Raw genomic sequence first — 46,728 nt, 5'->3', positions numbered from 1 at the left:
CCCCCCCCCCCCCCCCCCCCCCCCCCCCCCCCCCCCCCCCCCCCCCCCGGGGCACGAAAAGGCAAGAAGGTAAGATATCATGGCCACCGCCACCAAGACCAAGAAGCCCGCCGCCGCCAAGGCGACCAGCAACAATGTCGGCCGCATCGCGCAGGTGATCGGCGCCGTCGTTGACGTGCGCTTCGACAATGAACTGCCCGCGATTCTGTCGGCGCTGGAAACGACCAACAACGGCAACCGGCTGGTGCTCGAAGTCGCGCAGCACCTCGGCGAAAACACCGTCCGCACCATCGCGATGGATGCGACCGACGGCCTCACCCGCGGTCAGGAAGTGACCGACACCGGTGCGCAGATCACCGTGCCGGTCGGCCCCGAAACGCTGGGCCGCATTCTGAATGTCGTTGGCGACCCGATCGACGAGCGTGGCCCGGTGAATGCCAAGCTGTCGGCCCCGATCCATGCCAAGGCCCCCGAATTTGTCGATCAGTCGACCGAAGCGGCGATTCTGGTCACCGGCATCAAGGTGATCGACCTGCTCGCCCCCTATGCGCGCGGCGGCAAGATCGGCCTGTTCGGCGGCGCGGGCGTCGGCAAGACCGTGCTGATTCAGGAACTGATCAACAATATCGCCAAGGGCCACGGCGGCGTGTCGGTGTTCGCAGGCGTTGGCGAACGCACGCGCGAGGGCAACGACCTTTATCACGAATTCCTCGACGCGGGCGTTATCGCCAAGGACGCCGACGGCAATCCGACCCCTGAGGGGTCGAAGGTGGCGCTGGTGTTCGGTCAGATGAACGAGCCGCCAGGCGCGCGCGCGCGCGTGGCGCTGTCGGGCCTGACCATGGCGGAGTATTTCCGCGACCAGGAAGGACAGGACGTGCTGTTCTTCGTCGACAACATCTTCCGCTTTACCCAGGCGGGTTCGGAAGTGTCGGCGCTGCTCGGCCGCATTCCTTCGGCGGTGGGTTACCAGCCGACCCTGTCGACCGACATGGGCGCGCTGCAGGAGCGCATCACCTCGACCAACAAGGGCTCGATCACCTCGGTGCAGGCGATTTACGTGCCGGCGGACGACTTGACCGACCCCGCTCCCGCAACCTCCTTCGCTCACTTGGACGCGACCACCGTGCTCTCGCGCGCCATTTCGGAGCTGGGCATCTATCCGGCGGTTGACCCGCTCGATTCGACCAGCCGCGTGCTCGAGCCGCGCGTCGTGGGTCAGGAACATTATGAAACCGCCCGCCGCGTTCAGGAAACGCTGCAAAAGTACAAATCGCTGCAGGACATCATCGCCATTCTGGGCATGGATGAGCTGAGCGAGGAAGATAAGCTGACCGTTGCGCGCGCGCGCAAGATCCAGCGCTTCCTGTCGCAGCCGTTCCACGTCGCCGAAGTGTTCACCGGCATCCCCGGCAAGTTCGTGGCGGTCGAGGACACAATCAAATCGTTCAAGGCGGTGGTCGACGGCGAATATGACCATCTGCCCGAAGCCGCCTTTTATATGGTCGGCGGCATCGACGAAGCGGTTGCCAAAGCGCAGAAGCTGGCAGCGGACGCGGCGTAAGCATCATGCCCCTCAAGTTCGAACTCGTCACCCCCGCCCGCCTTGAGCGCAGCGAGAGCGTCCATATGGTCACCGTGCCGGGAACCGAGGGCGAATTTTCGGTGCTGGAGGGCCACGCCCCGTTCATGTCCACGCTGCGCAACGGGCCGGTGACGGTCTATGCCAGCGCCGGGGCTGCGCCCGAGGTGATCAATGTCGAGGGCGGCTTTGCCGAAGTGAGCGAAACGGGCCTGACCATATTGGCCGAACGGGTTGTCGCTTAAGCGCGCTGCCGCTGCGGCGGTGCTGGCGCTCGCCGCGCAACCGCTGGCCGCGCAGGAAGCAGCACCGGACAGCGGCGCAGCGCTCGCTGAGACCACCTTACGCGGCTGTTACCGGCTGATAGCTGGCGAAATCGCGCTGGGAAAAGGCCTGGTCGAAGACAATCAGGTGCTGATTGATGCCGGGCTGGAAGTCGGGCTGCAGAAAGCGGCCTATGACGCGCTGGGGCGCGATGCAACTGGCCTGATCTCGAACTCGTTTATCGGCCAGCGCGCGAGCGGCGACGATGTGGTGGTTTTTGCCGCAGGCGGCCGGATGCCCGGATGCCGCACCATCTTGCTGAGCAAGGACCCGGCGACCAACGGCGATGGCACAGCGACGGCGCTTGTCGCCAGCGGCTGGAAAGAGGTTTCCGCTTCGCAGCGAACCCCGAATGTCCAGCGTCGCATCTTCCTGAAGGTCGATGGCGCGGGCGGTCAGCCCTGGCTGATCAATATGTTCGTGGGATCGGTTCCCGGCAGCCAGCTGCGCGTCATGACCACCGTAAACCCCGTCCCGCCGGAAGTCACATTGCCCGAGGGCAGTTAATCCGGCCGCGCGCCCATCGGGCGGTAGCGCCACTCCATCGCCTTGGTCCCGTCCATCAACGACACGCGCGCGCGCAGATCTTTGCCTTCGCGCCAGTAACGGATGCGCTGCGGATAATCATGCGCCGGGTTGGCGAATTCGAGCATGTTATCACCCGACGCCACCAGCGGAAAATGTGCCGCAGCGTTGCCAAAGGGCTGGGCGATAAACACAAGATTGCCGTCGGGCATTCGGACGATCCGGCTATGTTCAAACACCGTGATCCGTTCGCCATCGCCCACCCGCGCTGCGCCGATCATCAGCCCGCCGCGCGGCGGGGTCCAAAACTCGTCGGCCCACCTTCCGCCCTCGCGTGCTTCGCTCCAGGCACCGTGCAACCAGTCGGGCAGTGCAATCTGCTCGCTTGCCAGCACCGGGGCGGCCAGCGCCAGCGCGCCTGCAACCACAATCATCCGCAGCATTATGACTTGCCCTCCTGCCCCCCGGCACGCCCGCCATACCACAGCCACAGCCCGGCGGCGATGATCAGCGCGGTGCCAGAAATCGCCACCGCATCGGGCCAGTCGCCGAACCAGACAATGCCGATCAGCGTGGCAGCAACAATCTGGATATAGACAGTCGGCGCGATCGCCGCCGCCGAAGCGCGCAGTGTGGCGCGATAGAGCAGCCAGTGGGCGGTCGAGGCGGTCACCGCAACCATCGCACAGCGCGCCACTACGCCGGCGTCGGGCCAGCCAATCGTCAGAGCCTCCGCCCCGCTGACATGCCCCGCCACCGCCGCCACCAGCAGAAAGGGAGCTGCAAAAACAGCGACGAAAAATTGCGCGGCGAGCGGCGATACGTCTGCGCCGCTGCGCCGGTTGAGCAGGACCAGCGCCGCCATCCCCACCGCCGCGCCCAGTGGCAGCAGCGCGGCGGGGCCCAGTTCCGCGACATTGGGGCGCAGGACAATCAGCACTCCAGCAAAGGCCAGCAGGATCGCGCCCCAAGTTCGCGCACCGATGCGTTCATGGAGCAACCACGCCGACAGGAGCGCGGTGAGCATTGGGCTGACAAATTGGATCGCCGTCGCTTCGGCCAGCGGCATGGCATAGACCGCCAGGAAGAACATGCACGAAGCGAGCGCCAGCGCCGCGCCGCGCGCCGCCTGCAACCCGAGACGTGGCGCAGCAAATCCGGCGCGGCCTTCGCGGAGCCACAAAATCACGCCCAGTCCAGCCGCACCCAGCGCAAAACGCAGCGCCGCTGCGGCCGTTCCCGGCCATTCACCCGCGATGGATTTAACCACGCTGTCGCCCAACGAAAGCAGCGCAAAGCCGCTCAGACCAAGCATCCAGGCCGCGCGAATATCCAAGTTTTGCGTCATTTCACCCTTCGTAAAGGGCAGTGGAGGTGCATTAGGATAATGTCAAAGTTTCCGGCTTATTCACCTTTATCGGAGAGGTTTGTGCGGCACTTTGGCGGCACAAGCCGTCTGATGGATTGAAGAAGCGGGATAGGAAACGATGAGCGCATTTGGACGTCGCCCCGGAGCCGCTGGCCGCCCTGCCTTTGGTGTGGCCCGCCCGATGCAAGGCAGCGGCCCGGCGGGAGCCGCAGCCGCACCTGCCGGCGGTGCCCAGTTCCCGGCGCTCGATGCCGTTCCCCTGCCGATCAGTGATGCCGGACCCGCCGACCCCCAAAGCGATGCCATTGACCGACTGAACGCGCGCTCCACCGCCGAGGCGATGGAGCCCGCGCGGGTTGAAGGGTTCGAAGCCAGCGTTCACAAGATCAAGGAACAGGTGTTGCCGCGCCTGCTCGAACGCGTCGACCCCGAGGCGGCGGCCACGCTGTCGAAGGACGAGCTGACCGAAGAATTCCGCCCGATCATCCTCGAGGTGCTCGCTGAGCTGCGCATCACGCTCAATCGCCGCGAACAATTTGCGCTGGAAAAAGTGCTGGTTGACGAGCTGCTGGGGTTCGGACCGCTCGAAGAATTGCTGTCTGATCCGAAGGTCAGCGACATCATGGTCAATGGTCCCTACCAGACCTATATCGAGCGTGAGGGCAAGCTGCAGCTTTCCGGAATCCAGTTCCGCGACGAACAGCATCTGTTCCAGATCGCCCAGCGCATCTGCAACCAGGTTGGCCGCCGCGTCGACCAGACCACCCCGCTGGCCGACGCCCGTTTGAAGGACGGCAGCCGCGTCAACGTGATCGTCCCGCCGCTGAGCTTGCGCGGCACCGCCATCTCCATTCGTAAATTTTCCGAAAAGCCGATTACGCTCGACATGCTGTGCCAGTGGGGCGCGATGAGCCAGAAAATGTGCACCGCGCTCAAGATCGCGGGCGCGAGCCGCTTCAACATCGTCATCTCGGGCGGCACGGGTTCGGGCAAGACGACGATGCTTAATGCCCTGTCGAAAATGATCGACCCCGGCGAACGCGTGCTCACCATCGAGGACGCTGCCGAACTTCGGCTGCAGCAGCCGCACTGGTTGCCGCTCGAAACGCGCCCGGCGAACCTAGAGGGCAACGGCGCCATTCATATGGGCGACCTCGTCAAGAACGCGCTGCGTATGCGCCCTGACCGCATCATCATGGGCGAGGTTCGCGGCGCCGAATGTTTCGATTTGCTCGCCGCGATGAACACCGGCCACGATGGATCGATGTGTACGCTGCACAGCAACAGCCCGCGCGAGTGCCTTGGCCGTATGGAAAACATGGTGCTGATGGGCGACATCAAAATTCCGAAAGAGGCGATTTCGAAACAGATCGCCGATTCGGTTGATCTCATCATCCAGATCAAGCGTCTGCGCGACGGTTCGCGCCGCGTCACCAACGTCACCGAGGTGATCGGGATGGAAGGCGACGTCATCGTAACGCAGGAATTGTTCAAGTTCGAATATCTCGACGAGTCGGCCGACGGCAAGATTGTCGGCGAGTATCGCGCGATGGGCCTGCGCCCCTACACGCTCGAAAAAGCGCGCCAATATGGGTTCGATCAGCCCTACCTCGAGGCGTGCCTATAATTTGAACAAGCCCAGCGACAGCGCCTTCACCGCTGCAGCAGTGCGATCATCGACCTCAAGCTTTTCGAATATTCGGCGCAAATATGTGTCCACACTCGAGGGAGACAGCTCCATCAGGCGCGCCATCTCTTTGGTTGTCCTTCCGGCTGCCACATGCGCCAGAACTTCCTGCTCGCGGGCAGACAGATTGACTTTTCTGCTTTGGCTTCTCCGGACCAGCTCGACATAACGCGCATAGGCCGCTGTCCCCAAGCTCGTGATTGCATCGATACGCTGGTCGCTAGGATCGGTCACGGGTGGCGCAAATGTGATCGACAACAGGGCGCGGTGGCCAAATGGTCCGTAGAGCGGGATGGAAACTCCGTCCTCGGTGTGGTGGCCCACGAAATCCCGAAAAATTTTCCGCCGTTCCGGCGACAAATTGAACGCAGCGCCATCTGCAATATCGCGCCAAAGCACAGGCTTGCCACCATCAATGATGAGGTCGGGAATCAAAGCTGTTCCGCGCCGCAGCGCATCGCGATATCGATCCGCTAAGGAACCGAGAAAATTCCAATTGTAAAAATACGTACCGGCATTTGCTGACGCATGGAACGGAACCGGCACCGTCACACTCAGCCTGGTGGCACCCATGAACTCAGCCGCGCGCCGAAAATCGGCTATGACCTCTTCTGGATCTGCGTAATGTGCAAAGCTGTTTTGCTTGGGAAAAACCATCTCTGCCTTCCGAGCGACTGAGCTATAACTCGGTGCAAAGTGGTGAGTTCCAATCCTGTCCGAACTCTAACCAATCATGGTTACTCACAAGCAATATTCCAAAACATTACAGTTTGATAAGGCCCATTGACAAGGCCTTGATCGCCGCAGAAGTGCGGTCCTCGACCTCCAATTTAAAGAAAATGCGCCGTTGGTAGGTGTCGACGCTGCTTGCGGACAGGCCCAGATTCCTGGCCACCTGCTTCTTGCTGCAACCCCCCGCGATTTGTGCCAGTACCTGCCGCTCCCGGTCTGACAAAGCGAGGCTGGGAACAAGCGTATTGCGCTTCAACTTAACATATTGGCGGTGCGCCAGCATGGCGATGCGGGTCAATTCTACCACGCGAGGCTCATCAATACTCTCAATTGGCGTCGCAAAGGACAAAGAGAGCAAGGCCTGATGCCCATAAGGGCCATAGAGCGGAATGGAAATTCCGCCCCGGCCGTGCGCGCTGAAGAACTCGTTTAGCACCTGCATATTTTCGCTGGAAATCGCTGACCACTTAGCCATATCGCGCCACAAGATTGGCCGTGCTCGATCAATTATCGCGTCAGGAATGCGATCGATCCGCATTGCCAATATTGCGCGGTATTTGGACACCCAATGGTCATCGAGGCCCCAATGAAAAATGCATGTTTCAGTGGCCGCACTGAAATGAAACGGCTGGGGCGCGAGGATAGCGCACCGATTGACTTCCATCCCCACTGCGACATTCTGAAACGCGCTGATTACTTCTTCGGTTGACGCGATATCGGAGAACGTGACTTCGCCGGTTGTCTGCCTCATGGTCGCCCCCCCCAGAAAAACAGCCTTACTTGCGACACTTCATGCGCAATGCGATCCACTCGTTTCAATTTAGCACAAACATTTAGCGCCTGCCACCGCAATTTTGCAAGATCGTTCTACGGGGAATTACCGTCCCGCAATTACGTGACAAAAAAAATGTCGATTGTTGCTGTGCCGACATATATACCAACGTGGAGGGGTTTCCCAACGGCTATGGAGGGATAATGATATATTCCGAGAGCGAAAAGCAGCAATTGCGAGAACTTTTGCGCTTGGTCCAGAAGCTGGAGGAAAGCGTTAGCCAGACGCTGAACAGATCAGTAGAGCGAAGACATTGCAAAGGAGAGATTGAATTTAAGCAAAGGCGTGACCAACTCTTTCCAGCCGGCTATTTTTCGGATCCGGCATGGGACATTCTACTTGATCTTTATGCCGCCCACCTGAAGCAGCAGCCGGTTAGCACAACGGCCCTAGGCTTGGTAGCAGGCGTTCCACAGACAACCATGCTGCGCTATTTGGATCTGATCGTACGCGATGGATTTGCGCGCAAGATAGCGGATAGCCGGGACGGGCGCCGTGTCTTTGTCGAGCTGACGCCCTTGGGTATTGAAAAAATGGCGTATCTGCTGAGCGACGAAGCGGCAGGCAATAATCTGAAAGCTATTGCATCCTTGACGAATGAGATGGCAAACCTGATGCCGAATGCAGTTTTGCCTGTGCATCAGCATCCGTAACAAGCAGTATTTGTTCGCGAACATCGGTCAATCGCGCCGCGACCAGACCAAGATCCAGCCGGTCGGCTGTGGCAATGCATCGTTCGATATCGCCCACAAGCTGCTCCACTTGAGCGACACGGCACACACCGGCCTTTATCGATGACACTGATATTCCTCCGGACCCGGTGACGTTTCTCTTATCTTTTGGCGATTAGCACAGTTCGCAGTCCATCGAAAGCGTATCTCGCAACTGACTGATCCGCCACCGCTTGGTAATGCTCTTCCTACCTTTGTGCAGCAGCCCAAACAGAGGGCCTATGCCTTCAGCGCCAGCGCAAAAGCAAACAGCGCCGTCATCACGCCCACAACGCTGATCAGCGGCCAGGGCATGAAGCCGACCCGATCCAGATCGGCGCGGTTGCGGCGGCGGCAATCGGCAAAGGCCGCGACTGCGGTCAGCGCCGTCGCGGCAACCCCAAGCGTCAGCATGGAACCTTGCATGGCGACCTTCGTTGCTCCACTGTAACGACCTCGCGGGTCCCGGCCGGGATGCCGCGCAAGCACATACTCAACGGGAGACGCGCTATGCGCCTTTTAGCCAAAGTTGCAATCCTGCCGCTGGCCGCCGGACTGGCCGCCTGCGCCAGTTACGCCGACGAAGCCCCTGCCGCAAAGAGCACCGCGAGCGCCAAGGCCGCAATTGACGCCGCCGTCGCCGCCCCCACGCGTACGCCCACCAATCTGGCGCGCGACCAATTTCGCAATCCTGCCGCCACGCTGGCATTTTTCGGACTAAAGCCCGGGCAGACGGTGGTCGAGCTGTGGCCGGGCAGTGGCTGGTACACGGAGATTCTGGCCCCGCATGCCAACGCCGGCGGCGGCACCTATTACGCCGCCGCGCCGTGGGAACGCGGCCTGAACCGTATCAAGGAATGGCAGGGCGCCAAACCCGAGCTGTATGGCAATATCAAGCTCGCCGAATTTCCCAATGCCGGCACCAATCCCAAGGTCGCCGATGGCAGCGCCGATGTCGTGCTGACCTTCCGCAACGTCCACAACTGGCGCTTTGGCGGCGCGGACAATACCGCCAACGCGTTTCGCCAGATCTTCGCCATGCTGAAGCCTGGCGGCACGCTGGGCGTGGTCGAGCACCGGCTGAACGAGGATCAGCCCGTCACCATGGAAGAAAAATCGGGCTATATGAAGGAAAGCTCGGTCATCGCCTATGCCGAGGCCGCTGGGTTCAAGCTGGTCGCCAAGAGCGAGATCAACGCCAATCCCAAAGATACCAAGGATTATGAAAAGGGCGTGTGGACGCTGCCCCCCAATTTGCGCGAGGGCGACAAGGATCGCGAAAAATATCTCGCCATTGGCGAATCGGACCGCATGACGCTGAAGTTCGTCAAACCGGCGAAATAATCGGTTCGGGGTCGATGCCGCCACAAGTCATCGACCCCGCGCTGCTACTCAGCGCCTACGCGCAGGGGCTATTCCCCATGGCCGATAGCGCGGACGACCCGTCGGTGCATTGGGTCGAGCCGCGCGTTCGGGCCATTTTGCCGCTGAACGGCTTTCGGCTGTCAACCAGCCTGAAAAAGGTCATCGCGAGCGACCGTTTCACCGTCACCACCGATACGGTTTTTGCCGAGATGGTCGGGCTTTGCGCCGAAGCCGCGCCCGACCGGCCTTCGACCTGGATCAACAGCGTCATCCAGGCAAGCTATGCCGCATTGTTCGCCCGTGGCCACGCGCACAGCATCGAATGCTGGCAAGGCAGCACGCTGGTGGGCGGGCTGTACGGGGTCACGCTGGGCCGGGCCTTTTTCGGCGAATCGATGGTCAGCCGCGCCCGCGACGCTTCGAAAGTCGCGCTGGCGCATCTGGTTGCGCGGTTGCGGGTGGGGGGCTGGCAATTGCTCGACTGTCAGTTCATCACGCCGCACCTCGCTTCGCTGGGCGCAATTGAACTGCCGCAGCGCGACTATCTGAAACTGCTTTATTCGGCTTTGGCGGGCGGCTCGGGTGCAGCCGGAGCAGGCGGCGCGACAGGCGCGGACACACCACCCTCGCCGCCATTTTCCGCCGGGGATTGGGGCGCGCTGGATGCCGCGGGAGTGGCCTTGGGTGCAGCCCCCGGCACGGTGCGCTCGACCGCCTCGCCGCCTGGAAAACGCATCGTGCAGCTTTTAACGAACACATCGTAAATCGGGTGCTGGACAATGTTGCGGTCGGGCCGCTCCTTGAACAGCCATCCCGAAAAGACGCGGTACCATTGGTCGTCGCGCTGCTCCTGCACGCTCAATTGCACGAACGCACCGGTTTCGGGCGGCGATTCCCATGGCGGCGTCGTTTCGCAGGCGCGCAGCCGGACAATGGCACGGCCCACCCGCGCATTGTCGCCGGGGCGCATTTCCAGATCCTGTACCAACCCGTTGCGCTTGTTGAGCAATGCGATCACGGCGACGCGCTCGGCCATCGGCGTCACTCCAGCGGTGCCGCCCTGCTGTTTGGGCGTCTGCGCGCGGGCGATTTTGGGTTCAATCTTGGACGACACCGGCCCGCCGTCGGGGGCCTGATTACACCCCGCCAGCAGCAGTGTGGCGAGGCCAACAGCAACGCAAAGCCGCCGCCGCATCAGCTGCCCGGCTGCCACGCTTCATAATCGCCGGTTGCCGCAGCGCGCCGGCCGCCACGCTCAAGCGCGCCGGCCGGGCGATAGGCCGCGGCCGTGCCGGTCAGATTGGGCTCAGGCGGAGCCTGCCACGCGCGCGGCGCGGGCAGGATGGCATCGGGCAATTCATCGAACGTGCCGTGCAGCCAGCCATGCCATTCGGGCGGCACCCGGCTGGCGTCGTTGCTGCCATTATAGATGACCCAGCGCCGTTTGCCGTCGCGGCTGCGGAAATAGCGGTTGCCCTCGGCATCCTCGCCCACAGCCTCGCCGTGGCGCCAGCTGTCGAGCAACGTGCCGATGGTCGCGCCATCCCACCAGGTGAAAATCTTGCCGAGCAAACCCATGGCCCGGCGCTTAGCCGCTATGGTAGGCCAAGGGCAAGCGTCGAGAAATTTGCGCCCGCGTTTCCCGACTGCGCGTTACCCTGAAACAGGTTGGGGATGGTGATGGAAAGGGGAAATAGTCTGCCCTTTTTGGCCCAACTATTTCCAGCTGACCGTCGCGCTTTCATCCAGGCCCAGCCGCGCCGCCGTGCCTCCCGCGACTTCCAGCACCGCGGCCACCTCGCCGCCGCTGACCACCGGCTCAAGCGACTCGGGGATCGTGTTTTCGGCAATGCGGTCGATGCTGCCGTCGGCGCGGATGAAGATGATATCGAGCGGGATGAAGGTATTTTTCATCCAGAAGCTCGCAAATTTGGGCGTGGGAAAGGGAAACAACATGCCGCGGTCGGGGGCCAGGCTGGTGCGGTGCATCAGCCCGCGTGCCTGCTCCTCGGGCGTGCGCGCTACCTCGACCGTGAAGCGGTGGGCTTGGTTGCCCTGCCGCACCGTCACCACCGTCTCGGCCGCCGCGCCCGCTTCGCTTCCGCCGCTGGCACAGGCGGTAAGCGGCAATGCAAAGCCCGCCATCAGCACCAGCAGGATCAAACGAAGCGAGGCAAGAATTCGGATCATTGCTGCACGCTATCGCGCATTGCCTTCATCGTCCAGTTCGGCGAGCGCGGCGGCGTCGCCCGGTGCAATTGCCAAGATGCGCCGCGCCGTCGCACTGTCATGCCCAGCACGCAGGAATGCTGCCAAAATCTTGTCGCGAGCCTTGGGGTCGGCAGGCATCCCGGCGCCGAATGGTCCCAGCCGCCGCCGCCGCGCATAAGCAAGCGCGGTGGACAGCCGCTCATCACGGGCATGTTCCAGCACGGGCGCGGCCACCTCGGTCTTGATCCCGTCGACGTTCAGCTGCGCCCGCAGCCGCCGCTCGCCGAGGCCGCGCCGGCCCAGCGCACCGCCACGCTGCGCCGCAAAGGCGGCATCATCAACAAAGCCCAGCCGCGCGCATTTCGCGACCGCCGCCTGCACCGCATCGCCCGAAGAGCCTGCATCGTCCCAGCCGCGCTCGAAAAGCTTTCGCCCCAAATAGCGGGCAAGTCGTGCCTCGCTGGTGGCGAAGCGGCCGACATAATGCAGCGCCAGCGCCTCTAGCGCGGCTTGATCCAGCGGGCGCGGCTTGTTGCGGGTAGCAAGATCGGAAAATGTGCGGCGGGCCATCGCCATGTTTATGCCACAGTCGGGCCTGATTGCGAACGATTGTCGGCGGCATCTCCCACATCCACCGACGGCGGCTCCCTTGGGTCGCCCCCAACAAGATAATGTCGCGGGAGGTTGGTCATCATGATGGATCGCGCAACGGACGCGTCGCTGACGGACCGATCACCCCCCAAGGAAACCGCATTGACCACGACCGACACAGCGCTTGCGCCGACCGCCACGACCGACAGCCTGCCCCGCCGCTTTTCCGATTTTGCCACGCTGGGCGAGGCGCTGGATTATGCGGCGAAGGGCGCCCGCGGGCTCAATTTTCACGATCCGCGCGGCAATCTGGCGCGCCCCTATCCTTATGCCGAGCTGCGCGCTGACGCGCTGGCGGCCGCCTACCGGCTGATGGCGGCGGGCATCAAGCCGGGCGACCGTATCGCGCTGATCGCCGAAACCAGCCCCGAATTTGCCGCCTTGTTTTTTGGCGCCATCTACGCCGGGGCTTGGCCGGTTCCCCTACCGCTGCCGACCTCATTTGGCGGGCGCGACAATTATGTCGCACAGATCGGCGTCCAGCTCGACAGCTGCGATCCGGCCATCCTGTTCTACCCGCCCGAAATCGCTGGCATGGCCGGCGATGCGGCCGTGGCAAAGGGCGTAACCGGCATCGATTGGGCCAGTTTTGCGACGCGCGCTGCGCCGGTTGCCGAGCTGCCGCAGCAGCGCAGCGATGAAACCTGCTACCTCCAGTACAGCAGCGGTTCGACGCGCTTCCCGCACGGCGTCGCCGTCACCCACGCCGCGCTGCTCAACAATCTCGCCGCGCACAGTCACGGCATGGAGCTGTGCGAGACCGACCGCTGCGTGTCGTGGCTGCCCTGGTACCATGATATGGGCCTAGTCGGCTGTTTCCTGTCGCCCGTGGCCAACCAGGTGTCGGTCGATTACCTCAAGACCGAAGATTTCGCGCGCCGCCCGCTCGCCTGGCTTGACCTGATCAGCCGCAACGCCGGGACGACGCTCAGCTATTCGCCCACCTTCGGCTATGACATTTGCGCACGCCGCATTTCCAGTCAGAGCCATGTCGCCGACCGTTTCGACCTGTCGCGCTGGCGCGTCGCGGGTAATGGCGCCGACATGATCCGTCCCGACGTGATGCAGGCCTTTGTCGACGCCTTTGCCGATGCCGGGTTCAAGGCCAGCGCCTTTCTGCCCAGCTATGGGCTCGCCGAAGCCACGCTGGCAGTGTCAATCATGCCGCCGGGGGAAGGCATTGTCGTCGAACTGGTCGAGGAAACCGAGCTTTCGGGCGCAGCCAACGATAGCGAACGCCCCATGCGCTATCGGGCCATTGTCAACTGTGGCAAGCCGGCCCGCGATATGACCATCGAGGTGCGCGACGAGGCCGGAAACGCCCTGCCCGACCAGACGGTGGGTAAAGTGTGGTGTACTGGCCCGTCGCTGATGACCGGCTATTACCGCGACCCCGAAGCGACCGCCGCCTGCATGGCTGACGGCTGGCTCGACACCGGTGACATGGGCTATATGTCAAAGGGTTACGTCTATATCGTCGGCCGCGCCAAGGATATGATCATTATCAACGGCAAAAACCATTGGCCGCAGGATATCGAATGGGCGGTCGAACAATTGCCAGGCTTTAAGTCGGGCGATATCGCCGCCTTTGCGATCACCGCGCCCGGCGGTGAGGAGACCCCCGCGGTGCTCGTGCAGTGCCGCACCAGCGACGAAAAGGAACGGCTGATCCTGCGCGAAACCATCCGCGATCGGGTACGCGCTATCACCGGCATGAATTGTCTGATCGAGCTGGTTCCTCCGCGCACCTTGCCGCGGACCAGCTCGGGCAAGCTCAGCCGGTCAAAGGCGCGCGCACAATATCTGTCGGGCGAGATCCAGCCTTTCCGCATGGCGGCGTAATGCGGGCGGACTTTTTTTCGCCAACTGCCCCAAAAAGGGACATTTTCCTAGGCTTGCTTACGCCTCGGTAACCACTCTGGCCTACACCGGCGGGGTGACCACGGGCCAGAATCCTTCAACCGCGCACCAGTTGCAGCAAGTGCCGATTCGCACCTTGCTGGGCTTCGGCCCACGCGGTGAGGATGTCACGGCGCTGCGCGCGCTGCAAATGGCGCCGCTGAAGGGCAAGGGCGCGCTGCGTCTTGTGCTTAATCTGATCGTCGCGCTCGTGGGCGCGACCAACATCGCGCGCACCGCCAGCCCGGTCCTCGCCGGGGTGTGGTTCACTGTCAGCATTGCTTTCGCGCTGTGGTCCTGGAATGATTTCAAGGCCATGCACACTGGCAACAGCGACCTTGCGGTCCGCGACGAATTTGCCAAATGCAACCGCCATGCGGCGATGACGACGCTGCTGTGGGTGCCCATTTTCTGGCTGCAGGGGTTCAGTCCCACGGTCACGCATATCCTGCCGCTGTGGACCATGGCGCTGCTGTTGATGGTCGCGCTGACGATCCTGGTCAACAGCATCCCGTTGACCTGCATCATCTTCATTTTGCCCGTCAGCCTGTCGGCGGCGCTGGCCTTTGCCATGGCGGGCGAGCCGGTGCTGGGCCTTGTCGTGTTCATCATCGGCGCCGCGCTAGGGCTGGCGACGGTGCGATCGGCGCAAGGCTATGTCCTGTTTCGCCGCGCCGAAGCGACGCTGCATGAAAAGAGCGAAACGGTCAGCCTGCTGCTCAAGGAGTTTGAGGACGCCTCGGCCGACTGGCTTTGGCAGACCGACCCTGGCCGGCGGCTGGAACATGTGTCGCCGCGCTTTGCCTATGCGCTGGGGATGACGGTCGAACAGCTCGACGGTATGCCGTTGCTGCAGGCGATTTCGGGCGATGCCTGGGAAAGCGGCGTCTTTCCCCCGGCGATGCACGACATGGCCGAACGGATGAAACGGCGCGAAAGCTTCTCGGCAATGATTGTGCCCGTCACCATCAACGGCAAGCGCCGCTGGTGGGAGCTTGCCGCTTCCCCGCGCGTCGATGAAAATGGCCGTTTCCTGGGCTTTCGCGGCGTGGGCTCTGATGTCACGTCAGAGCATCAGTCGGCGTCCGAAATCGCGCGCATGGCCAGGTTTGACAATCTGACCGGCCTGCCCAACCGCCTGCACCTCAATGAATCGCTCGAAATTGCGCTCAAGGATGCCACCGCGACGCGCACGCGCTGCGCCCTGCTGATCATCGACCTTGACCGGTTCAAGGCGGTCAACGACACGCTGGGTCATCCAGTGGGTGACCAGTTGCTCGCGCAGGTCTCGGCCAGGCTCAAGGCGCTGATGCCGCGCAACGCGGTGTGCGGTCGCCTCGGCGGTGACGAGTTTGCCGTCGTTATGGCGGCACTCGACCAGGCATCGCATGCCGAAAAACTGGGACAACGCATCATCGAGGCGGTCAGCCGCCCCTATGTCGTCGACAATCATCAGCTGTTTGTTGGCGCCAGCATCGGTTTTGCGCTGGGGCCGCAGGACGGCGCGTCGGTTGAAACGCTCACCCGCAACGCCGACCTCGCGCTCTACAAATCCAAGGATCGCGGCGGCAATGTCGTGGCGCAATATGACGCCTCGCTGCACGCGCAGGCCGAAGAACGGCGCGTCATGGAACAGGAATTGCGCGGCGCGCTGGAACGCGGCGAATTCCACCTCAACTTCCAACCGGTGGTCGAGGCGGCCGACGGCACGCTGGATGGGTTTGAGGCGCTGGTCCGCTGGACCAACCCGCGGCTGGGCGTCGTTTCGCCGGCAAAATTCATTCCGCTGGCCGAAGATGCGCGGTTGATCGGCCCGATCGGCGAATGGGTCCTGCGCACCGCCTGCATGGAGGCGTGCCGCTGGCCCTCTAACCTCAAAATCGCGGTCAATGTGTCGGCCGAACAGCTCACGGATCCGCGCTTTGCCTCGGTCGTGGTGTCGGCATTGGCGCAAAGCGGCCTATCCCCGGCGCGGCTGGAAATTGAGGTTACCGAGAGCGTGTTTCTGCGCGATGGCGGCGGCGCGACGCAGCTGCTCGACCAATTGCTAGCCTTGGGCGTCCGGCTCAGCCTCGACGATTTCGGGACCGGCTATTCCTCGCTCGGTTATCTGCGCAAGACGCATTTTTCGACGATCAAAGTGGATCGCACCTTCGTGCAAGGGGCAGCCAAGAACAAACCCGAATCGATCGCGATTATCCGCGCGGTGGTCGCGCTCGCCGACGCGCTCGGCATGTCGACGACGGCCGAAGGGGCCGAAACCGAGGTTGAGGTCGAAACCATCCGCGCGCTCGGCTGCCGCAAAATCCAGGGCTATTATTATGGCCGCCCAATGGCCGCCGCCGACGTGATGGCCATGTTCGGCAGCGGCCATGGCCGCATTGTCAGCGCCGCCTGAGCTTAGTCGGCTTCCGCGGCCGGTGCCGCATCACCATCGGCGATATCTTCAAACCACGCCTCGACCTCGCCCGCCAGCTTGATCGTCATCGGCTGGCCAAAACGGTCCTTCGATTTGCCCGCCGCGACGCGGATCCAGCCTTCCGAGATCGAATATTCCTCGACATCGGTGCGCACCTTGCCCTTGAAGCGGATGCCGATGCCGCGCTGCAGCACCTCCATATCAAAGTGCGGCGAGCGCGGATTGGTCGACAGATGGTCGGGCGGCGTATCGGTCATGGTCTGCAATCTCCGTTGTTGGCGGGCGGCTAGAGCAAGTGCGCATGCTTATCAAGCTTGCCGCCATGGCGCGCAGCGGCCAAAGCCGCCTTATGCTTGCCGCACCCGCACCATATGACGCGATCATTCTCGGCGCGGGCGGGGCCGGGCTGATGGCTGCCGCTACCGCCGCGCAGCGCGGACGGCGCGTGCTGGTGGTCGATCATGCCGATGCACCGGGCAAGAAAATCCTGGTCTCCGGCGGCGGGCGCTGCAACTTTACCAATGTGAATGCCACCACGAACCATGCCGAGGAACGCTATCTGTCGGCCAACCGGCATTTCGCCAAATCGGCGCTCGGCCGCTACACGCCGCAGCATTTCATCGACCTCGTCTCCGCGCACGGCATCGCCTTTCATGAAAAGACGCTGGGCCAGCTGTTCTGCGACGGCAGCGCGCGGCAGATTGTTGCGATGCTGCTCGACGAATGTGCCAAGGGTGCGGCGAGCGGCGGTGCGGTCCATTTCGCCTACGGCGCACCCATCACGTCCGTAACCCACGCCGACGAGCGGTTTCGCGTGGACCACGGCAACAGCAAGAACAGCGCCGCCCGCCTCATCATTGCGACCGGCGGCCCGAGCATCCCCAAAATGGGCGCGAGCGGTTTCGCTTATGACCTTGCCCGTCAGTTTGGGCTCAAAATCGTCGAGCCGCGTCCCGCGCTCGTGCCGTTGACGCTGGGCGGCGATGATGTGCTGTTCCGCGAACTGTCGGGCGTCTCCGCCGATGTGATCGCACGCTGTGGTAAAGCCCAATTTCGCGAAGCCGCGCTGCTGACGCACAAGGGGCTGTCCGGCCCCGCGATTCTGCAAATCTCCAGCTATTGGCGGCATGGTGAGGCCGTCGCGCTTAACCTGTTGCCCGATCATCGCGCCGGCTGGCTCGTCGCCGCCAAGCGTGGTGCCCCGCGCGCTACCCTACGCGCCGCCCTTGGCGCGGCACTGCCCGCGAGGCTGGCCGATGTGCTCGCCGAGAGGTTGCAAGGCCAAGGCAATCTCGCCGACACCCCAGACCGCACGCTCGCAGCCCATGAGGCCCAGCTCGCCGCCTGGCCCTTTCACCCCAATGGCACCGAAGGCTATGCTAAGGCAGAGGTCACGCTGGGCGGCGTCAGCACCGCCGAGCTGTCGCAGCAAACATTAGAAGCCCGGCGCGTCCCCGGCCTGCACATCATTGGCGAAGCGGTCGACGTCACTGGCTGGCTCGGCGGCTATAATTTCCAATGGGCCTGGGCCAGCGGCGTAGCTGCAGGGGAGGCGGTTTAATAACTAGGCCGCTTCCTTCTTCCGCGACGCCTTCTTGCGTTCGTGCGGGTCAAGGATGGCCTTGCGAATGCGGATATTTTTGGGCGTCACCTCGACCATTTCGTCATCGTCGATATAGGCGATCGCCTGTTCCAGCGTCATGCGTTTTGGAGGCGTTAGCCTGATGGCGTCGTCCTTACCGGTCGAACGGAAGTTGGTCAGCTGCTTCGATTTCATCGGATTGACTTCAAGGTCTTCGGGCTTGGCATTTTCGCCGATGATCATCCCTTCATACAGCGCCTCACCGGGCGAAACGAACAGGATGCCGCGTTCTTCCAAGGGGCCGAGCGCATAAGCGACCGCTTCGCCCGCACCGTTCGAAATCAGCACGCCATTCTGCCGCCCCGCAATCACGCCCTTGTACGGGCCATAGCGGTCGAACAGCCGATTCATGATGCCGGTGCCGCGCGTATCGGACAGGAATTCGCCATGATAGCCGATCAGGCCGCGCGAAGGGCCCGAAAAGCTGATGCGCGTCTTGCCGCCGCCTGACGGGCGCATGTCGGTGAGCTCGGCTTTGCGCAGCTGCATTTTTTCGACGACCGTGCCCGAATGTTCGTCATCCACGTCGATGACCACCGTTTCATACGGCTCTGTGCGCTGGCCATTTTCATCGGTTTGATAGAGCACGCGCGGGCGCGAAATGCCCAGTTCAAAGCCTTCGCGCCGCATCGTTTCGATGAGCACGCCCAGTTGCAATTCGCCGCGCCCGGCGACTTCGAAGCTGTCCTTGTCGGCGCTTTCGGTGACGCGGATCGCGACATTGGTTTCGGCCTCGCGCATCAACCGGTCGCGGATCATCCGGCTCGTCACCTTCGTCCCCTCGCGCCCCGCCATCGGCGAATCATTCACCGCAAAGCGCATCGACAGCGTCGGCGGATCGATCGGCTGCGCCGGGATGGGGGCGCTGACGCTTGGGTCGGCGATGGTGTTGGCGACGGTGGCATTGGTCAGCCCCGCGATGGCGACGATGTCGCCCGCGCGCGCTTCGTCGACGGGAACGCGCTCGAGCCCGCGAAAGGCGAGCAGCTTCGAGGCGCGCCCGGTTTCAATGACCTTACCCTCGGCGTCCAACGCGTGGATCGGCTGGTTGACCTTCAGGCTGCCCGACTGGACGCGGCCCGTCAGCACGCGGCCAATAAAATTGTCGCGGTCGAGCAGGGTGACGAGGAAGCTGAACGGCCCGTCTTCGTCCAGCCCCGGCGGCGGCACATGGTTGATAATGGTGTCGAACAGCGGAGCGAGATCGCCATCGCGCGCATTCATGTCGTGGCTCGCGAAACCAGCGCGCCCCGAGGCGTAAAGGATCGGGAAATCGAGCTGTTCGTCGCTGGCCTCGAGCGTCAGGAACAGTTCGAACACCTCGTCCAATACTTCGGCGGCGCGCGCGTCGCTGCGGTCGATCTTGTTGACGACGACGATAGGGCGCAGGCCCAGCGCCAGCGCCTTCCCGGTCACGAATTTGGTCTGCGGCATCGGCCCTTCGGCGGCGTCGACCAGCAGGATGACGCCGTCGACCATCGACAGGATGCGCTCCACCTCGCCGCCGAAATCGGCGTGGCCCGGGGTGTCGACGATGTTGATGCGAACCATGTCGCCATCATGCTCGCGCTCGACGCTGGTGCATTTGGCCAGAATCGTGATCCCGCGCTCCTTCTCCAGGTCATTGCTATCCATCGCGCGTTCTTCGACGCGCTGGTTGTCGCGGAAGGTGCCCGACTGGCGGAACAGCTGGTCAACGAGGGTGGTTTTGCCGTGATCGACGTGCGCGATAATGGCAATATTGCGGAGCGACATGGGGGAGTAAGCCTTATGGGAGCGGGGGTCAGCGGTGCCGACGGTTGCGCGCGCCCTTAGCGGCTATCGCGCTGCGGCGCAACAAAAGCGAGGTTGGCGGCATTGTAGAGTGATTGGGCTTCTTTCGCGCGCAAACGCCGCTCGAGTCCATCCTCGAACAGCGCGCGCCAAGCCATTTCCGAAAACTCGAACTGTTCATAGTCCGACGCTTTGCTGCCCAGCTCTAGCAATGCACGCGAGGCGGCCAGCAATTCACGCTGCTCGGCGCGAAACTTCGGGGCTGGATAGCGCTCGGCGACTAACCCCAGTTGATGCCGCGCTGCCGCCAGCAGCGTGCGCGCTGCAACAGGGTCGTCTTGCCGGACCATTTCGGCCGCGCCGAGTAGCGCGAAGGCGACCAACCGCAATTGGTCGTCGAGAGTGCGCCGCGCCTGCGATTCGTTTTCCGCACAGGCACTGATCGCGCGTATATAGGCGGCAAGCGCTTCGAGCATGGCCGGGGTCGGTTCCTGTCCAGCAAATTCCTCGACAATTAGCGTGCGGATGAAGGGCTCGAGCGCCGCCGCAGCCGGGTCACGCGACACTTTGCCCGGCAGTGCGAGATCGGGAATGGCAACCGGATCAAATTGCCCATTGCCGCGCGCGGCGCTGAAGAAGCTGTTCGTGACATCGGCGGTTCCCGGCGCGCCGGATACCCCTGCCATCACAAAATGCACATTGCCGCGACCATTGACATGGCAACTCGCGCAGCTCAGCCCGCCCTTCGCCGCCTGTCCGCCGAGCAACGCTGGACTGTTGAACAAAGCCTCGCCCGCCCGCACGTCCACCGTCTGGCTGGTCAGGCAAACGGCAGGCTGCGTCGTCAGTGCGTCCTTCGCTGCCTCCGGCGCGGTCCAGCGGAGCATTTCAAATGGAAGCGGCGTAGCGGCAGGAGCGGCTGCCGCCAGCGCGCCCGCCAGACCTAGCCCTGCGATCAGCTGGCGGATGGCGCTTTCTCCGCGATCCCCGCCTTGACGATCAAACGCCGCAGTTCATCCGCCTCGTTGCAGCCAAAGCCGCACAGTGCCTCCAACCGCGCCAGATGCGCCTTCGCCCCCGCAACATTGCCGCGCTCCAACTTCAGCTCGCCATAATATTCCAGCGCGCCGCGATGGTCAGGCGCGATGGCAAGCGCGGCCTGATAATGGCCCTCGGCGACCGCGTAACGACCGAGCTTGCGGTTGGCGAAGCCCAGATAGGTCAGCACGTCGGGATGCGGCCCCGCCGCCCAGCGCGCGGCATCGAGATAGGCGATCGCCTCTTCATAACGTGCCTCATTGATCAAGCTGACCGCGGTTACATAAACTCCGTCGGCCGCCTTGGCCTCTGCCAGTTGCACATCGGGGCGATAGGGCAGCGCGGCTTGCGGCCCTGCCGCCACTGCTTCATTTGCCTTGGCAATGGCATCGGCCAGCTTGGCCGCGTCGGCGCAGCTGCCCGCGCAGGCGGTCTGCATGGCGCTCAGCGCCTCTATTTGCGGCTTGGCCTTCTCGGCCTGCCCTGACCGGGCGTGGGCAATCGCCAAATCGCGCCGCGCCTCGATCAGCTTGCCATCAATTTTGATGGCAGCCTCCAGCGGCTTCACCGCTTTTTTGAAATCGCCAAGGCCGATGTGGCTAGCGCCCAGCAAATATTGCGCGCCCGCTTCCTTGGGCGCAGCTGCCACCACCTTCTTGAAATGGTCAACCGCCGCCTTGAAATCGCCGGCGCGATAGGCCGTCGTGCCCTTTTGATATTCGACCATGGGGTCATAGGCCGGGATCGACGGGCTGGGTGCCGATCCGCCACCCCCGCCGCCGCCAGCGGCCAAGAGGGGAAGCGGCACGAGCAAAGCGGCTGCCAGCAGGGGGAAGATGATACGCGACTCGGTCATGGCTCTCTCTCCTTCGCCCCCGCGCAGGCGCGACGCTATCATCGCGCCGCTTGCCGTGAAAGCCTGATCGCCAGCAGGGCGAAGAAATTACATTTCCGAAGTTTCAATATTTATTGAAACTTCGGAAATGTATTCATATGTGCAAGCCATGGACTTTGCTCTCACCCCCGATTCGCCTGCGCCGAGCGACATGACCGCGCCGCTGCGCCTCTCGCCGCTGGCACAGGCCTTTGTCCTGCATTTCGGCGAAATGGGCAGCCGCTGGGGCATCAACCGCACCGTCGGACAAATCTACGCCATGCTGTTTCTGGCCGAAGCGCCGCGGCATGCCGAGGAAATTAGCGAGGCACTGAGCCTGTCGCGCGGCAGCGTGTCGATGGGGCTGAAGGAGCTCGCCAGCTGGAATCTTGTCCGCCTGCGCCATGTACCAGGCGACCGGCGCGATTATTATGAAACGCCGCGCGACGTGTGGGCGATTTTCCGCACGCTGGTGGAAGAGCGCAAGAAGCGCGAGATTGACCCGACCCTGACCACGCTGCGCAGCCTGATGATCGAGCCCGCTGCCAATGCCAGCGACCGGTTTGCGCAGGCGCGCATGGCGGAAATGCACGAACAGATCGAGCTTTTGACCGACTGGTATGACGAAATGCGCCACCTCGACACCGACCGCCTGCTGCAACTGCTGCGGCTCGGTTCGCATGTCGTCAAATTGCTCGAAATGAAGGACAGAATGCTTGGACGCGGCAAGGGCGCTGCGGACCAGTGGTTGGAGCTTGACGATGGACGGCCTTGACCCGCTGATGCTGGCGCGGATCCAATTTGCCGCGAACATCAGCTTTCACATCCTCTTCCCCACCATCACCATCGCGCTTGGCTGGGCGCTCTTGGGGTTCAAAATCGCCTACAACCGCACCGGCAACGAGGCGTGGATGGACGCCTATAAGCTGTGGGTGAAGGTCTTTGCCTTGAGCTTCGCCATGGGCGTGGTCAGCGGTATCACCATGTCGTTCCAATTCGGCACCAACTGGCCGGGTTTCATGGAGCGTGTTGGCAATATCGCCGGACCGCTGCTCGCCTATGAGGTGCTGACCGCCTTTTTCCTCGAGGCCGTGTTCCTAGGCATCATGCTGTTCGGTTTCCGCCGCGTGCCGGGCTGGGTGCACACGCTGGCGACCTTTCTGGTGGCGGCGGGCACAACGCTGTCGGCCTTCTGGATCATCGTCCTCAACAGCTGGATGCACACGCCCGTCGGCTATGAAATCCGCGACGGCGTCGCGCACGCGACCAATTGGGGCGCGATTATCTTCAATCCGTCGATGCCCTATCGGTTGATGCATATGCTGCTTGCCTCCGCGCTCACCGTGGCCTTCCTGCTCGCCGGGATCAGCGCGTGGCGCTGGCTGCGCGATGGCGGCGGCGACGGCGTGCGCCGCGCCCTCAAAACCGGCGTCTATGCCGCCGCGCTGCTGATCCCCGTGCAGATTTTCGTCGGCGACTTGCACGGGCTCAACACGCTGGAGCATCAACCAGCCAAGATCGCGGCGATGGAGGCCAATTGGGAAACGCGAGGGCAAGTCCCGCTCGTCCTGTTCGCACTGCCCGATGAGGCTACGCGCAGCAACAAGTTCGAAATTGCCGTGCCCAATGGCGCAAGCCTGATCCTGAAGCATGAAGCCGATGGCGTCGTCCCCGGCCTTAACGATTTCAAGGGCGCGCATCCGCCCGTCGCTCCTGTCTTTTGGGGTTTCCGCATCATGGTCGGCATCGGCGTGCTGATGCTGCTGGTCAGTTGGACCGGCGCCTGGCTGATCCGGCGTCGCGGGGTTGATGGCCTGCCGCGCTGGTATGCCTATGCGCTGGTCGCGATGACCTTTTCGGGCTGGGTCGCGACGCTGGCGGGCTGGTATGTCACTGAAATCGGGCGCCAGCCGTGGCTGGTCACCGGCATCTTGCGCACCGGCGAAGCGGCGGGGCCGGTCGGCGCGACGATGATTGCGGGCTCATTGACGCTTTATCTCGCTGTCTATGCAGTGCTGCTCGCCGCCTATATCGCCGTGCTCTACCGCCTGGCGCGGCTGGGCAGCCATGCGCCGCAAGGCAAGCCCATGTTCCCGCTGCCCGGCGTCGCTGAAGGGCCCGCGCGCGGCCAGTCCGAGCCGTTGGTGGAGGCACCCGCGTGACGCCCTTTCTGCCGCCCGAATGGCTGCCCGTCATCTTTGCGGGTCTGATGGGGCTGTCGATCCTGCTTTATGTCATCCTCGACGGCTATGACCTCGGTGTCGGCATGCTCAGCCGCCTTGCGACCGATCATGACCGCGACCTGATGGTGGCCTCGATCGGCCCTTTCTGGGATGCCAATGAAACCTGGCTGGTGCTGGGCATCGGGTTGCTTCTGGTCGCCTTTCCAGTCGCGCATGGCGAGATTTTGACCCAGCTTTACATCCCGGTCGCATTGATGCTCGTCGGCCTGATCCTGCGCGGCGTCGCGTTTGAATTCCGCGCCAAGGCCGAACCCACCAACAAACATTACTGGGACAATGCCTTTTTCGGCGGCTCGCTGCTCACCGCCTTGTGTCAGGGCTATATGCTGGGGGCCTATGTGCTGGGCTTCGACCAGAGCCTTGCCGCTGTCCTTTTCTGCCTGCTCGCTGCAGCAGGCTTGGCTGTGGGCTATATCTTCGTCGGCGCCTGCTGGCTGATCTACAAGGTCGAGGGCGAACTCCAGCGTCGCGCCGCGCGCTGGGCCGAGGTGACCTTGTGGCTCACTGCGCTCGCGATGGCGGTGATTTCCATCGCTACGCCGCTGCTGTCCGAGCGGATATTTGACCGCTGGTTCCGCTTGCCCGAGTTTATCGCGCTGCTGCCCATCCCGCTCGCCGCCGCCGCGTTATTCGTCGGCCTCGCCATTTTCCTGCGCCGCCCCCAGCGTGCTGACGATGCGCTGTCCTGGGTGCCGCTGGCGGTCGCGGGCATCCTATTCGCGCTGGGCTTTATCGGCATCGCCTATAGCTTCTATCCTTATCTCATCGCCGACCGGCTCGACATCTGGCAGGCCGCCGCCAGCCCCGAGGCGCTGAGCATCATCCTCATTGGCACGATCTTCGTCCTGCCGGTGATTTTGGGCTATTCCTTGCTCGCCCACTGGATTTTCCGCGGGAAAGCAACGCAGCTCAGCTATTATTGAGGCGGCGGACCAGCAGTTCCACGGCGGCCGCGGCCCGCGCCGCCGCCGCGCGCAGATTGATGGTAAAATCGCCCGCGCTGGCGCCGTTGGCGTCGTCGGTGGTTGCCTTCACTGCGGCCCAGGGTAGGCCCAGCGTCGTCGCCACTTGCGCCACCGCCGCAACTTCCATGTCAACCAAGTGGCACCCCATGCCGACCAGCCGCGCGGCGAGCCCCTCATCTTCGACAAAAGCATCGCCGCTGGCGATGCGCGCGTGGGGAAGGCAGAGACCGGGATCGGGCATCGCCGCAAAGGGCCGGTCGGCAGCATCGCCCATCGGCCAGTCACCCGCCGGATAAGTGACAAAGCCGTCGGGCCGCGCCGCGCCATAATCATGCTGCACCGCCTCGGCGAGCCAGAAGGTATCGCCCGCAATGCCGGTCAGCCGCCCGCACGTCCCGCTCATCAGCAAAGCTGCAGGCTGCACCCGCTCGGCCCACAGCGCCGCCGCCGTGGCGGCATTGACCTTGCCCAGCCCGCAGGTGACGATGGTCACATCCCCCACGCGCCGCAGGGCAAAGGGCGCAGCGGCGATGGCCTCGCCCTGCCCCGCGAACAGCGCGTCCGCCTCTTCGGGCAGCGCGGCGAGAATCAGCTGGTGCGGCATGCCAGCGTCATAGCTGGCGACACACGCTTGCCAAGCAGAGACAGGCGCGGCATCGCCAAACCATGCTCGCGCGCCTGTTCCCCGACCGTTTCGTGCTGATCCTGCTCGCGACCATATTGGCCGCATCGCTGGTGCCCGTCCGGGGGGGCACCGTCGGCGTGGCCCAAGCGATTGCCACTGCCGCCATCGTGCTGCTGTTCTTCCTCAATGGCGTGCGCCTGCCGCGCCATGAGGTGTTCGCCGCCGCACGCAACCTGCGGCTGATTGGCGCGGCGCTGGGTTTCTGCTTTATCGCCATGCCCGCCATCGGCTGGCTGCTGTACCGCTCGACCGAGCCGCTGCTGCCGCACCCTATCGCCCTCGGCTTTCTCTATTGCGGCATCCTGCCCTCGACCGTCCAGTCGGCCACCGGCGCGACCGGAATGGCCAAAAGCGATGTGGCGGCCAGCGTGGTCCTCGCCGCACTGCTCAATCTGGTCGGCGTGGCGCTTTCACCCATCTTGTTCGCCCTGCTCGACGGACGCGCGGCGGCCATGAACAGTGACGCCGAACTGCGCATCGTCCTGATCCTGCTTTTGCCCTTCATCCTTGGCCAGATCGCCCGCCGCTGGCTGCGCGATGCCGTGACGGCGCGACCGGTGCTGGTGCGCACGCTCGACCGCAGCGCCATCGCCATCGCCGTCTATGTCGCCTTTTCGGGCGCGGTCGTCGGAGGCCTGTGGGACCGGCTGAGCGCGCGCGACATCGTCATCATCAGCGGCGGGATCACCATCTTTCTGGCCCTGGCTTACGGCGGCGCATGGGCGCTGGGCCGGCGCGTTGGCCTCGCGTTGCCGCAGCGCGCCAGCCTGATGTTCGCGGGCGCGCAGAAAAGCATCGCGGTCGGCGCGCCGCTGGCGTCCACCCTGTTCACACCGGCGACGGCGGGCATGGTGCTGGTCGTCATCCTTGGCTATCATATGGCGCAGCTGATGGTTGCGGCGTGGCTTGCGCCGCTGATCGCAGCGCGCGTTGACGCTGCCTCAAGCGTCCTAGTTGAATAATACAGTGCGCCATGCCATATCGGCCAGCGCAAGGGGTCTGAAAGGTAAGACGCAATGAGTGAACCGACCGCAACGGCCACCGCCACCGACGATCTGGTGCTGACCCCGCCCGATCCGCTGCCCCCCGTCAGCCCCGAAAAGGCCGCCGGCCTCGTACCGCTGTCGGGCGAGCAGAAATCAAAACTGGAGGAGCGCGTCGATGGCTTCATCGACGATCTGGTGGCGCAGGATCCCAATTCGCCTGCCTTCGGGCAAAAGGTCGACCAGATTACCAATATGGGGCGCAAGGAAATGCTGGAGGCCGCCAGCCTGTCCAACCGCTTCCTCGACCGCCCGGTCAAGGCGATGGACCGCGACAGCGACATTGGCCAGAATCTGATCGAACTCAGGAACACCGTCGAACGGCTCGACCCGTCGGCGAACGGCAAGCTGCTCTCCAAGCGCGGCTTCCTCGACAAGTTTTTCGGCAGCGGCGTTACCAATTATTTCGCCAAATATCGCTCGGCGCAGACGCACATCAGCGGCATCTTGACCGCACTTGCCAACGGCAAGGACGAGCTGATCATGGACAATGCCGCGATCGACGTCGAACGCAGGAAGCTGTGGGAGGCGATGGGCAAGCTGGAACAGATGGTCCATATCAGCCGCACACTCGACGAGCGGCTGGAGGCCAAGGCCGCCGAGCTTGACGGCACCGACCCGGCCAAGGCCAAGGTGCTGCGCGAAAGCGCGCTGTTCTATGCACGCCAGCGCACGCAGGATTTGCTCACCCAAATGGCGGTGACGGTGCAGGGCTATCTGGCGCTTGATCTCGTGAAAAAGAATAATGTCGAGCTAGTGAAGGGCGTCGACCGTGCCAGTACCACCACCGTTGGCGCGCTGAAAACCGCGATCACCGTTGCGCAGGCGATGACCAACCAAAAATTGGTGCTCGAACAGATCACAGCGCTCAACACCACCACCGCCAGCATCATCGACGGCACGTCAAAGATGCTCAAAGACAATACTGCGCGCATCCACGAACAGGCCGCAACCAGCATCATCCCGGTGGAAACGCTGCAGCGCGCCTTCCAGAATATCTATGACACGATGGACGCCATCGACACCTTCAAGCTGCGCGCGCTCGATACGATGAAGGCGACCGTGACCACGCTGGAGGGCGAGGTCGCCAAATCCAAGGGGTATATCGCGCGCGCCGAAGGCGCATCACAAGCGCAGGCCAGCGTCGGCGGGGCCGACAGCCCGCTCGCCTCGCTCGAAGGTTGAAGGCGCACACCATGGTCAGCGAAGTCGACCGTGTGGTCGCCCAGGCCGACGCCGCCATCGATTCGATGCGCTGGCGCAACCATCATATCGGGATGAAGAGCCGCGCGCTGAAGCGCCAGCATGGCTGGAAGAAGCTTGGCCGGATGCTTGCTGCCGTCGGCGCGATTGTGGTGGGTGCGGGGCTGTTCGGGGCGATCATCCAGCCGCTCGGCTTCCTCGGCACGATGGCGACCCTGATCGCCATTTGCGGCGCGGTGTTCGCGCTCGCGGTCTGGCCCAAATTCCCCGAACAGCGCGCCGAGGAATTGCCCAAGGTTGATTTGAAACAACTCGCCGGGCGCACCGAAATCTGGCTCGAGACGCAGCGCCCCGCGCTGCCCGCCCCCGCCAAGACGCTGGTCGACGACATCGGCGTCCAGCTCGACCTGCTTGCGCCGCAGCTGCAGGCGCTCGACCCCACACTCCCGGCCGCGGCGAGCATCCGCAAGCTGGTGGGCGAAGATCTGCCCGAACTGGTCGGCGGTTACCGCCGTATCCCCGAACCGCTCCGCCGCGAGGCGCATGCCGGACGCACCCCCGACGACCAGCTGGTCGAGGGACTGAAACTGATCGAGCGCGAAATCGGCAGCGCCGCCCGCTCTCTGGCGGCGGGCAAGCTTGACGAGCTCGCCACGCGCCAGCGCTACCTCGAGCTGAAATATCAGGGCGCGGGGGACGATCCGGCGCGCGACTGACGACCGCCGCCACCGCCGAGCAGCACCAGCAGCACCAAGGCCACGGGCAGCGCGACAAGCCAGCCGTCAAGCGCCACCCCCAGCGCGCGCGCCAGCACCACTCCCGACAAAAGCGCCGCGATCAGCGCCGCCACCTCATGCAGAAGGCCGCGCGCATAGCGGCGCTCGGCGGCGTGCAGCCGCACCAACTCGTCAACGGCAACATCCACCCGTGCGGCAAACAGCCGGTCAGGCGCGCGCGGAGGCGGGGCCAGCAGCGCGCCCAGCGCATCGTTGAAATCCTGCTCGGTCATTCGCGCTCTCCTGCGGCGACCAGCCGCTGCAATTTCTCGCGTCCGCGCAGCACCAGCGATTTGACCGTGCACAGCGGCACGCCCAATATCGCCGCGGCTTCGCCGTGCGAATGGCCATGGCCCAGACACAGGGTCATGGCTGCACGCTCTGCGTCACCAAGTTGCCCGAACAGCCGTTCAAGGTCCAGCGCCGCGCCGCTTTCGGGGGCAACCGCCTGCGCATCGGTGTCATACTCGCTCGCCAGCCAGCCAGCGCGCCGCGCATCGCGGCGGCGGCGGTCCAGGAAGAGCCGCCAACCGATGCCCGCCACCCAGCCGAACCAGCTGCCCTCCCCCCGATAATCGCCCGCGCGCTGCCACGCGCGCAGCAAGGCCTCCTGCGCCAACTCGTCGCCCTCCGCCGCGCCCGCAACGCGGCCCAGAAAGCCGCGCAGCCGCGCTTCGTGGCGCAGCACCAACTGGTGAAAGGCGCGGCGGTCGCCCGCCGCCGCCAATCGGGAAAGGGACGCGTCATCATCCGCGCGCAGCGGCCTGCTCCTCGGCCTGCTCGCGCTTTTGCAGGCGGCGGCTGAGCATCAGCGCCGCGCCGACAAGCAGCGGGAACAGCGCCGCGCCCAGCGAGCCACGGATGACGTCTTCCGCGCCCAGAACCAGTCCGAAACCGGAGATGGCAAAGCCGATCGCGATCAGCACCAGCGCCAGCCGGTCGTCACCACCCTTGGGCTTTTTGGTCTCTTCGCTGGCCAGATCATAAGGCTTGTTGAGCTTATCAATCAGCGCCCCGGCGTCGCCCGACTTGGTCTCGATTGCCTTGCGCACCGAGCGGTGGATCATGAAGGCATGGATGATGCGCGCCAGCAGGAACATCCCCACCAAAAACATCGAAGCAATCACCGCAGTGTTAAATACTTCGAACAGCTGATCAAAAATAATGACCACATCCGACTCAGGCGGTTTGGCGGGCAGATAGGCGGCGACCTGCGACGGACCGACATATTGCGCCACTTGTTCAGCGGTGATCGGCGGCTGCGGCGGCTGCACCGCCACACCGGCTCGCGCCGCCTCGGCGGCCTGGGCCGCTGCGTCAACCGGCACCGCTCCGGCCTGGGTGACAATCATCTGGGTCGTCAGCATCTGTTTTCTCCTGTCCGCGCGGCGCGCCGCGCGCAAGCCATGGTTGCGCCAGTGGCGGACAGACGGGACGCACCCGGCCCGTTTATGGAGAGGCAAAGCCAAAGCCCGCCGCCCACCACCGACGCCCCGGCATCAGCGCCGGGACAATGGTGAGACGGGACGAAGCGGACGATTGGATGCACGAGATCATGATATTTTGTCAGAAGCCAATCACCACACCCACACCCGCGTGAAACTGATCAGCGCTGCCTTCGCTCTGCACAATCGGGCTGTCGGCAAAATCGCCCAGCAGGCGGCGATAGCCTGCCTCGGCAACAAGCGCCCAGCGGTCGGTGATCGCATAACGCAGGCCGACCGTCGCGCCGACATCCTTGATCCCGCCATCGGGGCGATAAGCGGCCAGGCCGCTGGCCAGCGCCGCAGCATCGGTCACGCCGAAATAGGTGCGGGCATAAGCGGCATCGGCATAGCTGGCCGCTGCTTCGAATGATGCGCCGAGCTTGCCGGTGACCGGAATGGTCCAGCGAATGGTTGCATCGCCAAGCCAGCCGTCGTGGACATCCGACACGTCGCGCATCGCGGCGAGCGAAAATCGTAACCGGTCGCCATTGCCGATAGGGCCGTCCACCCAAACGGCCGCCTGCGCGCCGACTTCGAAGGCATCATCGATACGCCCCAGCGCCTTCACGGCGGCGCTGTCGATGTTCTTGGGGTCGCGCTTGAAGGTCCAGTTGACGATGGGGCCGAACTCCAAGGCTTCGCTGCTCAGCAGATCCGCCGACAGCGCAGTGCCATCGAAGGTAAGGCTGCGGTCTTCCCAGCTGATTGTGCCGATAGCCAGCGGCGAGATGCGGTAATCGTTCGAACCCATATATTCCGGCGCAATCGCGATTCCGCCGCCGACTTCGCCGCTGATGGCGTCGGTTTGCGCTTTGGGTTCGCCTTCTGCTGCTTGCGCCAGCTGCGGCAACAACACAGCACCAATGATGGCGATGGCAATGCCAGCAATCTGACTGGCCTTGGCGGTGGGGAGAGTATTGAACATGATGTTTTCCTTGTGACACGGCAGAGAGAGCCAAGCGTGCCGCTGCCGTCGGCGGCGCGCCCGATGCAGTAAATTTTCAGATGCAGGTCAGGCCGCGCGCGGGGCCCGGATCAGCGCTGTGCCAGTTGCAACCAGCCAGCCGGTCAGCGCCAGAAATCCGCCGATAGTGGCGAGCGCAAAACGGTCGCCTGATGCCCCCAGCGCCAATGCCAGCCCTTCGCCGGTGCCGATCGCCAGCAGCAGCGCGGTCAGGCCGCCCGCAATAGCGAGACGGCGCACGCGCTCGCCCCATTGCAGCACCGCCAGCGCGGCGACGAACAATGCGGTCAGCAGCTGTCCCAGATGCTCGCCAATCGCGACGCCGCCGTAGGCGTTGATCAGCGCCAGTTCGGCGGCCGCAGTCGTACCGTGCAAATGCGGAACGACAAAAACCCAGCGCGCCAGCCCAACGGCTTGCAGCGTCCCAGCCAGCGCGGCAAAAAGTGCCGCACCCAGCGTCAACGCTGGCCGCGTCGCCATCCGCCGCGGCGTGATCGCGAGCGCCGCCCCCAGCGGGACCAGCGCCAAAGCAGCGAGCATGAAGGCCCACCAGATCAGCACCAGCGCGGGCCCGCCTGCGGAGAAGGCCTGCAAAATGTCGGCCGCAGGAAGCCGCAATATCGCGGGATAATCAAAACGCAGCGCCAGCAACGCATAGGGCAGGTTGAACCCGACGCCGAGCGCGATCGCGGCCCAGCCGGTCAGCGGCGCGCGGTTCATGACTGCCGCCAAAAGCGGTCGAGTCCCTGTTTGCTGGCTTGGCGGGCCATGATCGCGAGCAACGGTTGCTGCACCCAGCCCGGCAGCGCCGCCAACGTCAGATCGGCTTGACGGATCGCCAGCGCCAGCGCGGCCAGGCTGCGTGGCATGCCATCGGCGCGCGCGCGCCCTTCGACAGCAAGGCCGGTCATAATCCGCAGGAAGCGTTCAAAACCATCCCCCGGCGCAACGGTGCACACAAAGGTCACATCGGCGTCGCTGTCATTGCGAAAACCATGCGCCTCGCCGGGATGGACGGTGATGCTGTCGCCGGCGCACAGCTGTTCCCAATGGCCCTTGGTCCAGAAAGCCAGCGTGCCGGCCTCGACCGCAAAGCTTTCGGTCAACCGGCCATGCCGGTGCACAGGGCTGCCCGCTGCACCCGGCGGCAGCGTCGTGCGAAAGCGCAAAGGGCCCGCTTGGCCCGTCAGCGGCGAGGTCAAAATGGTGGTCCGGTCGCCGGTGGCCGGATTGTCGAGTTGGCGGGAGAGCATGAATTGGCTCCTGTCACTGGTTGGTGACAGTGCATGTATCACCGCTCGGTGACATTGCAAGCAGAAAATCACCGAGCAGTGACAATTTGCTTGTGCAGCGCATCTTGTCCGGCCATGCTCACCCCATGACCCAGCCCAAATCCTCGACCAAAGGCCCGCGCATTGGCCGCGCCGGTATGAGCCAGCAGATATTGGATGCCGCCCGCGAAACCTTGGCACAGGACGGATTTGCCGCCTTCGGTGTCAACGCCGTCGCGCGCGCCGCGGGCTGCGACAAACAGCTTATCTACCGCTATTTTGGGGGCCTCGACGGCTTGGTTGCGGCAATCGGGGAAACGTTGGCCGATCGGGTTACTGCCGGGTTGACCCAGCCCGATCCGCCGCCTGCCAGCTATGCCGCGCTCATCGAAGCTTTGCTGCGGCGCTTATTCGACCTGCTTGTACAAGATGCGCTGGTGCGCCGCATCGCCGCTTGGGAGCTTGCCGATCCATCGCCGCTGACGCTGCCGCTGGCCGCCGCGCGCTCGGCTGGCCTGCAGCAATGGGTGGCAGACATGCGCGGCAATCTGGCCGCACCAGCTGGCATCGACGCCCCAGCGGTCAACGCGCTGTTGATTGGCGGCGTCCAGCAGCTCGCGCTCGCCGCTGCTGCGGGCCAGCCGTTTGCGGGCCTGGTGCTTGATCCCGCGGGTACAGCGCGCACGCAGGCGGCCATCGCGGCACTGGTGCACGGCGTCTATGGCAGCGCCAAAAACTGACAGAAGAATGGATGCCCCGTGAGGATTCGAACCTCAATAGACGGAATCAGAATCCGTAGTCTTACCATTAGACGACGGGGCAATCGGGGGGCGCAACTAGGGTTGGCGGTCCGCTGTGTCAACCCATGCACCGCATTGCGCACCGCGCAAGCCGCTTGCTCAGCCGCATTTCCGCGCTAGCATCAACCGCGTCAGGAGCGTGACAGTTCCGGATTGGCGGGGAGGCCAGTTTCGATGCGTCATATCGCCATCATTGGTTCGGGACCGGCGGGCTATTATACCGCCGAGGCACTGCAAAAGGCGGGCGACATCGCCATCGATGTTATCGACCGGTTGCCCGTGCCCTTTGGCCTGATCCGCACCGGGGTCGCGCCCGATCACCAGTCGATCAAGGCGGTCAGCAAACGCTACGAAAGCGTCGCGCTGACCGACAACGTCCGCTTCGTCGGCCATGTTGCGGTCGGGACCAACGTCAGCATCGACGAACTCGCGCAGCTCTATGACGCCGTTGTCCTCGCCACCGGCGCGCCCGACGACCGCCCGCTTGGCATTGCTGGCGCGGATCTGGCGGGCGTCATCGGCAGTGCGGCCTTTGTCGGCTGGTACAATGGTCACCCCGATTTTGCGGATCTTGATCCGCCGCTTGATGCGCGCGGTGTGGTGGTCGTTGGCAACGGCAATGTCGCGCTCGATGTTGCGCGCATCCTCGCCAAGACGCCCGCCGAATTGGTGGGCAGCGATATTGTCGCGCACGCGCGCACCGCGCTGGCCAGCAGCGCCGTGCAGCGCATCCATATCCTCGGGCGGCGCGGCCCGCACCAGATTGCGATGACGCCCAAGGAACTGGGTGAACTTGGCCATCTCGAGCGCGCAAGCCCTCGCGTCGACCCTGCCGATCTGCCCGATGTGGGTGACGATGCACTGCTCGAGCCCGGCATGCGCAAATCGGTGACGCATTTGCGCGCCTTTGCCGCCAATCCGGTCGCGCGGCCGGTGACGATCGAATTTGACTTCTTCGCCATGCCAGTCGCGATCGAGGGGGATGGGAGAGTCCAGCGGGTGATCGTTGAACGCACCATGCTCGACGCCGATTTGCGCTCGGTCCCCACCGGCGAGCGCTACGCCATCGATGCCGGGCTGGTGATCGCCTGTATCGGCTATCAGACCCCGCCGATCCCGGGCGTGCCATACGAGCATGGCCGCGGCCGTTTTGCGAATGACGAGGGACGCATTTTGCCGGGGCTTTACTGCGTCGGCTGGGCGCGGCGCGGGCCGAGCGGCACGATCGGCACCAACAAGCCCGACGGCGCGCGCATTGCCGAAATGGTGCTGGAAGACGTGGGGCACGGCACGGGCAAGGCCGGGCGGCCCGGGTTGGACGCGCTGCTCGCCGCGCGCGGCGTCACCCCCGTCACCTTCCGCGACTGGCGCAAGATTGACGCGGCCGAGATTGCGGGCGCGCTCGACGGCAACCCGCGTGAAAAATTCGTGTCGGTCGAGGCGATGCTGGCGGCGGCGCGCGGGTGATGCGCGCGCGGGTCCGCACGGTCCTGCGCTGGCTGCTTGCACTTTTCTATGCCGTCGCGGGATGGGCGCATTTGGACCGTCCCGAAGGCTTTCTGGCGATCACTCCCGCCTGGGTGCCGCAGCCCGAACTGGTGGTTGCACTCACCGGCGTTGCCGAAATCGCCGGTGCGGTCGGCTTGCTGTGGAAACCCGTCCGCCGCTGGGCCGGCATCGGCCTCGCGCTCTATGCGCTGTGCGTCTGGCCCGCCAATTTCAACCACGCCTTCAACGACATCGCTATCAGCGGTACCGATCTCGACTGGTCCTACCACGGCCCGCGCCTGATCGCGCAGCCGCTGATCATCTGGCTCGCGCTGTGGGTGGGCGAGGTGACCGAATGGCCGTTCGGTTCAACCAAACCCCGCTTGCCCTGAGCTTGTCGAAGGGCTGCCCTTTTCTTTAGCTAAGAAAGCAAGGACGGTCCTTCGACAAGCTCAGGACGACGGGGTTGTGGGATAGGGCGGCTTACTTCACCGCCGCTTCAACCGGCGGCTGGCCCTTTTGGCTCGCCGCATAAGCCTCCACCGCCCTCAGCACGCGCAGCATATTGCCGCTGGCGATCTTCTCCAGCTCGGCTTGGCTATAGCCACGCCGCGCCAGTTCGGCGAACAGCACGGGATAACCCGCGACATCGTCCATCCCCAGCGGCGCCGAATCCATCCCGTCATAATCGCCGCCCAGGCCGATATGGTCGATGCCGATCTGGCGCTTCAAATGGTCAATATGGTCGGCCACCTTGCCCACCAGCGCGCGCGGCGGCGGGTTGGCCTGATCCCACGCCACCAGCCCCGCCGCTGCCGCCTTGGGATCGCCCGAATATTGCGCTTTCAAACGCGCATCCTCGGCGGTGCGTTTCAGCCCATGCTCGCGCACCGTGGGGTCAAGGAAAGCGGGCAGGAATACCACCATCACAATGCCGCCATTGGCTTTCACCGCAGGCAGCACGCTGTCGGGCACATTGCGCGGATGGTCGTTGACCGCGCGCACCCCCGAATGGCTGAACATCACCGGGGCCTTGCTCGCCGCCAGCGCGTCGAACATTGTCTCCTCGCTGACGTGGCTCAAGTCCACGATCATGCCGATGCGGTTCATCTCGGCGACCACCTGCCGCCCGAAATCGGTGAGCCCGCCATACTGCGGCGCGTCGGTCGCCGAATCGGCCCAGGGCACATTCTTGCTGTGCGTCAGCGTCATATAGCGCACACCCATGCCGTGCATTTCGCGCAGCACCGCGAGCGACGAGCCGATGCTCTGTCCGCCCTCGATGCCCAGCATGCCCGCAACCTTGCCCGCCTTCATCTGCGCGGCAAGCTCGCTGCTGTTTTCGGCGAAACCCAGATCGGCGGGATAGCGCGCAATCAGCCGCTTCATCACGTCGATCTGCTCGATCGTCTGCTGCACCGCAATTTGCTCATTGGCGTTCGACGGCACATAAACCGACCAGAATTGCGCGCCGACGCGGCCGCGCCGCAATCGCTGCAAATCGGTATGCATCGCAATGCGCGGCGGGGTGCGGCTGGCATCGGCAGTGTCGGTGGTGTCGACAAAATCAAAGTCGTTGATGACATTGCCGACCCGCTGGCGCAGCGCCCAGGGGACATCATTATGCCCATCGAACACCGGCGCGGCCTTGAGCGCCGCCTCGGCGACGGCTTCGGGCGTTTTCGGTGCCGACTTGCTGCCTTGCGCACAGGCGGGGGTGGACATCAGGGCGAGCGCGGCGAGGCCGCTGAGCAGGGCGTATTTGGTCATGCCGCTGTCATAGCTGGCAGTGGCTTGACGGCAAGCCCCATCCCGCCCAGCCTTTGCACCATGACCCATTTCGACGACTGGCGCGCGCGCTCACCCTATTATGATGAAACGCATGAGGCTTTGGCGCAGTCGGTGCGCCGCTTCGTCGCGCAGGAAATCGCCCCGCATATCGATCGCTGGGAGGCAGAGGGCGAACTACCGCGCGAGCTTCACAAAAAAGCTGCCGCTGCCGGTATTCTCGGCCTGCGCTACCCCGAGCAATATGGCGGGCACAGCGAGGGTTTTGACGCCTTCCACGGGCTGGTGGTGACCGAAGAACTCGCCGCCGTCGGTGCAGGCGGCCTTTCCGCCAGCCTGATGACGCACGGTATTGGCCTGCCCCCCATCCTTGCGCTCGGCTCGGATGAGTTGAAGCAGCGCGTCGCCCCGCCGGTACTGAGCGGTGACAAGATCATCGCGCTCGGCATTACCGAGGCGGGCGGCGGAAGCGATGTCGCCAACCTCAAAACCACCGCCGCAAAGGATGGCGCGGATTATGTCGTCAACGGCGGCAAGATGTTCATCACGTCAGGCATGCGCGCCGACTGGCTGACCACCGCCGTACGCACCGGCGGTCCGGGCGCGGGCGGCATTTCGCTGCTGCTGATCGACATGACCGCACCTGGCGTCGAACGCACCCGGCTCGACAAAATGGGCTGGCGCTGCAGCGACACCGCGGCGATCCATTTCAGCGACGTCCGCGTCCCCGCCACCAATCTGATCGGACCCGAAAATGGCGGCTTCATTGGCATCATGCGCAATTTCAATGGCGAGCGGCTGGGCATGGCAATGGGCTGCTGCGCCTATGCCCGCGTCGCATTCGCCGAAGCCGCCGAATGGGCGCAGAACCGCGTCACCTTCGGCAAGCCGCTGGTCGGCCACCAGTCGATCCGGATCAAACTCGCTGACATGGCGCGCCAGATCGACGCGACGCAGGCCTGGGTCGATCTGTGCGCCTGGCAAGTCAAGGAAGGCAAAGACCGCCCCGCCGACTTCGCCATGCTCAAGGTGCAAGCGACTCGCATGCTCGAAGCCGTCGCGCGCGAAGCCGCGCAAATCTTGGGCGGCGCGAGCTACATCACCGGCAGCAAAGTCGAACGCATCTACCGCGAAGTCCGCGTGAACGCGATTGGAGGAGGCAGCGAAGAGATCATGCTCGATCTGGCCGGGCGGCAGTTGTTCGGGGGCGGGCGTTAGTCCGCTGCGCTGTCAGACAGCTTCGCAATCGCGCGTGATTCGCGCTTCAGTGGCCGCGATACCGGGCACACCTGTTGCACATAGCCGTTGAGCACATTGGTCAGCGCTTCGGGCACCAGCCGGTAAAAGACGAACTGCCCACGCTTCTCGCTCACCACCAGCCCTGCATTTTCCAGCACCGACAAATGCTGCGAAACCGCCGGTTTGCTCATCTCGAAACGCGCTGCAATGTCGCCCGCGCTCAGCTCCGCATGCGCCAGATACGCCAATATCTTGCGCCGCGGCGTCGATGCCAGTGCCTGAAAAACCCGCTCCATAACCGCACAAATGGCGCTTCAAGCGCGACTTGACAAGAACATAGAAATTTAAGTAATTACTTATTTATAGAAATAAGGGGGATGGACATGCGCAATCCGGCTGACCCGCACGCGGTGAATTTCATAATCGACGATGGCAGCGGCAACCCGCGCGAGGGCATTGTCCGCATCGATCCTGCCAATCTAATCTGGAATGGCGGGATGGCGGCGATCGCGCTGGTCATCGGCCCGATGGTCGCAACGCCTTCTGCATTGGCTCTGTTTTTCATCACGACGGGACTGGTGCTGCTGCTTGGCCACAGCATCGGTTATCACCGTCTGCTGATCCATGGCAGTTTTCAAACCAGCCGTGGCCTGCGCCGAACGCTTGTCTGGTGCGGCGCGCTGGTGGGTATGTCGGGACCATATGGCATTGTCCGCGCGCACGACACGCGCGATTGGGCGCAGCGCGAGGCCGATTGCCATCCCTTTCTGGCGCACCAGACCAATCCACTGTGCGATGCCTGGTGGCAAGTCTATTGCCGCCTCGATCTAGCGCGGCCGCCCCGTTTCGACTTTGCCGAACTCGACGCCGATCCCTTTTACAGCTGGTTGGAGCGAACATGGCGCTGGCAACAGCTCCCGATCGCGTTGCTCTTCTATGCCCTTGGTGGCTGGGCATGCGTGGTGTGGGGCGTGGCAGCGCGCGTTGCGATCGCGAACCACGGCCACTGGCTGGTCGGCCACCTCGCCCACAATCGTGGGCCGCAGCGCTGGATTGTCGAGGCCAGCGGTATTCAAGCCTATGATGTCCCTTGGGCCGCGATCCCGACCATGGGTGAGGCGTGGCACAATAATCATCACGCCTATCCCGGTTCGGCGCGGATCGGGCTTTATCCCGGTCAGAGCGACTGGGGGTATCGCGTCATCCGCCTACTTGAGCGGGCCGGACTGGTCTGGGACGTGCAAACGCCGGAAACTCTTGGCGAGCGTGCCGGGCTCTCCCTGGCAGGCTTGCCCGAACAGCGAGTGTCTGCTTTGCTGGCGCAATGAACGCACACACCCCCTTCCCCGCCGCCGCCGAGGCGATCCTCCCCGATCTCGTCTCGCTCCGCCGCGCGATCCACCGCGAGCCGGAGATGGGGCTGCACAATCCGCTGACCCGCGACAAGATCCTCGCCGCGCTGGACGGGTTGCCCATTGAATGGCGGCAAGGGCCTTCGACCACGGGCCTGATCGGCATCCTGAAAGGTCCAGCGAACGGCCGCACCGTCCTCCTTCGCGGCGACATGGATGCCCTGCCGCTGACCGAGGACACCAATCTCGACTACGCCAGCACCACCCCCGGCGTCATGCACGCGTGCGGGCACGACAGCCATGTCGCGATGCTGGTCGGTGCGGCGAAATTGCTGTGCGATGCGCGCGACCGGTTGGCGGGAACGGTCATGTTCATGTTCCAGCCGGGCGAGGAGGGGCATCACGGCGCGCGCTTCATGCTGGATGACGGCCTGATCGACCCGCTGCCCGATGCGGCCTTTGCGCTGCACATCATGCCCAACGCGCCGCACGGGGTGTTTTCGACCAAGCCCGGGCCGCTGCTCGCCTCGTCCGATGTGCTGACCATCACGGTCAAGGGCGCGGGCGGGCACGCCTCGATGCCGCACGATGCGGTCGATCCCATTCCGGTCGCCTGCGCCATTGTGCAGGGCATCCAGACGATGGTCACGCGCCGCATCAACGTGTTCGACCCCGCCGTCGTCACCATCGCGCGCATCCAGGCGGGGACAACCAACAATATCATCCCCGAAAGCGCCGAGCTGCACGGCACCATCCGCACCTTGAGCCCCAAGCGCCGCGCCATGGTGGCGGACGAGCTCAACACGCTCGCCCCCGCCATCGCCGCCGCGCATGGCTGCACCGCCGAGGTCGAGATTGTCGAGGGCTTCCCTGTTACCATCAACGACGCACGCGCCGCCGCCTTTGCCGAGAATGTGGTGATCGACCAGTTTGGCGAGGCGGGGTGGCGCGCGATGGAGCATCCGGTGATGGGCGCCGAAGATTTCGCCTATGTGCTCGAAAAAGTGCCCGGCGCGATGCTGTGGCTGGGTGCGAGCCATCAAGGCAGCGACTGGCGGGCGTGCTGCGGGCTGCATTCGAACCATATGGTGATGGATGACAGCGTGATGGCGCGCGGCGCGGCCTTGCACGCGGCGCTGGCGGAAAGGTTTTTGAACGAAGGGTTTGGCAGTTGAAGAATCCGGTATTGTGGTAGGCAGCGGGCTGGGACGGGGTTCACGCAGAGGACGCAGAGTTTCGCAGAGGGCGCGGAGAAGTTGTTTATGCCGCCAAGCGGCTTTCTATCCAAAACACGTGCCTCACGCAGCCTTGAAAGCGAAAGCGGCCTGACGGCCACACCCATAATCTCTGCGGCCTCTGCGAAACTCTGCGCCCTCTGCGTGAAACAAATTGCGGACGGCGACGTCTCGGTATCACGCTGCCGCACTCAAACCCCCAGCACATCGCCCATATTGTACCGTCCCGGCGGCTGATCCAGCAGCCACGCCGCCGCGCGCACCGCGCCGCGCGCGAAAATGCTGCGATTCTCGGCGCGGTGCGCCAGCGTGATGACCTCGTCGGTGCCTGCAAAAATCACGCTGTGATCGCCCGCCACCGTGCCGCCGCGCAAGCTGGCAAAGCCGATCGCCCCCTCGGCCCGCGCGCCCGTTACCCCATCGCGCCCACGCTCGCTGGTCGCCGCCAGATCAATCCCGCGCGCGTCCGCCGCCGCCTGCCCCAGCAGCAGCGCAGTGCCGCTTGGCGCATCGACCTTCATCCGATGGTGCATTTCGGCAATCTCGATGTCCCAGTCGGGCCCCAGCCGCGCCGCCGCCTCGCGCACCAGATGCGCCAGCAAAGTCACCCCCAGCGAGGTGTTGCCCGTCTGCAGCACGGCAATATCGCGCGCGGCATCGTCAATCAGATAATGGTGGCGCTCTTCAAGGCCTGTCGTGCCGATCAGAATCGGCACCCCCGCGCCGAGCGCAGCATCCAGATTGGCCTCGAGTGCTTGCGGCGCCGAAAAATCAACCAGCACATCGCTCGCCGCCGCCAGCGCCGCGATGTCGTCATCGCGGTCGACGCCGCCCGCAAGGCTATGCCCGGCTTCGGCAATCGCCGCGCCCAGCGCCGCGCCCATGCGTCCCTTGCTGCCAATGATTCCAATCGCTGCCATGGCCGCAGCCATAACGCGCGAGGGACCAAAGTCGAGTGCGCTATTCCGCCGTCGCTTTCAGGAACCAGATCCGCTGCTCGGCTTCATCGACCCAGCCGTCGACCAGCGCGCTGGTGGCAACATCGCTCGCCGCATCAGCGGCCTCCTTCAACGCTTTCAGCTGCTCGACCAATCGCCCGTTGTCGGCGGCCAGTTCCTTCACCATCGCCTGCGGGGCGAGGCCCGCATCATCCTGATCGGTGATGGTCTGGCGCGCCGCAATCGCGCCGATCGAGGTCAGCGCAGGCGACCCCAGCTTGCGCGCGCGCTCGGCGACCAAATCGGTGATGGCGAAAATCTGTGTCGCCTGTTCGTCGAACAACAAATGCAGGTCGCGGAACTGCGGCCCCGTGACGTGCCAGTGGAAATTCTTGGTTTTGAGGTAAAGCGCAAAGGCGTTGGCCAGCAGGCCGTTGAGCAGATCAGCGACTGCGGCGCGGCTGTTGTCGGTGGGGCTCATCACGATTCTCCTCGATGCTCTGCCCGCTTGTAACACATCTGAGCGTCCAAAGGGCCAGCATCGCTATTGTCAGCCTGATCGGACGGGACGATTACACCCCGAAAGCGCGGCGCAGCAGCGTCGCTGCCCATAGCAGCAGCACGGCCGCCGCCCCCCAGCGCACCCATTTTGCGCCCCGGCGTTCCAGCAGCGCCGGCCCCAGCGCCAGCACCGGCAGCATCGCCAGCAACAGGCCGATCAGTCCGCCCGCCATGGCCCACGGCACGGCCCCCGACAGCGGACCCAGCGCAAATATCAGAAACTGGTTGCGATCGCCCAGCTGAATCAGGCCCAGGCGAAGGGCAAGCCCCAAGGACGAAGCGTCGGCAAGCGCCGTTGCATCATGGGGCGGCCGCCCGGTCCACAGCAGCGCTCCCGCCGCCGAGCCCAGCGCCATTGCCGCGAACAGATTGAGGACGCCAAGCCCGAGGGTGTAGGCGGCAATCAGCGCACCACCAACCGAAACGACGGCGAGCAAGACAAAGCAGGCGAAAAAAATGGCAACCACGCGCCGCTGATCCGGTCGCCCCGCAATCAATGTTTGCAACAGCTGCGCGCTACGCCCATCGGCGTTGGCCAGCAGCACCGCCGCCAGCACCGTCATGATCGCGTCCATTGACGTTTAGTTGGTAAAGCGCACGGCGACCAGCGCCGCCCAGGCCTCATCCGCCGCCGCAGCGTCGATGTCGCCCGGCTGCGCTAGAGCTGCCGCCATGGCGTCAAGATAGGTCAGGATCACCGCGCTGCGCCCGCGCGCCGCAATCGCCGATTCCAGCTGCCCAGCCAGCATCGCCACCTGCGCCAGCCCTTCGCGCCGCGCCTCGGCGCGGATCGCGTCGACCGTGCGCACCAGCTGGCCCAGCGGGCAATGCTGCGCTGCCCCGGCAAGCACGGCGATGGCCTCGCCCAATTGGCGCTGTGCGGCGCTGGGAAAGTCGTGCACGGCTTGGTTCATCGCGCCAGCATGCGCGCATATGGTTAAGCCCGGGTTATCGGGCGAATGCTGCATGTTCCCCGGCGTAAGCGAGCACGTCACGCCGCGCGGCGCTCGGCGGCTTTCGCCCGGTACATATCGCGGTCGGCGGCGGCGAGCACGTCGGTCTCGTTCATATCGCCTTCGAGTGTGGCAATGCCGAAACAGGCGGACAGCGGAATGGTGCGCCCCTCAAACTCGGTCGGCACGTCGCTGAGCAGATGGGCGAAGCGTGCTATCTGTGCCTTGGCGTCGTCGGCGGTCATATGGTCGAGCAGCAGCCCGAATTCATCGCCGCCAATCCGCGCAGCGATGTCGCTACCACGGATCGCGCCCGCCAGCCGGCTGGCAATCTCGATCAGTGCAAAATCCCCGGCCGCATGGCCATATTCGTCGTTGATCGCTTTCAATTGATTGACGTCGACATAGACGAGCGTCGCACAGATATTATCGCGCGCCACCCGCGCAATACGCTGGTGCAAGGCCGTGATGAAATAACGTCGGTTATAGAGCGGCGTCAGCGTATCGCGTTCAGACACCCGCTCCAGCTCGGCGACCGAAATTTTCAATATGCGGTTTTCACGGCGCAGCGCGTCAAGCTCGCGGCGCAGTTCGCGGATGCGTTCGTCGCGCGGGTCGGAGGCAATTTCGCCCAGCATCGCTGTGTCGACCGCCCTTGCTGCAATGCCATCCATGCGCCGTTCCATCCGCTCGCCCGTCATCTCCGGGCATTTTCCGTAGCCGCGCTTCTGGTCCGCAACCCCGGTTTGTCCAACTTGTTCCCTAGCGCCAAAGCGATACCAAGCCGTAAACGCCCGATTTGCTGTTTCCCCTGCGCGGCGGACGGGTTAGAGGCGACACGGAGCAGCAACAGGGGCGCGACGAGAGATGGCAACAGCTTCGCCGCAAGTGGGCATCATCATGGGCAGCCAGTCCGACTGGGCGACCATGGCGCACGCCGCCGAAATACTCGTCGAATTCGGGATTGCGCACGCGGTGCAAATCGTGTCGGCGCACCGCACCCCCGACCGAATGGCGGATTATGCCAAGGGCGCAGCGGCGCGCGGCCTGAAGGCGATCATCGCCGGCGCGGGCGGCGCGGCGCATCTGCCCGGCATGGTGGCGGCGATGACGCGCGTGCCGGTGCTGGGCGTGCCGGTGCAGTCGGCGGCCCTGAGCGGCATGGACAGCCTGCTCAGCATCGTCCAGATGCCCGGCGGCGTGCCGGTGGCGACCTTTGCGATTGGCAAAGCGGGCGCGATCAATGCAGCGCTCTTCGCCGCCGCGATGCTCGCCAATGAAGATGCGGCGCTTGCCCAAAAGCTTGACGCATGGCGCGCGCGTCAGTCCGCTGGCGTCGCCGCCACCCCCGCCGATGATACCGGAGGGCACGCCTGACCGTGCTGGCCCCGGGTGCGACGATTGGCATATTGGGCGGCGGCCAGCTCGGCCGCATGCTGGCGCTCGCCGCAGCGCAGCTCGGTTATCGCACCCACATCTATGCCCCTGACGCGCACAGCGTCGCCGCCGATGTGGCCGCGCGCCACACGCATGCGGCGTGGGACGATGAACCGCGGCTTGCCGCCTTTGCCGCCGACTGCGACGCCGTTACCTATGAATTTGAAAATGTGCCGGTCGATACGGTGCATTTTTTGTCGGGCCATGTCGCCGTGCGCCCCGGCGCCAACGCGCTGGAAGTCGCGCAGGACCGGCTGGCCGAAAAACGCTTCGTTGCCGGTCTGGGCGGGCATCCCGCGCGCTTCGCCGCCGTGCCCGATCGCGCCGCGCTCGACGGTGCGCTCGCCGACCTTGGCACCCCCGCCATCCTCAAAACGGTGCGCATGGGCTATGATGGCAAGGGGCAGGCGCGGATCATGGCCCCCGCCGACGCCGACGCGGCGTGGGCGAGCATCGGCAAACACCCCGCCGTGCTCGAGGCGTTTGTCGCCTTTGAATGCGAATTTTCCGTTATCCTCGTGCGCGGGATCGACGGCGAGGTGCGCTGTTGGGACAGTCCGCACAACGTCCATGCCGATGGCATTCTCGCCAGCGCGGCGCTTCCGCCGCCCGCCATCGTGCTGGAACAACAGCAACCGGCGCGCGCCATCGCCGCCGGCATCGCCGCCGCGCTCGACTATGTCGGGGTGCTGACCTGCGAATTTTTTGCCAGCGCTGAAGGGCCGGTCTTCAACGAAATGGCCCCGCGCGTGCACAACAGCGGGCATTGGACCATCGAGGGCGCGGTGACATCGCAGTTTGAAAACCATATCCGCGCCGTCGCGGGACTGCCGCTGGGCGACACCGCGACGCGCGCCTTGCCGGTGACGATGCACAACCTGATTGGCGCCGACATCAACCGCGTCGGCGACCTGCTCGCCGACCCCCACGCCCATGTCCACCATTATGGCAAGGCCGAGGTGCGCGAAGGCCGCAAGCTGGGGCATGTCAGCTGGGTGGGGTGCAACCCGCAATGAACCACCCCGAAGTCACTCTGGTGCTCGCCCGCGCGGCCAATGGCGTCATCGGCGCCGATGGCAAAATGCCGTGGCACATCCCGGCCGACCTGCGCCGTTTCAAGCAACTGACCACCGATCGCCCGATGATCATGGGGCGCAAGACCTTTGACAGCCTGCCCGCGCTCCTCGAAGGGCGGCGGCACATCGTGCTGACCCGCGACGAAAATTGGGCCGACGACGGGGCCGAGGTCGCGCACAGCGTCGCCGACGCGCTGCGCCTGGCCAATGCGCCGCATGTGATGGTGATCGGCGGGGCCGAAATTTACCGGCTGTTTCTTGCCATAGCCGACCGCATCGAGCTGACCGAGATCGCGCTGGAACCGGATGGCGACACGCGCATCGACGCGCCCGACCCTGCCGATTGGGAAGAGGCGGCGCGCGAGGAACATGACGCCGATGACAAGGGCCGCCCGGCCTTTGCCTTCGTCACCTATTTGCGGAGAGCCCAATGAAAAAGCGCGTGTGGATCCCGCTTGCCGTCGTCGCGCTCGCCGCCGCCGGCTTCTTCGGCTTTGCCCCCGGCTATGTCGAAGGCCAAATGAACCGCATCGACGGTAAGCCGCTGCCTGCGATCCGGCCCGAGGTGGCGAAGCTCCATGCCAGCCTGACGATCGTCGATCTGCACAGCGACACGTTGATGTGGCAGCGCGACCTGCTCGACCCCGCGCAGCGCGGGCATATGGACCTGCCGCGCCTGCAAAACGGCAATGTTGCGCTGCAAATCTTCTCCAGCGTCACCAAGACACCGACGAACCAGAATTACGACGCCAACAGCGCCGACGGCGACAATATCACCCCGCTGGTGATCGCCCAGCTGCAACCGGTGCGCACCTGGGGCAGCCTGCTCGAACGCTCGCTGTGGCATGCGGCGAAGCGCGACCGCGCCGTCGCGGCGTCGGGCGGCGCGCTGCTGGCCGTCGACACGCCTGCGCAGATCGCCGCACTGCCGACCGCCCGGCGCGGCGCCAATCCGCCCATCGGCGCGATGCTCAGCATCGAAGGCCTCCACAATCTCGAAGGCAGCCTCGCCAATCTCGACAAGCTCCACGCCGCCGGTTTCCGCATGGCGGGGCTCACCCATTTCTTCGACAATGAACTCGGCGGGTCGATGCATGGCGAGGTCAAGGGCGGGCTCACCCCCTTCGGGCGGCAGGTCGTGCGCCGCATGGAAGAATTGGGCATGATCGTCGACATCGCCCACCTGTCGCCGCAGGGGGTCAGCGACGTGCTCGCCATGGCGCGCCGCCCGGTCGTCTCGAGCCACGGCGGCGTGCAGGCGACGTGCAAGGTCAACCGCAACCTCAATGACGGTCAGATCCGCCGCGTCGCCGCCAACGGGGGCCTCATCGCCATCGGCTATTGGGACGGCGCGGTGTGCGACACGTCGCCCGCCAGCATCGCGCGCGCGATGAAGCATGTCCGCGACCTCGTCGGCATCCAGCACCTCGCGCTCGGCAGCGATTATGACGGCGCGACCACCGTGCGCTTCGGTACCGACGGCCTCGTGCAGGTCACCCAGGCGCTGGTCGATGCGGGCTTCACCGAAGCCGAAATCCGCAGCGTAATGGGTGAAAATGCGCTGCGGTTGATTGGCGCGGGGATCGTGCCG

General features: G+C 64.3%; 53 protein-coding genes, 1 tRNA gene and 1 pseudogene (1 of these 55 only partly in view). 27 read left to right on the top strand and 28 right to left on the bottom strand.

Annotation, left to right across the window (positions count from 1 at the left end):
- Positions 1-79 precede the first annotated feature (79 nt).
- From atpD to AC2TC0_RS03395, 3 genes are read left to right on the top strand one after another with little or no spacing between them, the layout of a single operon-like run.
- On the top strand, positions 80-1,564 hold the full coding sequence (gene atpD, locus AC2TC0_RS03405; RefSeq protein WP_484716073.1) for a F0F1 ATP synthase subunit beta: 1,485 nt from the start codon (positions 80-82) through the stop codon (positions 1,562-1,564).
- Positions 1,565-1,569: 5 nt separating this feature from the next.
- Positions 1,570-1,827, top strand: coding sequence for an ATP synthase F1 subunit epsilon (locus AC2TC0_RS03400; RefSeq protein WP_484716072.1), 258 nt, complete (start codon positions 1,570-1,572; stop codon positions 1,825-1,827).
- Positions 1,817-2,413 carry a hypothetical protein gene (locus tag AC2TC0_RS03395; protein ID WP_484716071.1) on the top strand — a complete coding sequence of 199 codons (597 nt, stop codon included), beginning with the start codon at positions 1,817-1,819 and terminating at the stop codon, positions 2,411-2,413. The genes AC2TC0_RS03400 and AC2TC0_RS03395 overlap by 11 nt, the downstream gene beginning before the upstream one ends.
- Here AC2TC0_RS03395 and AC2TC0_RS03390 read toward each other — a convergent pair.
- The gene (locus AC2TC0_RS03390) at positions 2,410-2,874 is read right to left on the bottom strand and encodes a DUF6265 family protein (RefSeq protein WP_484716070.1); all 465 of its coding nucleotides are present in this window, start codon (positions 2,872-2,874) and stop codon (positions 2,410-2,412) included. The two genes, AC2TC0_RS03395 and AC2TC0_RS03390, sit on opposite strands and share 4 nt — an antisense overlap.
- Positions 2,874-3,779, bottom strand: coding sequence for a DMT family transporter (locus tag AC2TC0_RS03385; protein WP_484716069.1), 906 nt, complete (start codon positions 3,777-3,779; stop codon positions 2,874-2,876). The genes AC2TC0_RS03390 and AC2TC0_RS03385 overlap by 1 nt, the downstream gene beginning before the upstream one ends.
- A 139-nt stretch (positions 3,780-3,918) precedes the next feature.
- Here AC2TC0_RS03385 and AC2TC0_RS03380 point away from each other — a divergent pair, with 139 nt between their 5' ends.
- Positions 3,919-5,427 carry a TadA family conjugal transfer-associated ATPase gene (locus AC2TC0_RS03380; protein WP_484716068.1) on the top strand — a complete coding sequence of 503 codons (1,509 nt, stop codon included), beginning with the start codon at positions 3,919-3,921 and terminating at the stop codon, positions 5,425-5,427.
- Here AC2TC0_RS03380 and AC2TC0_RS03375 read toward each other — a convergent pair.
- Together AC2TC0_RS03375 and AC2TC0_RS03370 are read right to left on the bottom strand one after the other, a co-directional pair.
- Positions 5,422-6,144, bottom strand: a complete 723-nt coding sequence (locus AC2TC0_RS03375; RefSeq protein ID WP_484716067.1) for a helix-turn-helix transcriptional regulator — start codon at positions 6,142-6,144, stop codon at positions 5,422-5,424. The two genes, AC2TC0_RS03380 and AC2TC0_RS03375, sit on opposite strands and share 6 nt — an antisense overlap.
- 106 nt (positions 6,145-6,250) lie before the next feature.
- Positions 6,251-6,970, bottom strand: a complete 720-nt coding sequence (locus AC2TC0_RS03370) for a helix-turn-helix transcriptional regulator (RefSeq protein WP_484716066.1) — start codon at positions 6,968-6,970, stop codon at positions 6,251-6,253.
- Between the two features lie 224 nt (positions 6,971-7,194).
- On the opposite strand from AC2TC0_RS03370, the gene AC2TC0_RS03365 reads away from it, so the two are divergent.
- Together AC2TC0_RS03365 and AC2TC0_RS03360 are read left to right on the top strand one after the other, a co-directional pair.
- The gene (locus tag AC2TC0_RS03365) at positions 7,195-7,704 is read left to right on the top strand and encodes a hypothetical protein (protein ID WP_484716065.1); all 510 of its coding nucleotides are present in this window, start codon (positions 7,195-7,197) and stop codon (positions 7,702-7,704) included.
- A 10-nt stretch (positions 7,705-7,714) separates the two neighbouring features.
- Positions 7,715-7,849 carry a hypothetical protein gene (locus AC2TC0_RS03360; protein WP_484716064.1) on the top strand — a complete coding sequence of 45 codons (135 nt, stop codon included), beginning with the start codon at positions 7,715-7,717 and terminating at the stop codon, positions 7,847-7,849.
- Between the two features lie 152 nt (positions 7,850-8,001).
- Here AC2TC0_RS03360 and AC2TC0_RS03355 read toward each other — a convergent pair whose 3' ends face one another.
- Positions 8,002-8,175 carry a hypothetical protein gene (locus tag AC2TC0_RS03355; protein ID WP_484716063.1) on the bottom strand — a complete coding sequence of 58 codons (174 nt, stop codon included), beginning with the start codon at positions 8,173-8,175 and terminating at the stop codon, positions 8,002-8,004.
- Between the two features lie 96 nt (positions 8,176-8,271).
- Between AC2TC0_RS03355 and AC2TC0_RS03350 the strand changes: the two genes are divergently transcribed.
- Both AC2TC0_RS03350 and aat read left to right on the top strand, forming a co-directional pair.
- Positions 8,272-9,105, top strand: coding sequence for a class I SAM-dependent methyltransferase (locus AC2TC0_RS03350; RefSeq protein ID WP_484716062.1), 834 nt, complete (start codon positions 8,272-8,274; stop codon positions 9,103-9,105).
- Between the two features lie 14 nt (positions 9,106-9,119).
- Complete coding sequence (gene aat, locus AC2TC0_RS03345) at positions 9,120-9,890, top strand: leucyl/phenylalanyl-tRNA--protein transferase (protein ID WP_484716061.1); 771 nt, start codon at positions 9,120-9,122, stop codon at positions 9,888-9,890.
- A gap of 35 nt (positions 9,891-9,925) precedes the next feature.
- Here the strand turns inward: aat and AC2TC0_RS03340 are convergent.
- The 4 genes and pseudogenes from AC2TC0_RS03340 to AC2TC0_RS03325 all read right to left on the bottom strand — a co-directional run.
- Positions 9,926-10,096: pseudogene (locus AC2TC0_RS03340) on the bottom strand (DUF2155 domain-containing protein); the annotation flags it as partial.
- A gap of 224 nt (positions 10,097-10,320) precedes the next feature.
- A complete protein-coding gene (locus AC2TC0_RS03335; RefSeq protein WP_484716060.1) occupies positions 10,321-10,704 on the bottom strand; it encodes an NADH:ubiquinone oxidoreductase subunit NDUFA12 in 384 nt (127 codons plus the stop codon).
- 138 nt (positions 10,705-10,842) lie between these two features.
- A complete protein-coding gene (locus AC2TC0_RS03330; protein WP_484716059.1) occupies positions 10,843-11,316 on the bottom strand; it encodes a DUF192 domain-containing protein in 474 nt (157 codons plus the stop codon).
- Positions 11,317-11,325: 9 nt separating this feature from the next.
- Positions 11,326-11,907, bottom strand: coding sequence for a hypothetical protein (locus AC2TC0_RS03325; protein ID WP_484716058.1), 582 nt, complete (start codon positions 11,905-11,907; stop codon positions 11,326-11,328).
- Between the two features lie 126 nt (positions 11,908-12,033).
- On the opposite strand from AC2TC0_RS03325, the gene AC2TC0_RS03320 reads away from it, so the two are divergent.
- Both AC2TC0_RS03320 and AC2TC0_RS03315 read left to right on the top strand, forming a co-directional pair.
- Positions 12,034-13,830, top strand: a complete 1,797-nt coding sequence (locus AC2TC0_RS03320) for a fatty acyl-AMP ligase (protein ID WP_484716473.1) — start codon at positions 12,034-12,036, stop codon at positions 13,828-13,830.
- Between the two features lie 94 nt (positions 13,831-13,924).
- Positions 13,925-16,285 carry a putative bifunctional diguanylate cyclase/phosphodiesterase gene (locus AC2TC0_RS03315; protein ID WP_484716057.1) on the top strand — a complete coding sequence of 787 codons (2,361 nt, stop codon included), beginning with the start codon at positions 13,925-13,927 and terminating at the stop codon, positions 16,283-16,285.
- Between the two features lie 2 nt (positions 16,286-16,287).
- On the opposite strand, the gene AC2TC0_RS03310 is transcribed toward AC2TC0_RS03315, so the two are convergent.
- Positions 16,288-16,563, bottom strand: coding sequence for a DUF3297 family protein (locus tag AC2TC0_RS03310; protein WP_484716056.1), 276 nt, complete (start codon positions 16,561-16,563; stop codon positions 16,288-16,290).
- 92 nt (positions 16,564-16,655) lie between these two features.
- Between AC2TC0_RS03310 and AC2TC0_RS03305 the strand changes: the two genes are divergently transcribed.
- Positions 16,656-17,867 (top strand): BaiN/RdsA family NAD(P)/FAD-dependent oxidoreductase, encoded by a 1,212-nt coding sequence (locus AC2TC0_RS03305; protein ID WP_484716472.1) that lies wholly within the window; start codon positions 16,656-16,658, stop codon positions 17,865-17,867.
- Between the two features lie 3 nt (positions 17,868-17,870).
- On the opposite strand, the gene typA is transcribed toward AC2TC0_RS03305, so the two are convergent.
- The 3 genes from typA to AC2TC0_RS03290 all read right to left on the bottom strand — a co-directional run bounded on the left by typA (position 17,871) and on the right by AC2TC0_RS03290 (position 21,615).
- Positions 17,871-19,703 carry a translational GTPase TypA gene (gene typA / locus AC2TC0_RS03300; RefSeq protein WP_484716055.1) on the bottom strand — a complete coding sequence of 611 codons (1,833 nt, stop codon included), beginning with the start codon at positions 19,701-19,703 and terminating at the stop codon, positions 17,871-17,873.
- Positions 19,704-19,759: 56 nt separating this feature from the next.
- The gene (locus AC2TC0_RS03295; RefSeq protein WP_484716054.1) at positions 19,760-20,608 is read right to left on the bottom strand and encodes a hypothetical protein; all 849 of its coding nucleotides are present in this window, start codon (positions 20,606-20,608) and stop codon (positions 19,760-19,762) included.
- A 68-nt stretch (positions 20,609-20,676) separates the two neighbouring features.
- Entirely contained in the window at positions 20,677-21,615 is a 939-nt protein-coding gene (locus tag AC2TC0_RS03290) for a tetratricopeptide repeat protein (RefSeq protein WP_484716053.1), read from the bottom strand.
- Between the two features lie 148 nt (positions 21,616-21,763).
- Between AC2TC0_RS03290 and AC2TC0_RS03285 the strand changes: the two genes are divergently transcribed.
- The 3 genes from AC2TC0_RS03285 to AC2TC0_RS03275 are packed head-to-tail and all read left to right on the top strand — an operon-like array spanning position 21,764 to position 24,799.
- Positions 21,764-22,408 (top strand): GbsR/MarR family transcriptional regulator, encoded by a 645-nt coding sequence (locus AC2TC0_RS03285; protein ID WP_484716052.1) that lies wholly within the window; start codon positions 21,764-21,766, stop codon positions 22,406-22,408.
- Positions 22,395-23,795 (top strand): cytochrome ubiquinol oxidase subunit I, encoded by a 1,401-nt coding sequence (locus AC2TC0_RS03280; protein ID WP_484716051.1) that lies wholly within the window; start codon positions 22,395-22,397, stop codon positions 23,793-23,795. The genes AC2TC0_RS03285 and AC2TC0_RS03280 overlap by 14 nt, the downstream gene beginning before the upstream one ends.
- Positions 23,792-24,799, top strand: coding sequence for a cytochrome d ubiquinol oxidase subunit II (locus tag AC2TC0_RS03275; protein ID WP_484716050.1), 1,008 nt, complete (start codon positions 23,792-23,794; stop codon positions 24,797-24,799). Before AC2TC0_RS03280 ends, AC2TC0_RS03275 begins: the two co-directional genes overlap by 4 nt.
- Here the strand turns inward: AC2TC0_RS03275 and AC2TC0_RS03270 are convergent.
- Complete coding sequence (locus AC2TC0_RS03270) at positions 24,786-25,445, bottom strand: 5'-methylthioadenosine/S-adenosylhomocysteine nucleosidase family protein (protein WP_484716049.1); 660 nt, start codon at positions 25,443-25,445, stop codon at positions 24,786-24,788. The two genes, AC2TC0_RS03275 and AC2TC0_RS03270, sit on opposite strands and share 14 nt — an antisense overlap.
- 62 nt (positions 25,446-25,507) lie before the next feature.
- On the opposite strand from AC2TC0_RS03270, the gene AC2TC0_RS03265 reads away from it, so the two are divergent.
- From AC2TC0_RS03265 to AC2TC0_RS03255, 3 genes are read left to right on the top strand one after another with little or no spacing between them, the layout of a single operon-like run.
- A complete protein-coding gene (locus AC2TC0_RS03265; RefSeq protein ID WP_484716048.1) occupies positions 25,508-26,488 on the top strand; it encodes a bile acid:sodium symporter family protein in 981 nt (326 codons plus the stop codon).
- Between the two features lie 54 nt (positions 26,489-26,542).
- The gene (locus AC2TC0_RS03260; RefSeq protein WP_484716047.1) at positions 26,543-27,754 is read left to right on the top strand and encodes a toxic anion resistance protein; all 1,212 of its coding nucleotides are present in this window, start codon (positions 26,543-26,545) and stop codon (positions 27,752-27,754) included.
- 11 nt (positions 27,755-27,765) lie between these two features.
- On the top strand, positions 27,766-28,488 hold the full coding sequence (locus AC2TC0_RS03255; protein WP_484716046.1) for a hypothetical protein: 723 nt from the start codon (positions 27,766-27,768) through the stop codon (positions 28,486-28,488).
- Here the strand turns inward: AC2TC0_RS03255 and AC2TC0_RS03250 are convergent.
- The 6 genes from AC2TC0_RS03250 to AC2TC0_RS03225 all read right to left on the bottom strand — a co-directional run bounded on the left by AC2TC0_RS03250 (position 28,455) and on the right by AC2TC0_RS03225 (position 32,252).
- Positions 28,455-28,781, bottom strand: a complete 327-nt coding sequence (locus AC2TC0_RS03250; RefSeq protein WP_484716045.1) for a hypothetical protein — start codon at positions 28,779-28,781, stop codon at positions 28,455-28,457. The two genes, AC2TC0_RS03255 and AC2TC0_RS03250, sit on opposite strands and share 34 nt — an antisense overlap.
- The gene (locus tag AC2TC0_RS03245; RefSeq protein WP_484716044.1) at positions 28,778-29,275 is read right to left on the bottom strand and encodes an RNA polymerase sigma factor; all 498 of its coding nucleotides are present in this window, start codon (positions 29,273-29,275) and stop codon (positions 28,778-28,780) included. The genes AC2TC0_RS03250 and AC2TC0_RS03245 overlap by 4 nt, the downstream gene beginning before the upstream one ends.
- Positions 29,276-29,294: 19 nt before the next feature.
- On the bottom strand, positions 29,295-29,915 hold the full coding sequence (locus tag AC2TC0_RS03240) for a hypothetical protein (protein WP_484716043.1): 621 nt from the start codon (positions 29,913-29,915) through the stop codon (positions 29,295-29,297).
- Between the two features lie 199 nt (positions 29,916-30,114).
- Positions 30,115-30,960 carry a MipA/OmpV family protein gene (locus tag AC2TC0_RS03235; protein WP_484716042.1) on the bottom strand — a complete coding sequence of 282 codons (846 nt, stop codon included), beginning with the start codon at positions 30,958-30,960 and terminating at the stop codon, positions 30,115-30,117.
- An 87-nt stretch (positions 30,961-31,047) separates the two neighbouring features.
- The gene (locus tag AC2TC0_RS03230) at positions 31,048-31,719 is read right to left on the bottom strand and encodes a DUF4386 family protein (RefSeq protein ID WP_484716041.1); all 672 of its coding nucleotides are present in this window, start codon (positions 31,717-31,719) and stop codon (positions 31,048-31,050) included.
- Positions 31,716-32,252: a cupin domain-containing protein gene (locus tag AC2TC0_RS03225; protein ID WP_484716040.1), complete on the bottom strand. Its 537-nt coding sequence runs from the start codon at positions 32,250-32,252 to the stop codon at positions 31,716-31,718. The genes AC2TC0_RS03230 and AC2TC0_RS03225 overlap by 4 nt, the downstream gene beginning before the upstream one ends.
- A gap of 125 nt (positions 32,253-32,377) precedes the next feature.
- Between AC2TC0_RS03225 and AC2TC0_RS03220 the strand changes: the two genes are divergently transcribed.
- The gene (locus AC2TC0_RS03220; RefSeq protein WP_484716039.1) at positions 32,378-33,010 is read left to right on the top strand and encodes a TetR/AcrR family transcriptional regulator; all 633 of its coding nucleotides are present in this window, start codon (positions 32,378-32,380) and stop codon (positions 33,008-33,010) included.
- A gap of 8 nt (positions 33,011-33,018) precedes the next feature.
- Here the strand turns inward: AC2TC0_RS03220 and AC2TC0_RS03215 are convergent.
- Positions 33,019-33,092, bottom strand: a tRNA-Gln gene (locus AC2TC0_RS03215).
- A 152-nt stretch (positions 33,093-33,244) separates the two neighbouring features.
- Between AC2TC0_RS03215 and AC2TC0_RS03210 the strand changes: the two genes are divergently transcribed.
- Positions 33,245-34,537, top strand: coding sequence for an FAD-dependent oxidoreductase (locus tag AC2TC0_RS03210; protein ID WP_484716038.1), 1,293 nt, complete (start codon positions 33,245-33,247; stop codon positions 34,535-34,537).
- Positions 34,537-34,950, top strand: coding sequence for a DoxX family protein (locus AC2TC0_RS03205; protein WP_484716037.1), 414 nt, complete (start codon positions 34,537-34,539; stop codon positions 34,948-34,950). Before AC2TC0_RS03210 ends, AC2TC0_RS03205 begins: the two co-directional genes overlap by 1 nt.
- Positions 34,951-35,041: 91 nt before the next feature.
- Here the strand turns inward: AC2TC0_RS03205 and AC2TC0_RS03200 are convergent, their stop codons facing one another.
- Positions 35,042-36,328: a dipeptidase gene (locus tag AC2TC0_RS03200; protein ID WP_484716036.1), complete on the bottom strand. Its 1,287-nt coding sequence runs from the start codon at positions 36,326-36,328 to the stop codon at positions 35,042-35,044.
- Positions 36,329-36,388: 60 nt separating this feature from the next.
- Here AC2TC0_RS03200 and AC2TC0_RS03195 point away from each other — a divergent pair, with 60 nt between their 5' ends.
- A complete protein-coding gene (locus AC2TC0_RS03195; RefSeq protein WP_484716035.1) occupies positions 36,389-37,564 on the top strand; it encodes an acyl-CoA dehydrogenase family protein in 1,176 nt (391 codons plus the stop codon).
- On the opposite strand, the gene AC2TC0_RS03190 is transcribed toward AC2TC0_RS03195, so the two are convergent.
- Positions 37,561-37,881 carry a metalloregulator ArsR/SmtB family transcription factor gene (locus AC2TC0_RS03190; RefSeq protein WP_484716034.1) on the bottom strand — a complete coding sequence of 107 codons (321 nt, stop codon included), beginning with the start codon at positions 37,879-37,881 and terminating at the stop codon, positions 37,561-37,563. The genes AC2TC0_RS03195 and AC2TC0_RS03190 overlap by 4 nt on opposite strands.
- An 87-nt stretch (positions 37,882-37,968) precedes the next feature.
- Here AC2TC0_RS03190 and AC2TC0_RS03185 point away from each other — a divergent pair, with 87 nt between their 5' ends.
- Positions 37,969-38,913: an acyl-CoA desaturase gene (locus tag AC2TC0_RS03185; RefSeq protein WP_484716033.1), complete on the top strand. Its 945-nt coding sequence runs from the start codon at positions 37,969-37,971 to the stop codon at positions 38,911-38,913.
- Entirely contained in the window at positions 38,910-40,112 is a 1,203-nt protein-coding gene (locus tag AC2TC0_RS03180; RefSeq protein ID WP_484716032.1) for a M20 metallopeptidase family protein, read from the top strand. The genes AC2TC0_RS03185 and AC2TC0_RS03180 overlap by 4 nt, the downstream gene beginning before the upstream one ends.
- A gap of 251 nt (positions 40,113-40,363) precedes the next feature.
- On the opposite strand, the gene dapB is transcribed toward AC2TC0_RS03180, so the two are convergent.
- From dapB to AC2TC0_RS03155, 5 genes are all read right to left on the bottom strand, one after another.
- Positions 40,364-41,092: a 4-hydroxy-tetrahydrodipicolinate reductase gene (gene dapB, locus AC2TC0_RS03175; protein WP_484716031.1), complete on the bottom strand. Its 729-nt coding sequence runs from the start codon at positions 41,090-41,092 to the stop codon at positions 40,364-40,366.
- Positions 41,093-41,132: 40 nt separating this feature from the next.
- Positions 41,133-41,591: a Dps family protein gene (locus AC2TC0_RS03170; protein ID WP_484716030.1), complete on the bottom strand. Its 459-nt coding sequence runs from the start codon at positions 41,589-41,591 to the stop codon at positions 41,133-41,135.
- A 91-nt stretch (positions 41,592-41,682) separates the two neighbouring features.
- The gene (locus AC2TC0_RS03165) at positions 41,683-42,246 is read right to left on the bottom strand and encodes a hypothetical protein (protein ID WP_484716029.1); all 564 of its coding nucleotides are present in this window, start codon (positions 42,244-42,246) and stop codon (positions 41,683-41,685) included.
- 6 nt (positions 42,247-42,252) lie between these two features.
- A complete protein-coding gene (locus AC2TC0_RS03160) occupies positions 42,253-42,585 on the bottom strand; it encodes a hypothetical protein (RefSeq protein ID WP_484716028.1) in 333 nt (110 codons plus the stop codon).
- A 77-nt stretch (positions 42,586-42,662) separates the two neighbouring features.
- Positions 42,663-43,325 (bottom strand): GGDEF domain-containing protein, encoded by a 663-nt coding sequence (locus AC2TC0_RS03155; RefSeq protein WP_484716027.1) that lies wholly within the window; start codon positions 43,323-43,325, stop codon positions 42,663-42,665.
- Positions 43,326-43,491: 166 nt separating this feature from the next.
- On the opposite strand from AC2TC0_RS03155, the gene purE reads away from it, so the two are divergent.
- The 4 genes in view from purE to AC2TC0_RS03135 are tightly spaced (each overlapping or abutting the next) and all read left to right on the top strand, a layout consistent with a single transcriptional unit that may run on beyond the window.
- Positions 43,492-44,001, top strand: coding sequence for a 5-(carboxyamino)imidazole ribonucleotide mutase (gene purE, locus AC2TC0_RS03150; RefSeq protein WP_484716026.1), 510 nt, complete (start codon positions 43,492-43,494; stop codon positions 43,999-44,001).
- A complete protein-coding gene (locus AC2TC0_RS03145) occupies positions 43,998-45,077 on the top strand; it encodes a 5-(carboxyamino)imidazole ribonucleotide synthase (protein ID WP_484716471.1) in 1,080 nt (359 codons plus the stop codon). Before purE ends, AC2TC0_RS03145 begins: the two co-directional genes overlap by 4 nt.
- On the top strand, positions 45,074-45,571 hold the full coding sequence (locus tag AC2TC0_RS03140; RefSeq protein WP_484716025.1) for a dihydrofolate reductase: 498 nt from the start codon (positions 45,074-45,076) through the stop codon (positions 45,569-45,571). Before AC2TC0_RS03145 ends, AC2TC0_RS03140 begins: the two co-directional genes overlap by 4 nt.
- Positions 45,568-46,728 carry the 5' portion of a dipeptidase gene (locus tag AC2TC0_RS03135; protein WP_484716024.1) on the top strand. Its footprint extends 18 nt past the window's final position, so only the first 1,161 of its 1,179 coding nucleotides appear in the window; the start codon lies at positions 45,568-45,570; its stop codon lies beyond the right edge, outside the window. Before AC2TC0_RS03140 ends, AC2TC0_RS03135 begins: the two co-directional genes overlap by 4 nt.

The sequence above is a fragment of the Sphingopyxis sp. sgz302558 genome (assembly GCF_057220455.1).
Note: the sequence above shows the minus strand (reverse complement) of the source record. Positions and strands in the feature narration are given on the sequence as shown.

What these genes read in the sequence shown, in the direction of transcription:
- atpD (WP_484716073.1), top strand. Translation starts at nt 80, where the DNA reads ATGGCCACCGCCACCAAGACCAAGAAGCCCGCCGCCGCCAAGGCGACC.
- AC2TC0_RS03400 (WP_484716072.1), top strand. Translation starts at nt 1,570, where the DNA reads ATGCCCCTCAAGTTCGAACTCGTCACCCCCGCCCGCCTTGAGCGCAGC.
- AC2TC0_RS03390 (WP_484716070.1), bottom strand. Translation starts at nt 2,874, where the DNA reads ATGCTGCGGATGATTGTGGTTGCAGGCGCGCTGGCGCTGGCCGCCCCG.
- AC2TC0_RS03385 (WP_484716069.1), bottom strand. Translation starts at nt 3,779, where the DNA reads ATGACGCAAAACTTGGATATTCGCGCGGCCTGGATGCTTGGTCTGAGC.
- AC2TC0_RS03380 (WP_484716068.1), top strand. Translation starts at nt 3,919, where the DNA reads ATGAGCGCATTTGGACGTCGCCCCGGAGCCGCTGGCCGCCCTGCCTTT.
- AC2TC0_RS03375 (WP_484716067.1), bottom strand. Translation starts at nt 6,144, where the DNA reads ATGGTTTTTCCCAAGCAAAACAGCTTTGCACATTACGCAGATCCAGAA.
- AC2TC0_RS03370 (WP_484716066.1), bottom strand. Translation starts at nt 6,970, where the DNA reads ATGAGGCAGACAACCGGCGAAGTCACGTTCTCCGATATCGCGTCAACC.
- AC2TC0_RS03365 (WP_484716065.1), top strand. Translation starts at nt 7,195, where the DNA reads ATGATATATTCCGAGAGCGAAAAGCAGCAATTGCGAGAACTTTTGCGC.
- AC2TC0_RS03355 (WP_484716063.1), bottom strand. Translation starts at nt 8,175, where the DNA reads ATGCTGACGCTTGGGGTTGCCGCGACGGCGCTGACCGCAGTCGCGGCC.
- AC2TC0_RS03350 (WP_484716062.1), top strand. Translation starts at nt 8,272, where the DNA reads ATGCGCCTTTTAGCCAAAGTTGCAATCCTGCCGCTGGCCGCCGGACTG.
- aat (WP_484716061.1), top strand. Translation starts at nt 9,120, where the DNA reads ATGCCGCCACAAGTCATCGACCCCGCGCTGCTACTCAGCGCCTACGCG.
- AC2TC0_RS03335 (WP_484716060.1), bottom strand. Translation starts at nt 10,704, where the DNA reads ATGGGTTTGCTCGGCAAGATTTTCACCTGGTGGGATGGCGCGACCATC.
- AC2TC0_RS03330 (WP_484716059.1), bottom strand. Translation starts at nt 11,316, where the DNA reads ATGATCCGAATTCTTGCCTCGCTTCGTTTGATCCTGCTGGTGCTGATG.
- AC2TC0_RS03325 (WP_484716058.1), bottom strand. Translation starts at nt 11,907, where the DNA reads ATGGCCCGCCGCACATTTTCCGATCTTGCTACCCGCAACAAGCCGCGC.
- AC2TC0_RS03320 (WP_484716473.1), top strand. Translation starts at nt 12,034, where the DNA reads ATGGATCGCGCAACGGACGCGTCGCTGACGGACCGATCACCCCCCAAG.
- AC2TC0_RS03310 (WP_484716056.1), bottom strand. Translation starts at nt 16,563, where the DNA reads ATGACCGATACGCCGCCCGACCATCTGTCGACCAATCCGCGCTCGCCG.
- AC2TC0_RS03305 (WP_484716472.1), top strand. Translation starts at nt 16,656, where the DNA reads ATGCTTGCCGCACCCGCACCATATGACGCGATCATTCTCGGCGCGGGC.
- typA (WP_484716055.1), bottom strand. Translation starts at nt 19,703, where the DNA reads ATGTCGCTCCGCAATATTGCCATTATCGCGCACGTCGATCACGGCAAA.
- AC2TC0_RS03295 (WP_484716054.1), bottom strand. Translation starts at nt 20,608, where the DNA reads ATGCTCCGCTGGACCGCGCCGGAGGCAGCGAAGGACGCACTGACGACG.
- AC2TC0_RS03290 (WP_484716053.1), bottom strand. Translation starts at nt 21,615, where the DNA reads ATGACCGAGTCGCGTATCATCTTCCCCCTGCTGGCAGCCGCTTTGCTC.
- AC2TC0_RS03285 (WP_484716052.1), top strand. Translation starts at nt 21,764, where the DNA reads ATGGACTTTGCTCTCACCCCCGATTCGCCTGCGCCGAGCGACATGACC.
- AC2TC0_RS03280 (WP_484716051.1), top strand. Translation starts at nt 22,395, where the DNA reads ATGGACGGCCTTGACCCGCTGATGCTGGCGCGGATCCAATTTGCCGCG.
- AC2TC0_RS03270 (WP_484716049.1), bottom strand. Translation starts at nt 25,445, where the DNA reads ATGCCGCACCAGCTGATTCTCGCCGCGCTGCCCGAAGAGGCGGACGCG.
- AC2TC0_RS03265 (WP_484716048.1), top strand. Translation starts at nt 25,508, where the DNA reads ATGCTCGCGCGCCTGTTCCCCGACCGTTTCGTGCTGATCCTGCTCGCG.
- AC2TC0_RS03260 (WP_484716047.1), top strand. Translation starts at nt 26,543, where the DNA reads ATGAGTGAACCGACCGCAACGGCCACCGCCACCGACGATCTGGTGCTG.
- AC2TC0_RS03255 (WP_484716046.1), top strand. Translation starts at nt 27,766, where the DNA reads ATGGTCAGCGAAGTCGACCGTGTGGTCGCCCAGGCCGACGCCGCCATC.
- AC2TC0_RS03250 (WP_484716045.1), bottom strand. Translation starts at nt 28,781, where the DNA reads ATGACCGAGCAGGATTTCAACGATGCGCTGGGCGCGCTGCTGGCCCCG.
- AC2TC0_RS03240 (WP_484716043.1), bottom strand. Translation starts at nt 29,915, where the DNA reads ATGCTGACGACCCAGATGATTGTCACCCAGGCCGGAGCGGTGCCGGTT.
- AC2TC0_RS03235 (WP_484716042.1), bottom strand. Translation starts at nt 30,960, where the DNA reads ATGTTCAATACTCTCCCCACCGCCAAGGCCAGTCAGATTGCTGGCATT.
- AC2TC0_RS03230 (WP_484716041.1), bottom strand. Translation starts at nt 31,719, where the DNA reads ATGAACCGCGCGCCGCTGACCGGCTGGGCCGCGATCGCGCTCGGCGTC.
- AC2TC0_RS03225 (WP_484716040.1), bottom strand. Translation starts at nt 32,252, where the DNA reads ATGCTCTCCCGCCAACTCGACAATCCGGCCACCGGCGACCGGACCACC.
- AC2TC0_RS03220 (WP_484716039.1), top strand. Translation starts at nt 32,378, where the DNA reads ATGACCCAGCCCAAATCCTCGACCAAAGGCCCGCGCATTGGCCGCGCC.
- AC2TC0_RS03210 (WP_484716038.1), top strand. Translation starts at nt 33,245, where the DNA reads ATGCGTCATATCGCCATCATTGGTTCGGGACCGGCGGGCTATTATACC.
- AC2TC0_RS03205 (WP_484716037.1), top strand. Translation starts at nt 34,537, where the DNA reads ATGCGCGCGCGGGTCCGCACGGTCCTGCGCTGGCTGCTTGCACTTTTC.
- AC2TC0_RS03200 (WP_484716036.1), bottom strand. Translation starts at nt 36,328, where the DNA reads ATGACCAAATACGCCCTGCTCAGCGGCCTCGCCGCGCTCGCCCTGATG.
- AC2TC0_RS03195 (WP_484716035.1), top strand. Translation starts at nt 36,389, where the DNA reads ATGACCCATTTCGACGACTGGCGCGCGCGCTCACCCTATTATGATGAA.
- AC2TC0_RS03190 (WP_484716034.1), bottom strand. Translation starts at nt 37,881, where the DNA reads ATGGAGCGGGTTTTTCAGGCACTGGCATCGACGCCGCGGCGCAAGATA.
- AC2TC0_RS03185 (WP_484716033.1), top strand. Translation starts at nt 37,969, where the DNA reads ATGCGCAATCCGGCTGACCCGCACGCGGTGAATTTCATAATCGACGAT.
- AC2TC0_RS03180 (WP_484716032.1), top strand. Translation starts at nt 38,910, where the DNA reads ATGAACGCACACACCCCCTTCCCCGCCGCCGCCGAGGCGATCCTCCCC.
- dapB (WP_484716031.1), bottom strand. Translation starts at nt 41,092, where the DNA reads ATGGCAGCGATTGGAATCATTGGCAGCAAGGGACGCATGGGCGCGGCG.
- AC2TC0_RS03170 (WP_484716030.1), bottom strand. Translation starts at nt 41,591, where the DNA reads ATGAGCCCCACCGACAACAGCCGCGCCGCAGTCGCTGATCTGCTCAAC.
- AC2TC0_RS03165 (WP_484716029.1), bottom strand. Translation starts at nt 42,246, where the DNA reads ATGGACGCGATCATGACGGTGCTGGCGGCGGTGCTGCTGGCCAACGCC.
- AC2TC0_RS03160 (WP_484716028.1), bottom strand. Translation starts at nt 42,585, where the DNA reads ATGAACCAAGCCGTGCACGACTTTCCCAGCGCCGCACAGCGCCAATTG.
- AC2TC0_RS03155 (WP_484716027.1), bottom strand. Translation starts at nt 43,325, where the DNA reads ATGACGGGCGAGCGGATGGAACGGCGCATGGATGGCATTGCAGCAAGG.
- purE (WP_484716026.1), top strand. Translation starts at nt 43,492, where the DNA reads ATGGCAACAGCTTCGCCGCAAGTGGGCATCATCATGGGCAGCCAGTCC.
- AC2TC0_RS03140 (WP_484716025.1), top strand. Translation starts at nt 45,074, where the DNA reads ATGAACCACCCCGAAGTCACTCTGGTGCTCGCCCGCGCGGCCAATGGC.